This is a genomic window from Mesorhizobium sp. M0088 (genome assembly GCF_040322895.1).
In the GTDB taxonomy this organism is placed as follows: Bacteria; Pseudomonadota; Alphaproteobacteria; order Rhizobiales; family Rhizobiaceae; genus Mesorhizobium.
In genome coordinates, this window is record NZ_JAMYUI010000003.1 from 56,190 (window position 1) to 113,860 (window position 57,671).

The 57,671-nt window shown below is 59.8% G+C and carries 49 protein-coding genes (2 of these 49 cut by a window edge); 9 read left to right on the forward strand and 40 right to left on the reverse strand.

Annotation, left to right across the window (positions count from 1 at the left end; all coding sequences use genetic code 11):
* The 9 genes from glgX to NKJ67_RS04640 all read right to left on the reverse strand — a co-directional run.
* Positions 1-396 carry the start of a glycogen debranching protein GlgX gene (glgX, locus tag NKJ67_RS04600; protein ID WP_352580664.1) on the reverse strand. 1,608 nt of this gene lie to the left of the window's left edge, so 396 of the gene's 2,004 nt are visible here — the first part of the coding sequence; the start codon lies at positions 394-396; the stop codon falls past the left edge of the window.
* Between the two features lie 208 nt (positions 397-604).
* A complete protein-coding gene (locus tag NKJ67_RS04605; protein WP_127269987.1) occupies positions 605-2,233 on the reverse strand; it encodes an alpha-D-glucose phosphate-specific phosphoglucomutase in 1,629 nt (542 codons plus the stop codon).
* 3 nt (positions 2,234-2,236) lie between these two features.
* Positions 2,237-3,682, reverse strand: a complete 1,446-nt coding sequence (gene glgA, locus NKJ67_RS04610; protein WP_352580665.1) for a glycogen synthase GlgA — start codon at positions 3,680-3,682, stop codon at positions 2,237-2,239.
* 3 nt (positions 3,683-3,685) lie between these two features.
* Positions 3,686-4,951 (reverse strand): glucose-1-phosphate adenylyltransferase, encoded by a 1,266-nt coding sequence (gene glgC, locus NKJ67_RS04615; RefSeq protein WP_127810959.1) that lies wholly within the window; start codon positions 4,949-4,951, stop codon positions 3,686-3,688.
* A gap of 35 nt (positions 4,952-4,986) precedes the next feature.
* Positions 4,987-7,200, reverse strand: a complete 2,214-nt coding sequence (gene glgB, locus NKJ67_RS04620; RefSeq protein ID WP_352580666.1) for a 1,4-alpha-glucan branching protein GlgB — start codon at positions 7,198-7,200, stop codon at positions 4,987-4,989.
* A 107-nt stretch (positions 7,201-7,307) separates the two neighbouring features.
* A complete protein-coding gene (locus NKJ67_RS04625) occupies positions 7,308-9,776 on the reverse strand; it encodes a glycogen/starch/alpha-glucan phosphorylase (RefSeq protein ID WP_352580667.1) in 2,469 nt (822 codons plus the stop codon).
* 234 nt (positions 9,777-10,010) lie between these two features.
* Positions 10,011-10,793 (reverse strand): ATP-binding cassette domain-containing protein, encoded by a 783-nt coding sequence (locus tag NKJ67_RS04630; protein WP_164748811.1) that lies wholly within the window; start codon positions 10,791-10,793, stop codon positions 10,011-10,013.
* 2 nt (positions 10,794-10,795) lie between these two features.
* Positions 10,796-11,857: an ABC transporter permease gene (locus NKJ67_RS04635; protein WP_127269995.1), complete on the reverse strand. Its 1,062-nt coding sequence runs from the start codon at positions 11,855-11,857 to the stop codon at positions 10,796-10,798.
* A 159-nt stretch (positions 11,858-12,016) separates the two neighbouring features.
* Positions 12,017-12,994: a sugar ABC transporter substrate-binding protein gene (locus NKJ67_RS04640; protein WP_372337956.1), complete on the reverse strand. Its 978-nt coding sequence runs from the start codon at positions 12,992-12,994 to the stop codon at positions 12,017-12,019.
* A gap of 266 nt (positions 12,995-13,260) precedes the next feature.
* Here NKJ67_RS04640 and NKJ67_RS04645 point away from each other — a divergent pair, with 266 nt between their 5' ends.
* From NKJ67_RS04645 to NKJ67_RS04660, 4 genes are all read left to right on the forward strand, one after another.
* Positions 13,261-14,487, forward strand: a complete 1,227-nt coding sequence (locus NKJ67_RS04645) for an ROK family transcriptional regulator (protein WP_352580668.1) — start codon at positions 13,261-13,263, stop codon at positions 14,485-14,487.
* Positions 14,487-14,933 (forward strand): RbsD/FucU family protein, encoded by a 447-nt coding sequence (locus tag NKJ67_RS04650; RefSeq protein WP_023808513.1) that lies wholly within the window; start codon positions 14,487-14,489, stop codon positions 14,931-14,933. The genes NKJ67_RS04645 and NKJ67_RS04650 overlap by 1 nt, the downstream gene beginning before the upstream one ends.
* Complete coding sequence (locus NKJ67_RS04655; RefSeq protein ID WP_127380095.1) at positions 14,930-15,853, forward strand: carbohydrate kinase family protein; 924 nt, start codon at positions 14,930-14,932, stop codon at positions 15,851-15,853. The genes NKJ67_RS04650 and NKJ67_RS04655 overlap by 4 nt, the downstream gene beginning before the upstream one ends.
* A 248-nt stretch (positions 15,854-16,101) precedes the next feature.
* Positions 16,102-17,244: a DegT/DnrJ/EryC1/StrS family aminotransferase gene (locus NKJ67_RS04660; RefSeq protein WP_127380096.1), complete on the forward strand. Its 1,143-nt coding sequence runs from the start codon at positions 16,102-16,104 to the stop codon at positions 17,242-17,244.
* 15 nt (positions 17,245-17,259) lie between these two features.
* Here NKJ67_RS04660 and cysQ read toward each other — a convergent pair whose 3' ends face one another.
* Genes cysQ through cysD form a run of 3 tightly spaced genes read right to left on the reverse strand, consistent with a single transcriptional unit; the run spans position 17,260 to position 20,904 of the window.
* A complete protein-coding gene (gene cysQ, locus NKJ67_RS04665; protein WP_352580781.1) occupies positions 17,260-18,048 on the reverse strand; it encodes a 3'(2'),5'-bisphosphate nucleotidase CysQ in 789 nt (262 codons plus the stop codon).
* A 10-nt stretch (positions 18,049-18,058) separates the two neighbouring features.
* Entirely contained in the window at positions 18,059-19,996 is a 1,938-nt protein-coding gene (gene cysN, locus NKJ67_RS04670) for a sulfate adenylyltransferase subunit CysN (RefSeq protein ID WP_352580669.1), read from the reverse strand.
* A 2-nt stretch (positions 19,997-19,998) separates the two neighbouring features.
* The gene (gene cysD / locus NKJ67_RS04675; protein ID WP_027035869.1) at positions 19,999-20,904 is read right to left on the reverse strand and encodes a sulfate adenylyltransferase subunit CysD; all 906 of its coding nucleotides are present in this window, start codon (positions 20,902-20,904) and stop codon (positions 19,999-20,001) included.
* A 489-nt stretch (positions 20,905-21,393) separates the two neighbouring features.
* On the opposite strand from cysD, the gene NKJ67_RS04680 reads away from it, so the two are divergent.
* Positions 21,394-22,719, forward strand: a complete 1,326-nt coding sequence (locus NKJ67_RS04680) for an O-antigen ligase family protein (RefSeq protein ID WP_352580670.1) — start codon at positions 21,394-21,396, stop codon at positions 22,717-22,719.
* On the forward strand, positions 22,716-23,651 hold the full coding sequence (locus NKJ67_RS04685) for an NAD-dependent epimerase/dehydratase family protein (RefSeq protein WP_352580671.1): 936 nt from the start codon (positions 22,716-22,718) through the stop codon (positions 23,649-23,651). Before NKJ67_RS04680 ends, NKJ67_RS04685 begins: the two co-directional genes overlap by 4 nt.
* Positions 23,652-23,703: 52 nt before the next feature.
* On the opposite strand, the gene NKJ67_RS04690 is transcribed toward NKJ67_RS04685, so the two are convergent.
* The 3 genes from NKJ67_RS04690 to NKJ67_RS04700 all read right to left on the reverse strand — a co-directional run bounded on the left by NKJ67_RS04690 (position 23,704) and on the right by NKJ67_RS04700 (position 27,326).
* On the reverse strand, positions 23,704-24,246 hold the full coding sequence (locus NKJ67_RS04690; RefSeq protein WP_127271926.1) for a sugar transferase: 543 nt from the start codon (positions 24,244-24,246) through the stop codon (positions 23,704-23,706).
* Positions 24,247-24,368: 122 nt separating this feature from the next.
* Positions 24,369-25,304, reverse strand: a complete 936-nt coding sequence (locus NKJ67_RS04695) for a glycosyltransferase family 2 protein (protein ID WP_352580672.1) — start codon at positions 25,302-25,304, stop codon at positions 24,369-24,371.
* A 33-nt stretch (positions 25,305-25,337) separates the two neighbouring features.
* The gene (locus NKJ67_RS04700; RefSeq protein WP_352580673.1) at positions 25,338-27,326 is read right to left on the reverse strand and encodes an SDR family NAD(P)-dependent oxidoreductase; all 1,989 of its coding nucleotides are present in this window, start codon (positions 27,324-27,326) and stop codon (positions 25,338-25,340) included.
* A 315-nt stretch (positions 27,327-27,641) separates the two neighbouring features.
* Between NKJ67_RS04700 and NKJ67_RS04705 the strand changes: the two genes are divergently transcribed.
* Positions 27,642-28,529 carry an ABC transporter permease gene (locus tag NKJ67_RS04705; protein ID WP_245475678.1) on the forward strand — a complete coding sequence of 296 codons (888 nt, stop codon included), beginning with the start codon at positions 27,642-27,644 and terminating at the stop codon, positions 28,527-28,529.
* Between the two features lie 134 nt (positions 28,530-28,663).
* A complete protein-coding gene (locus NKJ67_RS04710) occupies positions 28,664-29,236 on the forward strand; it encodes an ABC transporter ATP-binding protein (protein WP_352580674.1) in 573 nt (190 codons plus the stop codon).
* A 31-nt stretch (positions 29,237-29,267) separates the two neighbouring features.
* On the opposite strand, the gene NKJ67_RS04715 is transcribed toward NKJ67_RS04710, so the two are convergent.
* The 14 genes from NKJ67_RS04715 to NKJ67_RS04780 form a co-directional block, all read right to left on the reverse strand.
* Positions 29,268-31,208, reverse strand: a complete 1,941-nt coding sequence (locus NKJ67_RS04715) for a rhamnan synthesis F family protein (RefSeq protein ID WP_352580675.1) — start codon at positions 31,206-31,208, stop codon at positions 29,268-29,270.
* A 34-nt stretch (positions 31,209-31,242) separates the two neighbouring features.
* Positions 31,243-32,340 (reverse strand): hypothetical protein, encoded by a 1,098-nt coding sequence (locus NKJ67_RS04720; RefSeq protein ID WP_352580676.1) that lies wholly within the window; start codon positions 32,338-32,340, stop codon positions 31,243-31,245.
* A gap of 385 nt (positions 32,341-32,725) precedes the next feature.
* Complete coding sequence (locus NKJ67_RS04725; RefSeq protein ID WP_063171698.1) at positions 32,726-33,781, reverse strand: NAD-dependent epimerase/dehydratase family protein; 1,056 nt, start codon at positions 33,779-33,781, stop codon at positions 32,726-32,728.
* A 150-nt stretch (positions 33,782-33,931) separates the two neighbouring features.
* Positions 33,932-34,948 (reverse strand): hypothetical protein, encoded by a 1,017-nt coding sequence (locus tag NKJ67_RS04730; RefSeq protein ID WP_063171697.1) that lies wholly within the window; start codon positions 34,946-34,948, stop codon positions 33,932-33,934.
* 131 nt (positions 34,949-35,079) lie between these two features.
* Positions 35,080-36,636: an alginate O-acetyltransferase AlgX-related protein gene (locus NKJ67_RS04735; RefSeq protein ID WP_352580677.1), complete on the reverse strand. Its 1,557-nt coding sequence runs from the start codon at positions 36,634-36,636 to the stop codon at positions 35,080-35,082.
* Positions 36,637-36,835: 199 nt separating this feature from the next.
* Positions 36,836-38,245: an MBOAT family O-acyltransferase gene (locus tag NKJ67_RS04740; RefSeq protein ID WP_352580678.1), complete on the reverse strand. Its 1,410-nt coding sequence runs from the start codon at positions 38,243-38,245 to the stop codon at positions 36,836-36,838.
* A 223-nt stretch (positions 38,246-38,468) separates the two neighbouring features.
* The gene (gene rfbD / locus NKJ67_RS04745; protein ID WP_352580679.1) at positions 38,469-39,344 is read right to left on the reverse strand and encodes a dTDP-4-dehydrorhamnose reductase; all 876 of its coding nucleotides are present in this window, start codon (positions 39,342-39,344) and stop codon (positions 38,469-38,471) included.
* Positions 39,341-40,411 carry a dTDP-glucose 4,6-dehydratase gene (rfbB, locus tag NKJ67_RS04750; RefSeq protein ID WP_352580680.1) on the reverse strand — a complete coding sequence of 357 codons (1,071 nt, stop codon included), beginning with the start codon at positions 40,409-40,411 and terminating at the stop codon, positions 39,341-39,343. Before rfbB ends, rfbD begins: the two co-directional genes overlap by 4 nt.
* Before the next feature lie 22 nt (positions 40,412-40,433).
* Positions 40,434-40,988, reverse strand: coding sequence for a dTDP-4-dehydrorhamnose 3,5-epimerase (rfbC, locus tag NKJ67_RS04755; protein WP_352580681.1), 555 nt, complete (start codon positions 40,986-40,988; stop codon positions 40,434-40,436).
* Positions 40,989-41,870, reverse strand: a complete 882-nt coding sequence (gene rfbA, locus NKJ67_RS04760) for a glucose-1-phosphate thymidylyltransferase RfbA (protein WP_127327141.1) — start codon at positions 41,868-41,870, stop codon at positions 40,989-40,991. It abuts the gene before it with no gap.
* A gap of 144 nt (positions 41,871-42,014) precedes the next feature.
* Positions 42,015-43,346, reverse strand: coding sequence for an O-antigen ligase family protein (locus tag NKJ67_RS04765; RefSeq protein WP_128288260.1), 1,332 nt, complete (start codon positions 43,344-43,346; stop codon positions 42,015-42,017).
* Complete coding sequence (locus NKJ67_RS04770) at positions 43,343-44,602, reverse strand: tetratricopeptide repeat protein (protein ID WP_352580682.1); 1,260 nt, start codon at positions 44,600-44,602, stop codon at positions 43,343-43,345. The genes NKJ67_RS04765 and NKJ67_RS04770 overlap by 4 nt, the downstream gene beginning before the upstream one ends.
* The gene (locus NKJ67_RS04775) at positions 44,490-46,868 is read right to left on the reverse strand and encodes a GumC family protein (protein WP_127268326.1); all 2,379 of its coding nucleotides are present in this window, start codon (positions 46,866-46,868) and stop codon (positions 44,490-44,492) included. The genes NKJ67_RS04770 and NKJ67_RS04775 overlap by 113 nt, the downstream gene beginning before the upstream one ends.
* Before the next feature lie 29 nt (positions 46,869-46,897).
* Positions 46,898-47,503 (reverse strand): polysaccharide biosynthesis/export family protein, encoded by a 606-nt coding sequence (locus tag NKJ67_RS04780; RefSeq protein WP_224696614.1) that lies wholly within the window; start codon positions 47,501-47,503, stop codon positions 46,898-46,900.
* Between NKJ67_RS04780 and NKJ67_RS04785 the strand changes: the two genes are divergently transcribed.
* Positions 47,496-47,654: a hypothetical protein gene (locus NKJ67_RS04785; RefSeq protein ID WP_164752261.1), complete on the forward strand. Its 159-nt coding sequence runs from the start codon at positions 47,496-47,498 to the stop codon at positions 47,652-47,654. The genes NKJ67_RS04780 and NKJ67_RS04785 overlap by 8 nt on opposite strands.
* Before the next feature lie 25 nt (positions 47,655-47,679).
* Here the strand turns inward: NKJ67_RS04785 and NKJ67_RS04790 are convergent, their stop codons facing one another.
* The 11 genes from NKJ67_RS04790 to NKJ67_RS04840 all read right to left on the reverse strand — a co-directional run.
* Positions 47,680-48,489 carry a tyrosine-protein phosphatase gene (locus NKJ67_RS04790; RefSeq protein ID WP_127381370.1) on the reverse strand — a complete coding sequence of 270 codons (810 nt, stop codon included), beginning with the start codon at positions 48,487-48,489 and terminating at the stop codon, positions 47,680-47,682.
* 120 nt (positions 48,490-48,609) lie between these two features.
* A complete protein-coding gene (locus NKJ67_RS04795; protein ID WP_128288255.1) occupies positions 48,610-48,930 on the reverse strand; it encodes a hypothetical protein in 321 nt (106 codons plus the stop codon).
* A 332-nt stretch (positions 48,931-49,262) separates the two neighbouring features.
* Positions 49,263-49,589, reverse strand: a complete 327-nt coding sequence (locus tag NKJ67_RS04800) for a hypothetical protein (protein ID WP_245481758.1) — start codon at positions 49,587-49,589, stop codon at positions 49,263-49,265.
* A 768-nt stretch (positions 49,590-50,357) separates the two neighbouring features.
* On the reverse strand, positions 50,358-50,792 hold the full coding sequence (locus tag NKJ67_RS04805) for a hypothetical protein (protein ID WP_352580683.1): 435 nt from the start codon (positions 50,790-50,792) through the stop codon (positions 50,358-50,360).
* Between the two features lie 57 nt (positions 50,793-50,849).
* Positions 50,850-51,992 (reverse strand): glycosyltransferase family 4 protein, encoded by a 1,143-nt coding sequence (locus NKJ67_RS04810; protein ID WP_352580684.1) that lies wholly within the window; start codon positions 51,990-51,992, stop codon positions 50,850-50,852.
* Complete coding sequence (locus NKJ67_RS04815; RefSeq protein WP_127269564.1) at positions 51,989-53,110, reverse strand: glycosyltransferase; 1,122 nt, start codon at positions 53,108-53,110, stop codon at positions 51,989-51,991. Before NKJ67_RS04815 ends, NKJ67_RS04810 begins: the two co-directional genes overlap by 4 nt.
* A 12-nt stretch (positions 53,111-53,122) precedes the next feature.
* Positions 53,123-53,932, reverse strand: a complete 810-nt coding sequence (locus NKJ67_RS04820; protein WP_127270449.1) for a class I SAM-dependent methyltransferase — start codon at positions 53,930-53,932, stop codon at positions 53,123-53,125.
* Between the two features lie 5 nt (positions 53,933-53,937).
* On the reverse strand, positions 53,938-54,714 hold the full coding sequence (locus NKJ67_RS04825; protein ID WP_352580685.1) for a class I SAM-dependent methyltransferase: 777 nt from the start codon (positions 54,712-54,714) through the stop codon (positions 53,938-53,940).
* Positions 54,707-55,975: a polysaccharide biosynthesis protein gene (locus NKJ67_RS04830; RefSeq protein WP_352580686.1), complete on the reverse strand. Its 1,269-nt coding sequence runs from the start codon at positions 55,973-55,975 to the stop codon at positions 54,707-54,709. Before NKJ67_RS04830 ends, NKJ67_RS04825 begins: the two co-directional genes overlap by 8 nt.
* Positions 55,972-56,802 carry a glycosyltransferase family 2 protein gene (locus NKJ67_RS04835; protein ID WP_352580687.1) on the reverse strand — a complete coding sequence of 277 codons (831 nt, stop codon included), beginning with the start codon at positions 56,800-56,802 and terminating at the stop codon, positions 55,972-55,974. The genes NKJ67_RS04830 and NKJ67_RS04835 overlap by 4 nt, the downstream gene beginning before the upstream one ends.
* Positions 56,803-56,899: 97 nt before the next feature.
* Positions 56,900-57,671, reverse strand: the 3' portion of a protein-coding gene (locus tag NKJ67_RS04840; RefSeq protein ID WP_352580688.1) for an NAD-dependent epimerase. Its footprint extends 254 nt past the window's final position; the window shows 772 of its 1,026 coding nt (coding positions 255-1,026); its start codon lies off the right edge, out of view — the gene reads right to left on this strand; its stop codon occupies positions 56,900-56,902.

Below are 57,671 nucleotides of genomic sequence, written 5' to 3' on the forward strand. Positions count from 1 at the left end.
AGCCTGCACCGGCTTCGGCAGCGCAGCGGCAATCGCCTTCGGCATCAGCGGTGCGGTATCGGCGCCCTCGCCCCGGCGCTGGGCCAGCCGCCAGTCATAGACATAGGACCTGTCGATCTCGACGGCATATGGATCGGTCAGGAGCTTGGCGGGATCGAACCACAGTCCGCGTTCCGGCGCGTAGTCGCCATCGGCGCGAAAGCCGTAGCGGATGCCCTGGCCAAGGCCCGCAATGAACAGCGCATGGACGCCCTCACCTTCCGGCTGCAGTTCGAGCCGTTCGATTTCCCGGTTGCCCTGCTCGTCGAAGATCGAGACCCAAAGCCGACGGGCGGCCTGCGACCAGGCGGCAAAGCGGATGCCTTCGCGGGTGACGGTGGCGCCGAGCTGGGTCATGCAGTCTCCCCCTTCGCCCCTTGTGGGAGAAGGTGTCGCCGAAGGCGACGGATGAGGGATGTTCCCGCTTGGCAAGGACAGCGATCCTTCGCGCACCCCTCAACCGTCTCGGCGCTACGCGCCGATCCACCGCCCTGGGGCGAGCCACGGGTCTCGCCCCGTCCTTCGAACCCCACAAGGGGAGAAGGGAAAGCGCGAACCGCCACCCTCAAGTAATCACGCTTGGCTTGGGGCGGCCGGTATGGCTGTGAATCCCGGCAATATCATCGGCTGCGGCTATCAGATCGGCAAGGGCGGCCTGGGTGTCGAGGTCGTGCCTCGACTTGTCCGGCTCGTAACGTTCGATGTAGACGCGCAGCGTCGCGCCCGACGTGCCGGTGCCGGAGAGGCGGAAGACGACCCGCGAACCACCTTCGAACAGCACCCTGATGCCCTGATGCTCGCTGATCGAACCGTCGACCGGATCGCGATAGGCAAAATCGTCGGCGCTGGCGATTTTCATGCCGCGAGCGCTGGTACCCGGCAGCGCGCCGAGCTTGGCGCGCAGTTCGTCGACCAATGCGTTGGCGCGGTCGCTCTCAACCTCTTCATAATCGTGCCGCGAATAGTAGTTGCGACCGTAGGTCGCCCAGTGCTCAGTGACGATCTGCTTGCAGCTTTCGCCGCGCGCGGCAAGGATGTTGAGCCACAAAAGCACCGCCCATAGGCCGTCCTTTTCGCGGACATGGTTGGAGCCGGTGCCCGCACTCTCCTCGCCGCAGATCGTCGCCATGTCGGCATCCAGCAGATTGCCGAAGAACTTCCAGCCGGTCGGCGTCTCATAGAGGGCGATGCCGAGTTTTTCAGCGACGCGGTCGGCAGCGCCACTGGTCGGCATCGAGCGGGCGATACCCTTCAAACCGGCCTTGTAGCCGGGCGCCAGGCGGGCATTGGCGGCGAGCATGGCAACTGAATCCGACGGGGTGACGAAAATGCCCTTGCCGATGATCAGATTGCGGTCGCCGTCGCCATCCGAGGCAGCGCCGAAATCCGGCGCGTCCGGTCCCATCATCTCGTCATAGAGGTGCTTGGCATGGACGAGGTTCGGATCCGGGTGATGGCCGCCGAAATCCGGCAGCGGCTTGAAATTGCGGCAGGTGCCGTTGGGCGCGCCAAGCCGGTTCTCCAGGATCTCCTTGGCGTAGGGGCCGGTCACCGCGTGCATGGCGTCGAAGCGCATGCGGAAGCCGGATTTGAACAGTTTGCGCAGGGCATCGAAATCGAACAGGCTTTCCATCAGTTCGGCATAGTCGGCGACCGGGTCGATGATCTCGACCGTCATGCCGGCGGCCTTGACCGTGCCTGTTGTGTCGATGTCGATCGGATCGATATCGGCGATCTTGAAGCTTGAGATTGTCTTGGTTTTCTCGAACATCGCGTCGGTCAGCTTTTCCGGCGCCGGGCCGCCATTGCCGGCATTGTACTTGATGCCGAAATCCTCATGCGGGCCGCCGGGATTATGGCTGGCCGACAGGATGATGCCGCCAAAGGTCTTGTACTTGCGGATGACATGCGAGGCGGCCGGCGTCGACAGGATGCCGCCCTGCCCGACCATCACCTTGCCGAAGCCGTTGGCGGCGGCCATGGCGATGGCCTTCTGGATGACCTCGCGATTGTAGAACCGGCCGTCACCGCCAATCACCAGGGTCTTGCCCTTGAAACCGTCGAGCGCGTCGAAGATCGACTGGATGAAATTCTCGGCATAGTGCTCCTGCTGAAAGACAGGCACCTTCTTGCGCAGGCCCGACGTGCCGGGCCTCTGGTCGGAATAAGGCTTGGTGGGGACGGTCCGTATCATGCTTCAGGCAACCCTTTTCGAAAGTAGCGAGCGATAGAGTTCGACATATTTTTCGGCGCTCTTGTCCCACGACACATCGGCCTTCATGCCCTGGCGCTGCAGCGATTCCCAGACCGTCGGACTGGCATGGGCGTCGACGAGGCGGCGGATGGCGTGCAGCAAGGCACCGCCATTGTTGGGCGCGAACTGGAGGCCGGTGGCGACACCGGCAGAGACGGCGGCCTCATTGGCGTCGATGACCGTATCGGCGAGGCCCCCGGTGCGCGCGACCACCGGTACGCAGCCATAGCGCAGGCCGTAAAGCTGCGTCAGCCCGCACGGTTCGAAGCGCGAGGGGATGACGATGGCGTCACAGCCACCCTGCATGATGTGCGACAGCCCCTCATCGTAGCCGACGACCACACCGATACGGCCGCGATGCCGGGCGGCAGCGGCAAGCAGCGCGCCTTCGAGACCAGCATCGCCCGATCCCAGGATGGCCAGCCGCGCGCCAGTGGCAACGATGCCGTCGATCACCAGCGCCAGTATGTCCATCCCCTTCTGCCAGGTCAGCCGGCTGACCACGCAGACGATCGGGCTGTCGTCACGCTCAAGGCTGAAGCGGTCCTCCACGGCAGTCCTGTTGGGCGCGCGCGCCTTCAGTGTGCTCGCCGTGTAGGGGGACACCAGATGCTTGTCGGTTTCCGGATCCCAGATGCCGGTGTCGATGCCGTTGACTATGCCATAGAGATCGCTGGAGCGCATGTTGATGAGGCCGTCGAGACCCATGCCGAATTCCGCCGAGCGGATCTCCTGCGCGTAGGTCGGGCTGACCGTGGTGATCGCCCAGGCGGCCTGCAGGCCAGCCTTGAGGAAGCCGACACCACCATAATATTCGACGCCGTCGAGCGCCATCGCCGCCGCCGGCAAGCCGAGCTCGCCGAAAATGCCGGCGCCGAACTGACCCTGGAAGGCGAGATTGTGGACGGTCATCATCGAGGGAATGCCAACTGCCTTGCCGTAGCGCATGTAGGCCAGGGTCATCGCCGACTGCCAGTCATGGGCATGGACGATGTCGGGTTGGTAGCCAGAGATGGCCCCACCGGCGATGTCGCCGCCGACCTGGCTCAAGGCCGCGAAACGCCGCCAATTGTCTGGCCAGTCCACGCCGGTGGCATTGCCGTAGGGACCGCCGGGACGGTCGAACAGATGCGGCGCATCGAGCACGAACAGTTCGAGCCCGGCGAGTTGGACTGAATGGACGGAGGCCTTGCCGCCCTGCAGCAAGGGATATTGCAGAACCGCCCGCTTCTTCTTGAAGGCGGCCATGACGGTCGGAAAGCCCGGGATGAGCGTGCGCACGGTCACGCCCTTGGCCGCCAAGGCGATGGGCAGCGCGCCGGTCACGTCGGCAAGCCCTCCGGTCTTGATCAGCGGAAAGATCTCGGGCGTGACCGACAGAACCTGCATGCGTTAGAGCCCTAACTTGTCGATCATGTCCTGCGTGACCAGGCAGATGCCCTTTTCGGAAACGCGGAAGCGCTTGGCGTCGAGAATAGGATCTTCGCCGACCACCAGCCCTTCCGGTATCCTAACACCATGGTCGATGACCACGCGCTTCAACTTTGCGTTCCGGCCGACATGAACGTCGGGCAGCATGACGACTTCTTCCAGCGTCGAATAGGAATTGATGCGCGCGCCGGTGAAGATCAGGCTTTTTTTCAGCGAAGCCCCCGAGACGATGCAATCGCCCGAGACAAGCGAAGACACAGCCGAACCGCGGCGGCCATCCTCGTCATGCACGAACTTTGCCGGCGGCTTCAATTCGGCATAAGTCCAGATCGGCCAGTCGCGGTCGTAGAGATCGAGCTCGGGCGTGATATCGGTCAGGTCGATATTGGCTTCCCAATAGGCATCGACCGTTCCGACGTCGCGCCAGTAGGCCTCGTTCTCGGCGGTCGAGCGGACGCAGGATTTGGCGAAGCGATGCGCGATCGCCTTACCGTGCTGGACGATGTAGGGGATGATGTCCTTGCCGAAGTCGCGGCTCGAGCCCGGCTCGGCCGCATCGCGGCGCAATTGCTCCATCAGGAATTTGGTCTTGAAGACGTAGATGCCCATCGAGGCCAGGGCAAACTCCGGCTTGTCGGGAATGCCGGGCGGATCGGCAGGCTTTTCGACGAAGGCGATGATGTTGTCCTTGGCATCGACATGCATGACGCCGAAGCCGGTGGCTTCCATGCGCGGCACTTCGAGGCAGCCGACGGTGACGTCGGCATTGGCGTCGACGTGCTGGCGAAGCATCATCTCGTAGTCCATCTTGTAGATGTGGTCGCCGGCCAGGATGACCATGTATTCGGGCCCGTAGGCCTCGATGATGTCGATGTTCTGGTAGACGGCGTCGGCGGTGCCTTCGTACCACTGCGTTTCCGAAACGCGCTGGCTTGCCGGCAGGATGTCGAAACTCTCGTTTCGTTCAGGGCGCAGGAAGTTCCAGCCGCGCTGCAGATGACGGATCAGCGAATGCGCCTTGTACTGGGTGGCGACGCCAAGGCGGCGAATGCCGGAATTCAGCGCATTGGAGAGCGCGAAGTCGATGATGCGCGTCTTGCCGCCGAAATAGACGGCCGGCTTGGCACGCCGGTCGGTCAGTTCCTTGAGGCGGCTCCCACGGCCGCCGGCCAATACATAGGCCATGGCATCGCGCGCCAGCGGCTGGGTCCGTTTCAAGTCTGCCATTTCTACCCTCCCAAGTTACTCGATATCGACATGGCTCAGTCGGCAACGAGTTCAAGCATGATCGTCGACAGCGGCGGCAGAAGCATCGTCGCGGAGATGCTTCCTCCCTCCGCCCGCGCCTCGACCATGCCGCCATTGCCCTTGCCGGACCCGCCATATTCCGAAGCATCGGTGTTGATGATCTCACGCCATTTGCCTGATGTCGGCAACGGCACGCGATAGTTGTCACGCGGCACCGGCGTGAAATTGGAAATGACGGCCACCGGGCTGCCGCCCGGTGCGCTGCGCAGCCAGGCAAAAACCGAATTCTGGCTGTCATCGACGATCAGCCAGGAAAACCCTTCCGGCTCACAATCACGGCCATGCAGTGCCGGGCGCGAACGGTAGAGATAGTTGAGATCGCGCACCGTCTGCCAGACGCCGCGATGCGGCCGGAATTCAAGCAGGTTCCAGTCGAGCGCGCGCGCCTCGCTCCATTCGCGGCGCTGCGCGAACTCCTGCCCCATGAAAAGCAGCTTCTTGCCGGGATAGCCCCACATGAAAGCGTAGTAGGCGCGCAGCGTCGCAAACTTCTGCCAGTCGTCGCCGGCCATCTTGCCAAGCAGCGTGCCTTTGCCGTGCACGACCTCGTCGTGCGAGAGCGGCAGCACGAAATTCTCCGAGAAGGCGTAGGTCAGGCCGAAGGTGAGGTCGTTGTGATGGTGCTTTCGGAAGATCGGCTCCTTGGAGAAATACTCCAGCGTGTCGTGCATGAAGCCCATATTCCACTTGAAGCCGAAGCCCAGCCCGCCTTCATGCACCGGTGCCGAGACCTTCGGCCAAGAGGTCGATTCCTCGGCGATGGTCATCACGCCCGGATGGTGGCCGTAGACCTCCTTGTTCATCTTCTGCAGGAAGCTGACCGCCTCAAGGTTCTCGCGGCCGCCTTTCTCGTTGGGGATCCATTCGCCGGCCTTGCGTGAATAGTCGAGGTACAGCATCGAGGCGACCGCATCGACGCGAAGTCCGTCGACATGGTATTTCTCGGCCCAGAACAACGCATTGTTGACCAGGAACGACACCACCTCGCGGCGGCCGAAATTGTAGATCGCGGTGTTCCAGTCGGGATGAAACCCCTTGCGCGGATCGGCATGTTCATAGAGCGCGGTGCCATCGAAATTGGCCAGGCCGTGCTCATCGACCGGGAAATGCGCGGGCACCCAGTCGAGAATAACGCCGACGCCGGCACGGTGGGCGCCGTCGACGAAGCGGGCAAAGCCGTCCGGATCGCCAAAGCGGGCCGATGGCGCGTAGAGGCCGGTCGTCTGGTAGCCCCAGGACGGGTCATACGGGTGTTCGGAGATCGGCATGAATTCGATATGGGTGAAGCCGGTCTCGACCACATAGGGGATCAGCCGGTCGGCCAGTTCGTCCCATGACAGGAACGTACCGTCGTCGCGAAGCTGCCAGGAGCCGGCATGGACCTCGTAGATCGAAATGGCTTCGCGCCGGTGATCGGCATTGCGCCAGAAACTGCGATGCGCCTCGTCGCCCCACTCATGCGCCGGCGGCACGGCCACGACCGAAGCGGTGGCCGGACGCAGTTCGGACTTGAAGGCGAACGGATCGGCCTTCAGCGGCAGCCTGACGCCGTCGGGGCCGATGATCTCGTATTTGTAGGGCCGGCCGGCACCGATATCGGGAATGAACACCTCCCAGATGCCGGTGTCGCGGCGATCCCGCATCGAGTGCCGGCGGCCGTCCCATTCGTTGAAATCGCCGACCACAGAGACACGCCGCGCATTGGGAGCCCAGACGGCGAAATGCACGCCCGTGGCGCCTTCGTGCTCGATGACATGGGCGCCGAGCTTGTCGAACAGCCTGAGATGCGATCCCTCAGCGATGTAGTAGTCGTCCATCGGCCCGAGCACCGGACCGAACGAATAGGGATCGGTCAGCCACCAGTCGCCGCCGGCATTGCGCGCGTGATAGCGAAGCGGCTGCCGCTTCTTGATCGAGAGCTTGCCTTCGAAAAAGCCGCCATCGTCGCGCCTGGACAATTCACCCGCGATGATGCCGGTCAGCGTATAAGCGGTGACGAATTCGGCATTCGGAACAAAGCAGCGGGCCACAAAACCCTTCCCAGCCTCCTGAACACCGAGAACGGCAAACGGATCGCCATGCGTGCCGGCAACAATCGCCGCAACATCGCTGGCTGCCGCCAGTCCGTCCGGCCCGCTTGTCGCAGCGGTCGCGCGCGGCTTCTTCATCAGGCAGTGTCCCTCCCCAGGCACCGAGTGTTTGTTTCTAGTGGTGTGATCCGACTTTCAAGTTCACACCACCGGGACCACATTGTTTGCGGCCTCATGCAATCACATCAGGCAGGCACGTTCCAGATTTCTTTCGCATATTGGCGGATCGTGCGATCGGAGGAGAACCAGCCGACACGCGCCACATTGCGGATTGCCCTGGCGTACCAGTCGGGACTGTTGCGCCAGACCGCATCGACCTCGCGCTGGGCGGTGGCATAGGCATCGAAATCGGCGGCGACCATGAACCAGTCGCTGTTGTAGAGGCCGTTGACGAGGTCGCGGTAACGCTCCGGATCGTCCGGCGAAAAGACGCCCGACGAGACGGCAGCGACCGCTTGCGCGAGCTCAGATGATCCTTCGATGACGGCGCGCGGATCGTAACCGTTGTTGCGCCGCTCGGCGACCTCGGCGGTGGTCAGGCCGAAAATGAAGATGTTGTCGTCGCCGACGCATTCCTTGATCTCGACATTGGCACCGTCGAGCGTGCCGATGGTCAGCGCGCCGTTGAGCGCGAACTTCATGTTGCCGGTGCCCGACGCTTCCATGCCGGCAGTCGAGATCTGCTCGGAAAGGTCGGCCGCCGGCATCATGATCTCGGCCAGACTGACATTGTAGTTCGGCACGAACACCACCTTCAGCAGACCGCGCACGGCCGGATCGCGGTTGATGACTTTTGCGACATCGTTGGCGAGTTTGATGATCAGCTTGGCATTGTGGTAGCTGGGCGCCGCCTTGCCGCCGAAGAATTTCACGCGCGGCATCCAGTCGCGCTCGGGGTGCGAGCGGATCTGGTCATAGAGAGCGATCGCCTCGAGGATGTTCAGAAGCTGGCGCTTGTATTCGTGGATGCGTTTGATCTGGATGTCGAAAAGCGCCGAAGGATCGACCTTGATGCCGAGCCGGTCGGCGACGAGGTTGGCCAATCGCGCCTTATTGGCGCGCTTGACGGCGGCGAACTTGTCGCGAAAGGCGGCGTCGCCGGCGAAACCGTCGAGATCCTTGATGGCGTCGATGTCATCGAGAAAACGGTCGCCGATCGCCTCACGGGCGAGCGACGTCAGTCCGGGATTGCATTGGATCAACCAGCGCCGCGGCGTGATGCCGTTGGTCTTGTTGTTGATACGATCGGGATATAGCTTGTGCAGGTCGGCGAACACCGTCTCCTTCATCAGGTCGGTGTGAAGAGCCGAAACGCCGTTGATGGAATGCGAGCCGACAAAGGCCAGATTGCCCATGCGCACCCGACGGTCGCCATTTTCCTGGATCAGCGAGATGCGGCCAATCTGCTCGTCCGAGAACTGGTTGGAAGCACGCGCCTCCAGAAGCACTTCAGCGTTGATGGCATAGACGATCTGCATGTGGCGCGGCAAAAGCCGCTCGAACAGCGGCACCGGCCAGCTTTCCAGCGCCTCGGGCAGCAGTGTGTGGTTGGTGTAGCCGAAGGTGCGCTGGGTGATATCCCAGGCCTGATCGAAGTCCATGCCGTGGACGTCCATCAACAGGCGCATCAACTCCGCCACAGCGATGGCCGGATGAGTATCATTAAGATGGATCGCCGCCTTGTCGGGCAGCGATTTCAGGTCGCCATATTGGCTCAGATGGCGCTGCACGATGTCCTGCAGCGAGGCGGTAGAGAAGAAATACTCCTGCCGAAGCCGCAGTTCCTGCCCGGCCTTGTGGGAATCGGCGGGATAGAGCACGCGCGACAAGGCATCGGCCTTGTTGCTTTCGGCGAGCGCGCCGATGTGGTCGCCGGCATTGAATTTGTCGAGCAGGATCGGATCGACCGGCATGCCCGACCAGAGACGCAGCGTGTTGACGCGATTGGCCCGCCAGCCGACGACGGGCGTGTCATAGGCGACGGCCAGCACATGCTCGGTCGGTTTCCAGACATGGCGTTCGAGGCGCCCGTCCTTGGAGGTGATCGATTCCACCGAACCGCCGAAACCAACCTCGAAGGAGCGTTCGCGACGTTCGAATTCCCACGGGTTACCGTGATCAAGCCAGGTCTCTGGCAGTTCGACCTGCCAGCCGTCGTGAATCTCCTGCCGGAACATGCCATTGGCATAGCGGATGCCGTAGCCATGCGCCGGAATGTCGACGGTCGCCATGCTTTCCATGAAGCAGGCCGCGAGCCGGCCGAGGCCGCCATTGCCGAGCGCCGCATCGGGCTCGAGTGCTGCAATCAAGTCGAGGTCGACACCGAGAGAGGACAGCGCCTCGCGCATGTTGTCCATCAGGCCCAGATTGGAGAAGGCATCGCGCATCAGGCGGCCGATGAGGAATTCCAGCGACAGATAATAGACGCGCTTTTCCTTCTGGTCGTAAGCCTCTCTCGTCGCCTGCATCCAGTGATCGACGATCCGGTCGCGCACGACCTTGATCGAGGCGGTCAGCCAGTCGTACTGGGTCGCAACGGTGGTGTCCTTGCCGACCCTGTATTTGAGGGCAACCAAGACTTCACGTGCGAGTGTCTTTGGGTCAGGATTTTCGAGCAGTGGAGGAAGGGGTTCGGATGTCATCGCGCTCGTCATGATGCCTCTCGTGCGGTTGCCATGATCATACCGGCTTTCATCGCTCCTCCCAGCCCATGCTAGCTGATACCGCCATATATTCAATCGATTTAAACAGGTTCGATCCGGCTTGCCCCCTGCGGCAATTTGGCAATTCTGAAGTGTGACGCGCCAAGACGGCCCGCGCGCCGCGCTTCAAATCTCTGTTCCGTGCTTGCCGTTGTCGCCATGCGCCAGCCACTTGGGCGACATGTATCAAGCCGCCAGCGCCGCCTCCGGCGGGGCCTTGGCTCCTGTCATGAAGGCGACGGCGTCGGACATCGTATATTGCTTGGGGTCGATGACGGCGAGGCGACGGCCCAGCCGATGGATGTGAATGCGATCGGCCACTTCGAAGACATGCGGCATGTTGTGCGAGATCAGCACGATCGGGAGGCCGCGCTTCTTGACGTCGAGGATCAACTCGAGCACGCGGCGGCTTTCCTTGACGCCAAGGGCGGCCGTCGGCTCGTCCATGATCACCACACGACTGCCAAAGGCGGCCGCACGCGCCACGGCAACGCCCTGCCTTTGGCCGCCCGAGAGCGTCTCCACAGCCTGGCTGATGTTCTGGATGGTCATCAGGCCAAGTTCGGTAAGCTTGTCGCGGGCGCGCTTTTCCATCGCCGGGCGATCGAGCATGCGAAGCCAATCGCCCAGAAAACCCGGTTTACGGATTTCGCGGCCAAGGAACATGTTGTCGGCGATCGACAGCGCCGGCGACAGCGCCAGGTTTTGGTAGACGGTCTCGATACCGGCTTCGCGGGCCTCCATCGGCGATTTGAAGGAGACGGGTTTTCCTTCGAGCCGGATCTCGCCTTCATCGGGCGCGGCAGCGCCGGAAATCGCCTTGATGAGCGACGATTTGCCGGCGCCATTGTCACCGATGACAGCAAGGATTTCGCCGGGGTAGAGGTCGAAGTCGGCGTTGTCGAGGGCGGTGACGCGGCCGTAGCGCTTGACCAGGCCACGCGCGGTGAGAATGGGTTCCTGGGTCATGGTCATGCCGAAACCTTTCTGATCCATTGGTCGACCGCCACGGCGCCGATGATCAGCACACCGGTGAGCAGCACCTTCCATTGCGGATCGGCGCCCAGCATGTTGAGGCCCATGGAGACGACGCCGACGATCATCGCGCCGAACAGCGTGCCCAGGATCGAGCCGCGTCCGCCGAACAGGGAAATACCGCCGATCACCGTCGCGGTGATCGCCTGGAGATTGTAGTCGGTGACGGCAGCCGACGGCGAGATCGAGCCGTTGCGGCCGATGGAGACCCAGGCAGCGAAAGCGGCGATCAGCCCGGCAAGGGTGTAGACCGTCATCAGCACCTTCTTGGTCTGGATGCCCGACAGCTTCGCCGCCTCCTGATCATCGCCAACGGCGTAGACATGGCGGCCCCATGCCGTGTGATTGAGCACGTACCAGAGGATCATCACGAGCACGACCGTGGCAATGACGCCGAGCGTCAGCACCGCCGTGCCGACCTTGAAGCTGATGGCAAAGAGATGCAGCAGCGGCGCCTGGGTGTCGACATCGGTGTCGCGGATCGTCTCGTTGGCCGAATAGATGAAGTTCGTGGCCATGACGATGTTCCAGGTGCCAAGCGTCACGATGAAGGGCGGCAGCTTCATGTAAGCGACAAGCACCCCGTTGAGCAGCCCGCATGCCGCGCCGGCGGCAAGCCCGATCGCCACGGCGAGCGCGCTCGGCATACCGTAGGAGACCGCGCAATTGCCCATGATCACCGCTGAAATCACCATGATCACGCCGATCGACAGGTCGATGCCGGCGGTCAGGATGACCAGCGTCTGCGCAGCGCCCAGAATGCCGATGATGGCGATCTGCTGCAGGATAAGCGTCAGCGTGTAGGACGAAAAGAACCGCCCACCGATGGTGATGCCGAAAACGATGATCGCCAGAACCAGGACGATCAGCGGCACTGCGGCCGGCGTCGAATGCAAGAAATGCTGGATGCGCTTGACGGCCGATTTGTGCTCGTCAAAAGCAGCAACGCTGGTGTCGCTGCTCGAGAGAACCTTCTCGAATTCCTGAGCTTGAGCCATGTTTACTCCCCGTAGGCTTCAGCCAAACGCCGACGCCAGTCCACGCCTTTCCGGTCTGCTGCCGGGATTGTTCGCGGTCACGCGAGCCATCGTCCACCCGAAGCGGCCGGGGATCAAGCCCCGACCGCTCAGGTTCCCTGGATGCCGGTCAGACCGACATCAGCCCCAGCACTTGGCGAGGCCTTCCTTGGTGTCGATGGACTTGACGCCGGTGGCCGGCTTGTCGGTCACCAGGTTGACGCCGGTGTCGAAGAAGTTCTTGCCTTCGGTCGGCTTCGGCTTGGTTCCGTCCTTGGCAAAAGCGGCGATCGCCTCGATGCCGAGTGCTGCCATCTGCAGCGGGTATTGCTGCGAAGTGGCGCCGATGACACCTTCGGCCACCGACTTCACGCCGGGGCAGCCGCCATCGACGGAAACGATCAGCACCTGGCTTTCGAGGCCGACAGCCTTGAGCGCCTGGTAGGCGCCGACAGCGGCAGGCTCGTTGATGGTGTGGATGACGTTGATGGTGTTGTCCTTCTGCAGGAGGTTCTCCATCGCCTTGCGGCCGCCCTCTTCGTTGCCGTTGGTGACGTCGTGGCCGACGATGCGGGGATCGTCCTCATCGCCGATCTTGTTGGGATCCTTCACATCGATGCCGTAGCCCATCATGAAGCCCTGATCACGCAGCACGTCGACAGTCGGCTGCGAAGGCGTCAGGTCGAGGAAGCCGATCTTGGCGTCCTTGGCCTTGTCGCCGAGCGTGGCGGCTGCCCAGGCACCGATCAGCTTGCCGGCTTCGAGATTGTCCGTCGCAAAGGTCGCGTCGGCGGCGTCGATCGGATCGAGCGGCGTGTCGAGCGCGATCACCAGCAGGCCGGCGTCACGCGCCTTCTTCACGGTCGGCACGATGCCCTTGGTGTCGGATGCAGTGATCAGGATACCCTTGGCGCCGTCGGCGATGCAGCTCTCGATGGCCGCAACCTGGCTCTCGCTGTCGCCGTCGATCTTGCCGGCATAGGTCTTGAGGTCGACGCCGAGTTCCTTGGCCTTCGCGGTCGCGCCTTCCTTCATCTTGACGAAGAAGGGATTGGTGTCGGTCTTGGTGATCAGGCAGGCACCGACACCAGCCGCGGATGCGGACGACGCAAACGCCATCAGCCCCAGAGCCGCGGCGGCAAACACGGTCGATTTCAACAGTTTTGTATTGGTCACGATTTCCTCCCAGTGGAACCATCCGGATGCCGGCCAACCGGCACCTGCAGCGCGTCCAACGAAATTCTCCCAGCGTGGACGCTGCCTCAACAGACACCAGCACGAAGCCTCTGTCAATAATTAAATCACTCTTATTTATTATTGACAGCCTTGCTTCGTTCACCCATTCTGGCCCAAAAGCATTGAGGGGAAACGACGGGAGGAACAGGGTGGAAACGGCCATTGCGAGGCACGGTTCGCCCGAGGTGAATGACAGTCTCATTCACCGCGGCACCAACCAGAGCGGCATGCGCGACCACAATGAGCGGTTGGTGCTGTCGCTGGTGCGCCAGCACGGCAGCCTGGCAAAATCCGACATCGCCCGCATGACCGGCCTTTCGGCGCAGACGGTTTCGGTCATCATGCGCGAGTTGGAGGAAGAAAGCCTCCTGCTGCGCCAGGCGCCGTTGCGCGGCAAGATCGGCCAGCCTTCCATTCCGATGGCGCTCAATCCCGAAGGCGCTTTCTTCATTGGGCTGAAGATCGGCCGCCGCAGCGCCGAACTGGTGTTGATAGATTTCCTTGGCCATGTCCGTTCGATGCTGCAGCATTCCTATCGCTACCCGGCGCCGCGCGAGACGGTGGACTTCGTCAGCAACGGCATGCGGCAGATGCGCGGTGCGCTGACGCCCGCGCAAGACAAGCGCATCGCCGGGCTCGGCATCGCCATGCCGTTCGAATTGTGGAACTGGGCCGATACCGCCGGCGCGCCGCGCGACGTGATGGACGAATGGCGCCACCGCGACATCCGGGCCGACATCCAGACGCAATGCGATTTTCCGGTCTATTTGCAGAACGATGCCACGTCGGCCTGCGGCGCCGAGCTCGTCTTCGGCCAGGCGGGCGCTGCGCGCGACTTCGTCTATTTTTATATCGGCGCCTTTGCCGGTGGCGGCATTGTGCTGAACGGCCGGCTTTTTGGCGGCCCGACCGGCAATGCCGGAGCGCTCGGCTCCATGCCGGTGCCCGGGCCGGACGGCAAGCCGACCCAACTGATCGATGTCGCTTCCATCGCCATGCTCGAAAAGGCGCTCAATGCGCGCGGCGTCGAAGCCTCGCATCTGTGGACCTCGCCGGAAGATTGGGGCGAGATCGGACCCGAGCTTGACGACTGGATCGCCAGCGCCTCAAGGGCGCTCGCCTACGCCATCGTCGCCGCATCCTCGATCATCGATTTCGAAGCGGCGGTGATCGACGGCTGGATGCCGAAAGCGGTGCGCCGCCGGCTGGTCGACGCCATCATCGCGGCAATCGCCACGATCGATGGCGAAGGCTTGAAGCTGCCCGCCATTCGCGAGGGAACCGTCGGCATCCATGCCCGGGCACTCGGCGGCGCCAGCCTGCCACTTTCCGAACGCTTCCTGATCGGCTCGACGACGATTTCCAGGAGCGCCTGATGCTGATCGGAATTCCGGCGCTGCTCGGTCCGGAGCTTCTGGCGATCCTGCGCGGCATGGGCCATGGCGACGAAATCGCCCTTGTCGACGGAAACTATCCGGCGGAACAGCAGGCAACCCGGCTGGTGCGCGCCGATGGTCACCCTCTTATCCCCGTACTCGACGCGATATTGAGTGTCCTGCCTGTCGATGACGCCGTGCCGGAGGCGCTGTTTCGCGCCTCGGTCAAGGGCGATCCCTCGCTTGCCGATCCCGTCCATCATGAGATCGAGGCGATCTGCGCCAAACGGGCGCCAGGCCGCAAGGTGGTTGCGCTGGCCGGCGCCGACTTCTATGCACGGGTCAAATCGGCGCATGCCATCGTCGCGACCAGCGAGCCGCGGCTCTACGCCAACATCATCATACGCAAGGGCGTGATCCATCCGCCGGAGACCAGGAAGCCATGATCCTCTGCTGCGGCGAAGCCCTGATCGACATGCTGCCGCGCACGACGACAGCGGGTGAGCCGGCCTTTGCGCCTTATGTCGGCGGCGCGGTGTTCAACACGGCGATCGCGCTTGGCCGGCTCGGCGCGCCGGCAGGCTTCTTTTCGGGCCTGTCGTCGGATCTGTTCGGCGGCCAGTTCCGGGATGCGCTGGGGGCAAGCAAGGTCAGCTCCACCTATGCGCACACCTCACCACGGCCAACGACGCTGGCCTTCGTCAAGCTCACCAACGGCCAGGCGACCTACACTTTTTATGACGAGAACACCGCCGGCCGCATGCTGACCGTCGACGACCTGCCGCAGCTTGGCAGCGAGATCGAAGCCATGCTGTTCGGCGCCATCAGCCTGATTTCGGAGCCCGCCGGCAGTGCCTATGAGGAGTTCATGCGGCGCGAGCATGAAAGTCGAGTGATGATGCTCGATCCCAACATCCGGCCGAACTTCATACCGGACAAGGCCAAGCACCTCAGGCGCATTCGCGCGATGATGGCGATGGCCGATATCGTGAAATTGTCGGACGAAGACCTGAACTGGTTCGGCGAAGCCGGCTCGCACGAGGATGTCATCCGCAACTGGCTGGATCGAGGCCCGAAGCTGATCGTCGTCACCCATGGCAGCGAAGGCGCCGTCGGCTATACCAGGGAACATGCCGTCACCGTCATGCCGGAAAAGGTCGAGGTGGTCGACACGGTCGGCGCCGGCGATACCTTCAACGCCGGCATCCTCGCCTCCTTGCATGAGCAGGGCCTGCTGACCAAGGCGGCGATTTCCGGCTTGTCGAAAGACGCCATCCACAACGCGCTGGCGCTCGGCGCGAAGGCGGCGGCAGTGACCGTGTCGCGGGCCGGCGCCAATCCACCCTGGCGACATGAAATCGCCTGAGCAACGCTCAACATAAGTTGAGCCCAATCGATCACTTTATGTTTCGCAGGGGCTCTTTACGGGGCTATAAGGGCGGGATGGCGCCCGACGAAGCCCGGATTTCCGGCATCTGACTGACATTCGCCGGGAAATACTGGTAACGGACTGCGACACTTGGGCAATTTGGGGCTCCGCCTGCCCGGCTTTCTCGGCAAGCGCAACTCTGGTACCAGCGGCCGATTATCTGGCTAACCCGTTTTGAGGCCGACATGCAGTTCATCGATCTTGGCGCGCAGCGCGAACGAATCCGCGACCGGCTGAAGGCCGCGATCGACCGTGTCGTCGACGAAGGCCGCTATATTCTTGGCCCGCAAGTCACCGAATTCGAGAATAAGCTTGCCGCCTATATCGGCACCAAGCATGTCGTGGCCTGCGCCAACGGCACCGACGCGCTGCTGTTGCCACTGTTTGCGGCCGGCATCGGCCCGGGTGACGCGGTGTTCGTGCCGAGCTTCACTTTCGCCGCCACCGCCGAAGTGGTGGCATTGGCCAAGGCCGAGCCGGTGTTCGTCGATGTCGACCCGCATAGCTACAACATCGACATTGCCAGCCTCGAAGCGGCCATCGCCATGATCAAGAAGGAAGGAAGGCTGAAGCCGAAGGCTATCATTCCTGTCGATCTGTTTGGCCTAGCCGCCGATTACGAGGCGATCATGGCAATCGCCAACCGCGAAGGGCTGATGGTGATCGAGGATGCCGCCCAGTCGATGGGCGGTTCGCTCGACGGCAAGATGTGCGGTGCTTTCGGCCATGTCGGATCGACCAGCTTCTATCCGGCCAAGCCGCTTGGCTGCTACGGCGACGGCGGCGCGATGTTCACCAATGACGATGCGCTGGCTGAGCAGCTTCGCTCCTTCGCCTTCCATGGCAAGGGCGAGACGCAGTACGACAATGTCCGCGTCGGCATCAATTCGCGACTCGACACGATCCAGGCGGCGATCCTGATCGAGAAGCTGGCTATCCTGGAAGACGAGATGGTCGCCCGGCAGGTGGTGGCAAAGCGCTATGCCGAAGGGCTTGGCGATATCGTCACTGCGGCGCGCAATCTGGACGGCAGCCGTTCGGCCTGGGCGCAATACGCGATCGAGACGCCCAAGCGCGACGGGCTGAGGGCGCATCTCGGCGAAAAGGGTATTCCGTCTGTCATTTACTACGTGAAGCCGCTGCATGCCCAGGTCGCTTATCGCGACTACCCACGCACGCCGACCGGCCTTGCCGTATCGGAAGACCTGCCGAAGCGGATCCTGTGCCTGCCCATGCACCCTTATCTCAGCGAAGCCGACCAGGACCGCATCATCGAGACGATCCGCAACTATATCGGCTCGAATTCGGCGCAGGCCGCGGCAGAGTAAGCTGCCGAGCCTTTCTCAGCCGGGGCCCGCCGCCCTGCCGCTGGCAATGAAATGCGGATTGGCAAAATCCTCGTCGTCGCTTTGCTTGCGCTTGCCATAGACCAGAGGTTGGCCGTCCAGCGTGCGCGTCATGCCGCCGGCGGCGCGCAGGATGGCGTCGCCCGCCGCTGTGTCCCATTCCATGGTGCGGCCGAAGCGCGGATAGACATCAGCCTCGGCACTGGCGAGAAGGCAGAACTTCAAGGACGAACCGACCGAAACGATTTCGGCGGCACCGAGGTCGCGAATATAGGCCTCGGTTTCCGGTGTGTTGTGAGACCGACTGGCGACGACGGCCAGCGGCGTCGCGGCCGTTCTCGCCGCGATCGGCCGGCGGCCGACGATCTGGTAATCGCCATCGATTTCGAGTGATTCCGCCCTGCCCGGCAGGCCGGAAAAGAAGCGGCCCGTGCAGGGCGCAAAGACGACGCCGACTTCCGGCACGCCATCGCGAACCAGCGCTATGTTGACCGTGAAATCGGTGCGGCGGTTGACGAACTCCTTGGTCCCATCGAGCGGATCGATCAGAAAAAAAGCCCCGTCCAGATCGGGCGGCACGATGCCGGCGGAAGCTTCTTCCTCGGCCACGCAGGGGATATCGGGAAATGCGGCACGCAGTCCGGCGAGAATGATCTTTTCGCTCTCGCGGTCCGCCTCGGTCACCGGCGAGGCGTCGGACTTACGGTCAACCGCACAGCCGGCGTGGAACACGCGCATCACCTCGCGCCCGGCCGACAAGGCCAGGCGCTCGAAGATTTCAAGCATCAGCCTGTCGTCAGATGCCGCCGCCGCTATCGTATTGGTCTTCGGCAATGTCGCGCTCGTTCAGCCAGTGTTCCAGGGCGTCGACCATCTCTTCGGCCGACTTGCCGAGTGTCCGCAGATGGACCTCCGGGGTTTCCGGCGCTTCATAAGGGGAATCGACGCCAGTGAAATTCTTGATCTCGCCATTCAGCGCGCGCGCATAGAGGCCCTTCGGATCACGCCTGGCGCATTCCTCGAAAGGCGTATCGACGAACACCTCGACGAATTCTCCGTCGGCCATCAATTCACGTGCCATGCGCCGCTCGGCGCTGAAGGGCGAAATGAACGAAACAATGACGATCAACCCGGCATCGGCCATCAAACGCGCCACTTCGGCGACGCGGCGGATGTTCTCGACGCGATCGGCGTCGGTGAAACCAAGATCGCGGTTGAGACCGTGACGGACGTTGTCGCCGTCCAGGATATAAGTGTGGCGGCCGGTGGCGAACAGCTTCTTTTCGAACAGGTTGGCGATGGTCGACTTGCCGGAACCCGACAGCCCGGTGAACCAGAACACGGCGGGCCGTTGGTTCTTCATGTCGGCGCGCACGCGCTTGCCGACATCGAGCGACTGCCAATGGATGTTTTCGGCGCGGCGCAACGAGTGCAGGATCATGCCGGCGCCGACCGTGGCGTTGGTGATGCGGTCGATCAGGATGAAGGCGCCGGTGGTGCGGTTTTCGGCGAAGGGATCGAAGGCGATCGGCGTCCGCGTCGAGATGTTGCAGATGCCGACTTCGTTCATTTCGAGCGACTTGGCCGCTTCATGGGCAAAGTCGTTGACGTTGATCCGATATTTCAGGTCGGTGACGGTGGCGCTGGTCTGGTCGGTCTCGGTGCGCAGGATGTAAGAGCGGCCTGGCAGCAACGCATGCTCGTCGAACCAGACGATGTTGGCGGCGAACTGATCGGCGACCTGCGGCCGTGCGGCAGGCGAAACCAGCATGTTGCCGCGCGAGATTTCGACTTCATCATCGAGGACGAGCGTGACGGCCTGGCCGGCGGCCGCCTGGGCGAGATCGCCGCCATACGAGACGATCCGCTTGACGCGCGAGGATTTGCCGGACTTGGCGACAACGACCTCGTCGCCGGGCGCAACCGAGCCGGAGGCGACCGTGCCGGCAAAGCCGCGAAAGTCGAGATTGGGACGATTGACATACTGGACCGGGAAACGGAACGGCAGTTCGACCATCGCTTCGTCGACCGACACGTTTTCGAGATGCTCGATCAGCGTCGGGCCGGAATACCATTCCATGCTTTCCGACCGGCGGCTGACATTGTCGCCATAACGGGCCGACATCGGGATCGGCACAATGGTCTGGAAGCCGAGATCGCGCGAGAATTGCCCGTAGTCTTCGACGATCCGGTCGAAAACCGCCTGATCGAAATCGACAAGATCGATCTTGTTGACGGCCAGCACGACGTGGCGGATGCCGAGCAGCGAGGCGATGATCGAATGCCGCCTTGTCTGGCGAAGCACACCCTGCCGGGCATCGATCAGCACGATCGCCAGGTCGGCGGTCGAGGCGCCGGTGGCCATGTTGCGGGTGTATTGCTCGTGGCCAGGTGTGTCGGCAACGATGAATTTGCGTTTCGGCGTGGCGAAGAAGCGGTAAGCGACGTCGATGGTGATACCTTGCTCGCGCTCGGCCTCCAGACCGTCGACCAGCAGCGCGAAATCGATGTCGTCGCCCGTCGTGCCATGCTTGCGCGAATCGCGTTCGAGCGCGGCGAGCTGGTCCTCGAAAATCTGCTTGGTGTCGGACAGCAGGCGCCCGATCAGCGTCGACTTGCCGTCATCGACCGAGCCGCAGGTCAGGAAGCGCAGCAGCGACTTCTTCTCCTGCGCAGCCAGATAGTCGCGAACGCCGTCGGTGGGAGCGAGGCTCTTTGCCATGATGTGGCGCATGGTCAAAAGTACCCCTCGCGCTTCTTCTTTTCCATCGAGCCGGCTTCATCGCGGTCGATCAGGCGACCCTGCCGTTCGGACGTGCGTGCCGTCAGCATTTCGCCGACGATGGCTTCCAGCGTGTCGGCATCCGATTCGATGGCGCCGGTCAGCGGATAGCAACCAAGCGTGCGGAACCGCACCAGCCTGTTCTCCACTGTCTCGCCGGGGCGCAGTTTCATGCGCTCGTCATCCCGCAGGATCAGCATGCCGTCGCGTTCCACCACCGGTCGTTCCTTGGCGAAATAGAGCGGCACGATCGGGATACTTTCCTGCAGGATGTACTGCCAGATATCGAGTTCGGTCCAGTTCGACAGCGGAAAGACGCGGATCGATTCACCCGATGCGATGCGGGTGTTGAATATCTTCCACATTTCGGGGCGCTGGTTCTTCGGATCCCACACATGCTGGGCGTTGCGGAAGGAAAAGATGCGCTCCTTGGCGCGCGATTTCTCCTCGTCGCGACGAGCGCCGCCAAAGGCCGCATCGAAACCGTATTTGTCGAGCGCCTGGCGCAGCGCCACGGTCTTCATGACATGGGTGTGGGTGTTCGAACCATGGTCGAACGGATTGATGTTGTCGCGCACGCCGTCTTCGTTGACATGAACCAGGAGATCGAAGCCGAGTTTCTGCGCCATCTGATCGCGAAAGGCGATCATCTCGCGGAACTTCCACGTCGTGTCGACGTGAAGAAAGGGGAACGGCGGCTTGGCGGGATAAAACGCCTTCATCGCCAGATGCATCAACACGGATGAATCCTTGCCAACCGAATAGAGCATGACCGGCTTGGCAAAAGCGGCCGCAACCTCACGGAATATATGTATGGACTCGGCTTCAAGCCGCTGAAGATGCGTAAGCGCTGTTGTCATGGGCCGTGGGCGTTCTTTCGTATCTTCCAACAGAAGACCTTGCCTCAAATCATCGAGCTCTTCGCGCCCGGTTCGAGCCTTGTTTCTGGACGTTCTTTCTCGTGCCGGCGTTCTAGCAGATCGCCATTGTCAAGAACAATGCTGGACTGACCCGGCCGCACATGGTTCGAGAATGAATTTTCCACAGATGCCGGCAAATCCGGAAATTCCTGCCTGCAAGCTCAACGGCCCAGAAAACGCGGGGAAAATATTGCTTGAATGGATCAGCTGCGGCTTTCAAGGGACTTCCTCTGGTCGGCCCGCGCCTGCCGCGGATTTTCGGTGGCAATCTGCCCTATACACTATCGAAAATGGGGGGCAGCCGCTATACCAGCCTCGGGAAGCGGGCAAGTGCATCATGAGGCATGAGGCAATTTCGAGGCGAGCGCATTCAACTTCGCCAAACAAGATCCGCCGCATGAAACTTGCCGAAGACAGCGAGTCCGAAAATTGACCCGGCTTTCATCCCTGAGACAGCAATTCACGCCTTCGCGGATCAACAACTACTTCTCCATCCTTTGCTTCTTTTTTCCACCGGTTCTGGGGTCGGTGGTCAGCTTTGTGTTCAATGGCGGAGGCCTTTCGTCAGCCCTGCTGATTGCTTCAGGGAAAAGGCGCTTCAACGCCGACCGGCCCGTGATCTGGATGACGGTCGCGATCTATGCCTACTGCGCCTCCAATCTCCTGGCTTCCATCGTCAACAATTCGTTCGCCCGGGATGCGCCACATCTTATCCCGCTCGTCACCTTCCTGTTTTTTCCCGTGTCCTATTCGACCTGGAGCATCACGCAGAAAACCACGCTTACCCGCATCATCGTGCTTTCCAGCATGGCCGCCTGTTTTGCCGCGCTGCTCATGGCCGTCATCCAGCAATATTGGATTGGCGTCAGGGCCGAGGGGGGAGCCGGAAATCCGATCGTCTTCGCAACCGTGGTGTGCCTTGCCGTGGTGATGTGTGTGGCTGGCGCCTTGTCCGGTGTTGAGCAAGCCCGGACACCCCTCTTCTACGCGGCACTGGCAGGGACGATCGCCGTCATCTATTCCGGCTCGCGTATCGTCTGGCTGGCACTGCTGATCGCCGGCATCGCCGTCATGCTGATCAACCGGCACAGGCTCAGAGGCAGGAATGCCGTTCGCCTGCTGCTGCTGCTGGCAGCGGTCGGCGTCGTGATCGCCGCTTCCAGCTTCCAGGCGATATCCGGGCGGGTCGACTTTTTGCGCTCCGATTGGGGTGCGCTTGGGGCTGGCGGCAATTACGACACCTCGTTGGGAATACGTGTTGCGCTTTGGGAGATCGGCCTCAAAGCATTCCATGACATGCCACTGTTCGGGCACGGTGTGGGTGCAACCCAGCATCTGATCAAGCAGGGCTTTCATGAGCAGTTCGCGATGGACACAGGCTTCAACCATTTTCACAACGGCTTCCTGACCGCCTTGGTGCAAGCGGGAATTCTGGGTGCCGTGACGCTGGCGGCGATCTTTATCGTTGCCGCTGGAAATGCCGCCCGCGTCTTGCGAAACAGCAACGATCCGAGCGAGCGGTTCGGCGCGACCATGATTGTTGTCGTGGTGATCACCTATCTGACGGCCGGAATGACAGGCATCCTGATCGGCCATGACATTCTGGACTCGGTGCTGATGGTCTTCATGGTGAGCGGAACATATCTCGCCTCCGGACGCCATGTTCCTTTGTTGGAAGAGCAGGCACTTGCACCAGTGATGGAAGAGCGAGCACTTCCATCAGTCACCAAAGAGCTGTTTCGGGTAAGGCCATGAAGGTTCTGGTCACGGGCGCGACAGGTTTCATCGGGCGCCTTGTCGTGCGCCACCTTCGCGAAGCCGGTGCCGAGCTTCGCCTCGCCTCCCGCCATCCCGAGAGGCTTGGTTCGGAGAACGAGACTGTGCCGATGCCCGGCTTCGATGCGCCGGCCGCGGCCTTCCTGGAACTGACCCGGCATATGACTGACGTCGTCCATTGCGCCGGCCTCAACAATGATCGGGGAAATGCAACCGAAGCCGATTACCAGGCGGCCAATGTGGAACTGAGCGCAAGGCTGGCGCATGCCGCGGCCGCCCAGATAAGCGGACGTTTCATTCATCTCTCCTCGATCCGAGCGGTGATCGGCGCGCATGTCAGCGCAACGATCGACGAGGACACGCTTCCTGCCCCACAATGCGCCTATGGACGCTCGAAGCGCGAAGGCGAGATCTGGGTTTTGGACGCCTACGCGTTACACGGCCGCTCCGACGCCGCCGTGTTGCGCCTGCCTCCGGTTTATGGAAGCGGCATGAGGGGGAATCTGGCAACGCTGATGCGCCTTGCCGATACGCCGCTGCCGCTGCCGACGGGTGCCTTGACCGGAATCCGCTCGCTGATGTCTTCCGAGGCCGCGGTGCGAGCAGTGTCGCACCTGCTCAGCCATTCCGGACCGCTTCGCCCGATCTATGTCGGCGCCGATGTGCCTCCGGTCGCCGTCGAGGCCATCATCGCCGCCTTTCGCAGAGGTTTGGGGCGGCGTGAGCGCCTGATGGCTGTGCCGGCCGGTCTGATACGGCCGGTCGTGGCCGCGCTCGGCAGGCGGGCGTTCTGGGACAGCCTGACCGCGACACAGATATGCGACCCCGCCCTGCTGGTATCGCAGGGGTGGACGCCTGAAGCCCGCACGGTCGAGCGGCTGGCCGAGCTGGCGCGGCTCGGTAGATCCTGACTTTCTTGCTTGACCATGATCTTTTCCAAAAACCGGCTTCCACTTTTTGGGATCATGGTCTGCGGTAGAGCGTTCCAAACAGTATCCGAAGGTCGAGCCAGAACGACGCAGTGCGGAGGTAGGCAGCATCCGTTTCGGCCAAAAGCTCCGGGTTCGACATGTCGATGCCCCTGATCTGGGCCAGGCCGGTTATGCCCGGCAGCGCCGCCAAAACCCCCAGCCGCCTGCGACACTCGATCAACTCCGTTTGGGTCGGCAGGCAGGGGCGCGGCCCGACCAGGCTCATTTCGCCCTTCAGGACGTTCCAGAATTGCGGCAGCTCGTCGAGCTTGAACTTCCGTAAGACCTTCCCGACCGATGTCACGGAATCCGCCGGCGCCTCATGCGAGGGTAGCGACGGCGTCCCGACATACATGGTGCGCAACTTGTGGCAGCGGAAAAGCCGACCGTCGCGGCCGACCCGCACCTGCGAAAAAATAGCCGGGCCCGGCGACGATGCCCGAACGGCAAGGACGGTGAGCGCCAAGACAGGAGATGTCGCCACCAGCAGCAGAGCCGCACCGGCAATATCGAAGATTTGCTTGGCTGCCTTCATGAACGGCCGATAGTGCTCCCTGCCGAAGTCCCGAGGCAACGCCGCAGGCCAATGCCGTCAATCCGGTCGACGTAGCATGAGCCGATCTCTTGACCAAGCGCGCCACGCAGCCGTCGCAATGTTCAGATGCGCCCCAGGATGAAGGCGAGATAGAGCCCAATGTTTCCGGAAACGGTCTGCCGATAGACGCCGCTTTGGCGCAAGCCTGCCAAGCGGCGGGAAAGGCCACCGTTGCGCCCGCGGATGAAAAGGTCGAGGCACGCCGTCGCGTCCTCGGTCAGGAGATCGCGATTGACGGCGAGACCGTCGAGGTTGAGGTCCGTCCAGCCGGCGAATTCCCCCTTGAACAGGCGGCCAAGCCGGGAGAACCTTGCTTTCCAGGACACGTTGGCGCCGACCAGGTTTGCCGCGTGCTGCCGGTAGCGCACCAACGGTCGCGGATCGTAGCGGACGATGCCGCCGGCGGCGGTCACGATGAGATAGGCCCACCAGTCGTGGCTGACGAACCCGGTCCTCGTGGAGGCCCTGGCCAGCAGGTCGCGTGCCGCAGCGTTGAGCAGGATTGTGTTGCCGCCGGCGATGCTTTGCACAAGCGCATTGCGAAAGGATGGCGGCCGGGCAAACAGCGGCGAATGGCCGACAAGGCTTCCTGTTTCCGTCATGGTCGCGGTTCGCGAACAAAACATCAGCGGGGTTTTCGCATCCTGGGTCCGCATCCAGTCGATAGCGCTCTCCAGCCTGTCGGGCTCCCAGATATCGTCCTGGTCGCAGAAGGCATAGCAGTCCGCCTCGATGCGCCGATCGACGATCATGGAGCGGAAATTGGCGGCAAAGCCTTGCCGCGGCCCCTCTACGAGCGTCATCCGCCCCTTGGGCCGCCAGCGGGATTTCCATGTCTCGACGATGGCGGTCGTGCCATCGATGGAGCCATCGTCTGAAATCCACAGGTCGACCAGAGGGTGCGACTGCGCAAACAGGGATTGCAGCTGCTCCTCGATGAAGGTAGCGCCGTCTTTCGTGCCCATCAGGACCGCGATGCGCAGATCATCTTTGCTCACGAGCAAGATCGCTTTCTGAATTCTGAACCGGGCCTAGCTCGCCTGCCCCGCCGTTTTCGGGATCGCGCCCTGATGAGGGCTTTCCCGGGCCTTCTTGGCGCGGTCAAGGCTCGCCAATGCGGCGAGCGCGGCAGCCTTGTCCTGGTTTTTCGCCGACTGCTGCAGTGCCGTGAGCGCGACCTGGACATCCGACCATTCCACGACGTCGGTGCTGAGGCCGAAAATCTTCGAGATGCCGAGTTCGACGAGTTCCTCGTCTTCGCCATGCAGCGTTTCGTGGAGTTTTTCGCCCGGCCTTATGCCGGTGAACCGGATCGCGATGTCCTTGTATGGGCTCTTTCCGGACAAGCGGATCATCGTTTCGGCCACTTCAAGGATCGGCACCGGCTTGCCCATGTCGAGCATATAGACGGCATAATCGTCTCCGCTCTGCCGCGACGCGGCATCGGCCGCCGACATGATGACGAGATCGACGGCTTCGGCCACGGTCATGAAATAGCGCGTCATGCGCCGGTCGGTAATGGTGACGGGCCCTCCGGCCTCGATCTGCGCCTGGAATATGGTCGCCACAGAACCATTGCTGCCGAAGACATTGCCGAACCGCACTGCAATGAACTTGGTGGCCGGGCGACGCCCGCTTGTCTCGCCTGCCGGCGTGCCATGCAAGGCGCTGATGATCTGTTCGGCGGCCCGCTTCGTCATGCCAAGCACTGACGAGGGATCCACCGCCTTGTCGCTCGATATCAGGACAAATTGCGCAACCCCGCACTTGGCGGCAACCTCGGCACAGACGAGCGTTCCGAAAATATTGGTCTGGATGGCCGAATCCCAGTTCTCCTCGAGCAGCGGAACATGCTTGAGCGCCGCGGCATGAAAAATGATGTCCGGCCGGAATTCCGTGACGACACGCATTATCTGGCGCCGGTCCGCGACATCGACGATGCGGACCTTGAGGCGGTCGTGGTCCTTCTCGTCAACATACTGGCTTAGCTGGAAAATGCCGAACTCGGAGTTGTCGGCGACCAGCACCGCCTCGGCTCCCAGTTCCAGCGACCGCTTGACCAGCGTCTGGCCGATAGAACCGGCACCGCCGGTCACCAGAACGCGTTTGCCCCCGACAAAGGCGCCGATGCGCTGGATGTCGGCCGCGACCGTCGGACGGCGCAGGATCGTTTCCATCTCGACGGTGTCGAGAACCAGCTTTCCGTGCTGTTCCAACTCCGAAAGGCCTGAGAACTGCACCACATTTATGTCGCCGTGCCGGGCAATGCGCACAAGTTCCGAATAGTCTTCGATTTCGTGCTCGGCGCCGCTGCCGAAAATCAGCAGGTCCAGGCTTTTGGTGCCGGTCGCATAGTCTTCCAGGACATCGATCAGGCGCGGCATGGTCGCCACCACGGGAACACCTTGGATCCGCGTACCCAACGGCGCGCCGCGCTCGGTCGCCATGATGCCTGCGATGGAATAGTCCGCCGGTTGCGCCGTGCGGGTGAAGCGAATGATCAGGTCGGCCTCGCCGAGCCGGCCGACGAACAGAGCGCGCTTGGCCTGCCTGGCGTCGGTCTTGCGGCTCAGAATCCCCCAGCTCGCGCCGTCACGCAGGAAGCGGTAGAACAGCCGGGGTGCCGATATGATGGTGAAGGAGACGAGGAAGAAGACGATGAACTGACGCTCGTTGAGCCCCGCCACCGGCCGGTAAAAACGCAGCAGCAGCGACGCCATGTAAAGAGTGAACGTCAAAATCGCGCAGCTCTTCAGGATATTGAAAAAGTCCGGCGTCGAGGCGAAGCGCCAGACGGTGGTGTAGAGGCCACTGTAGCGGAACAGCAAATGGCTGATGACGACGATGCCCGCCCATGTCGCCAGACCCTCGTTGGAGAGCGCTTCGAACGAAAGATTCGACCGCGAAAGGATAAGGCTGAGCGCCACGGCGACCAGGACCATGACCACGTCCTGGACCATGATGAAGGCGCGCCGCATCTGTGGCCTGAGCCCGAACACAGCTTCTAGGTGGGAATTCATTGGACGGCACTAGACTCCAGGCTCAAGGGCATCGACACCAGCGAAGTGCGAACACGAAGTTACTTCGCGACCAATCCACCTTAAGTGCCATCCCCGGCCCCCGCCGTCCTCTATCGCATACTGCGGGGGCGAGGGCATAGCTAGAGGTTTTTTCGGGAAGAGGCTTCCAGCGGAGAACATGGATCATGCTGGGGCGATTGCCGTAAAGTCAACATTACCAAACGCTAATAGATAAGCCACACAGCATCAGCATGCGTTCAGTTTTGCCGCAGTTGACTCTGCTCCCCACCGCGTTACGACGCAATGCGTTGCCACATGCCCACCGAAATGGCTATTAGAGACGGGCTTGGTGGTTCGCTATGGCCAGCGAAGAATAATGCGCCAGAACAACGGATTGCGATACTCCCAGCTATGATTGCGGCACTAAACGGCGCTTTTGACGACATCTCAAAAGCCATGAGATTACACCGGGTCTGGATCGCGCTTGCCCACGAGGACATCGGCGACCAGCACAGACGAACGACGCTCGGCCCGCTTTGGATGCTGGTCAATTATTTCGCTTTCGTCGGCACTTTTGTCTTTGTTTTCGTGACCACAGACGCCAGCAACCCAAGCTATATAGCCTATGTAGCCATCGGCATGCTGGTCTGGTTCTACCTCACCGAAACCATCACTATGAGCGTGTCGCTCTTCCAGCGAGAAGCGAGCTTCATTCAAGGCACGACGCTGCCGTTGTTCGTCTATGTGATGCGATTGACGATGCAATGCATCATCAGGGCTGCTTATTCGTTGGCGGGTTGCGTTCTTGTTCTGCTGCTGGGCGGTTACGGAATCAGCACGAATTGGCTGCTATCGCTGTTGGGTCTGCTGCTCATCATCCTGGCAACGCCTGCATTCGTAACGGTTTTTGCGTTCTTGGGCGCTTTCTTTCCCGATAGTGAGTTCATCGTCGGGAATCTGATGCGGGTCGGCATGTTCTTCACGCCGGTCTTCTGGGTCTATAGCGGCCAGGAAGGCGTCCAAAAGTATGCCTATCATTGGAATCCCTTCACCTATTTCCTGGAGGGCGTGCGTGAGCCGATCACGGCCGGCATATTTCCGACGCACGCATTGGCCGTGGCTGGTTACATCAGTCTCGGCCTATGGGCTCTTGCGCTGCTGTTGCTGGGCCGTTATCGCAAACGCATCGTTTTCCTGATCTGAGTTCCATGACATCCATCCAACTGAACAATGTCAGCCTCGTTTATCGTCTGTTCGAAAAATTGACACTTTCGGCGCCTGGCAGGCGTCGCAGCGCTCTTGGCGGCAACATAGCCAAGTCGGGCAGCAAGCAGGTCGTGCAGGCGCTCGACGATGTTAGCTTCGAACTCAAGGCAGGCGACCGACTGGGCCTTGTCGGCCCGAATGGCGCCGGCAAGACGACGCTGCTCAAGGTTCTATATGGAATCTATCAGCCGTCGGGTGGCACGATATCGATCGCGGGCAAGGTCGATGCCCTGTTCAACATCAACATAGGGTTTCGCCCCGAGGCCACCGGGCGCAGGAACATCGTGCTGAGGGGATTGATCAGAGGTTGGACGGCGGCCGAGATCGAAGAGAAGATGGAAGAGATAATCGATTTCAGCGAACTGGGTGACTTCATAGACCTGCCGTTCAAGGCGTATAGCCAGGGCATGGCGGCACGCCTGGCATTTGCGGCGGCGACCGCGCTCGAGCCCGAAATTCTGCTCATGGATGAATGGATCGGCGCCGGCGACGCATCGTTCCAGGAAAAAGCCAAACAACGGATGAACGAACTGGCGGAAAAGGCCGGCATCATCGTATTGGCCAGCCACGACGAAGCGCTCATCGAGCGCGTTTGCACAAAGAAAATGACGCTTCGAGCCGGCCGGGTGGAATCGCTGACTTAAAGCGCCTCTCAAACGCCGGGAGCCCGAGGCCTCAGCGAAGAGCGATCAAATTTCTCACGAAATGGGCGAGTGGCCGGACCAGGTTGAGAAGCCTCGGCCGGCGCACAACATGATCCGCATATAGGCGTTCGAGTTTCCTGTGGATCCATCTACGAATCGGCGCCTCTGACCGCTTCTGCAACAGATATTCATACTGCATCGAGATGTTGTGGCTGGGAAGTTGCGCTGCGAGAAGCTGCAGTTTGTATTCAAGCTTCACATAATTGCGCGCAGCCGCGTAACGATTGCAGATCGTGAGCGTGCGGAAATGGCGGCTTTGGGCGCAATAGCCCATCAGTCTTTCCAGAAGGTGGGCTAGGCCGCCGTCGACATGGTGTGGTTCGGGGTTGAAGTCCGTCCATTTCCAGGGATGCTCGAACAGGGGCCGCAGCGCCTCGGTGCGAAACCAGAACATCGTGCCGTAAGCGGCCACTGGCGTGTCGCGATCGACGGGAACTTTGATCCCAATCTGAGCCGCCAGCTTCAGCATGGGAGCCTTGTTCGTGTACCAAGCATGACCGAGCGTGCCGAAACCGATATGCACCGTAGGCGGTATGACAAGGCCGATCTTGGGATTCTGATCTAGGACATCGTAAAGATTGCGCACGTAATCACTATTGAAAATCAAATTGTCGAGTAGGTGGTCGCGGAATGAGTTTCCGATCTGCCGGCCCACCTGGGGCGTCCGTTTCGAATGGAGGCGCAGCGCCACTTCGTAATTTCCGGCAAGGACGACATCTTGAAAGGTTATGAATAGCGCGGACATGTCGCGGCCGCGATTCGCGGCGACCACCCGGACCTCGATCATCCCTCTCGGCCAACCTTGATCCGCGATGAAGGCTTCGATATGCCCCTTGTTCTCTTCGGACGCAGTTGAAATATAAAGGTCTGCCTTGCCCGGGAGTTGCTTTAGGCTAGGCCAGATGTCTTTCAGCACATCAATATAGAAAGCGTGAATGAACACCGCCACCGTGCCGAAGTTCCATTCGTCTTTAGGTTCCCCGACGTAGCGGTCATCGAGAACGGCGTGCTCCTCGAGGTTGGTGTGAAGCGTACGCAATTCCGCCTCTGTCAAAAGCACGTTCCACAGCAGATTGCACAGTTCCGGGTCGCGCAGTGCAAGTGCATCGAGCGCCCGGCGGGCATAGATCGCTTGTAAGTCGTGGATTAGCGGATCGAGCAGGAACACATCCTTCGGAACGACCGGACCGCCGAGTTCGACGAGTTTGTGGACCTCGAACATGCGGGGATCGAACGATTCTAGCTGTTCCGGGTCCAGTAAATACTCGACCTTGAAGCCGGAGCTTTCGACCAACTGGCCGAACGCGATCACTATCCCAAGGAAATCCGACCAGTAGTCCGAACTAGGCTCGGCACGGTCCCAAAATCGACGGAAACTCTCCTGTGCAAGCAGGCTGCGCTTGAAAAAAGTGAAGTCGAAATAGGGAATTCTTGCCGGAAGATCCCGCGCCGCGAGCCTCGGATCGATTTTCGGGGCGTGGAAATAGGGCGCCACAAGATCGGCGTCCGAAGCGAGCGCCCGCTCTAGATATGGCTCGAAGACCCCGATCGGCCCGGCCATATGCGATCCGGTGACCAAAACGCAGTCCGCCAGGTCCGGCGCGGTTTCATAGATGTGTTTCAGGCCCAGGCGAATCCCTTCCTTGAACGTCAGGCGAGCGTGCGGGCCCACGACCGCGTCAGCGAGATCGGCCAGAAGGACGCCGACTGTACTGTTGAAAGGAGCCAGCGCCACCACCAATAGATAGTCCGCAGAGCCCTTGATGCGGCGCAAGGCCTCCCCTGCAAGTGCCGCCGAAGTCTCGCTGACATCATCATGGAGGACATAAATCGCATAGCATCGCATAAGATCACCTTCGCCCATTCTTTTGGAAAGACGGGGGCGATGCAACATTTTGTCATCGTCCGTCAAGCCGGTTTCGGGCGGATCGCCGCGATCCGCAATGTCAGGAGGATTCCTTCAGCGGCGCCAACCAACCCCCGGGTGCTACGGCGGCACTTTGCAAATAGGGCTTGAGGCGATCGGCAAGGCGCCTCAACTGGTTGCTGACGGTGGCGTTGGCCCAAACGTCCCTTCGATCATAGTAATGCAGCGTAAGGGGATCTTTAGGGAAAATCCCATTTTCCGGAACCTGCGTCCTTAGATATTTTCCAAGTCGGTCGTAGCTTGCGATTTCCTGCTCCAGCATCTCATGGTGGTAAGTGTCCCTAGAAAGTAAAATATTCCTTTTTGGCAGATTTTCTATGTATATTCTTTCGATTGTTCCATAAATATCCGGCATTTCCTTGAGTTGTAACGCGTACATCGCTTCTCTGACTTGCCCTCCCAAGGCACCATGCTCTTCGCCAAGATGTTCTTTGAACCTCAACATCGAGTCAATTACTTCGATGGTATGGGATTCGTTGGCGCCACCGCCGCTTGCGGAAAGATCACTTATGCCGAAAGAATTTCTTGCCATAGCCAAAAATATATCTTCCTTTTGTCGTACGAGAACATCGTATAGATATATGTGACAATCAAACTCATCTGATTCAAATTTAAATTTAAGAAGGTCCCCAATAGGATTATACCTCCACGAATATTTCGGATCTATCAGGTGCTTTATCAGAAATTCGCTTAACTCTTCACCGAAACCAAGCTTAGCCTCCTCTTTCCATTGAGAATACAGAAGATCGCTTGGCTCTCTTACGAAATATACTACAACAACATCGTGATTGCAACCATTCGCTATACTTTGCATTTTCCTTATATATAATGAACTCCATCCAGACATGCCTTCAGCCGACAGAATCACGTTTTTGTTATTTCTCAAAATATCGATCCATTTCGAATAAAGATCTGGATCAGCCTCATCGCCAATATACTTCTCGGCCGCTAACGAAAACCCGTGATGGCCTGGGTATCGGCCGTGAACAGTCATGTCGCGCCCGAGTACCGGATAGCAAAATTCCGGACCACGAAAGACTTCCAGGTTCGCGACGAACATCTCTTGAATGTAAGTGGTGCCGGTCTTGGGCGGGCCGATGTGCAGGTATAAAGTCATTCAGTTTTCTGCCTCAGTGCCCGTTCTTTCGGCCGGAATTCGTTGCCGTAAATTCGTCCCCGAATCGGGCTAATCTTGGAATGCAGAGGTCAACAATCTTCCTGCTCCAGTCTGACTTTGGAAATTCATGTCCATTTAACATGCGCTGCCGCATCATGAACATGGCACCATCGCTGATTTGCGTATCGGTTTATCCAGCCTCGCACACACTCCACGTAGGAAGTGTTCCCCATCATAATATACTCATCTGTGGCTAGCTGATCAGAAAGTCGACCATATCCGTAACCACTTTCTCAGTGCGATGAGAAATGCGATCTCCGCGCCCATCGAAAATCGGCTGCCAGCTCAGCGAGATTTTCGCTTCGGCGCGGATCGGACGGAGATTTCACTCCCCGCCCCACTCCAAAAACTTCGACATGCCGGCCTCAAGGGTCACCTGCGGTCGCCAGTCGAGGTGTCGGATCGTGTCGGAAATATCGGCCACTGCGTAGCGCACGTCGCCGGCGCGAAATTGCCCGGTCACCCGAAGCTTGTCCTTCGGCTGTCCCATCATGACCAGCAGCATCCGCGCCATGTCAATGATTTGCGTGGGTTCGCCCGAGCCGATGTCGAGCACTTCGCTCGGACACTTCTCGGCAAGCCCGATCAACGCAAAGGCCCGCGCCACGTCATCTACGTAGACGAAGTCGCGGACGATGGCACCGTCCTCGTAGATGTTGAGGGTAGACTCTTCCTCAATCTGCTTGCGAAAGATCGAGATTACCCCCGTGTAGGGATTGGAAAGCGATTGTCCCGGTCCGTAGACGTTTTGCAGGCGCAGAATCCCGACCTCGACATCAGTGCCCCAGAACGCCTGCGCTAGTAGATATTCCTGCAAGAGCTTGGTCGAGGCGTAGATCGATGCGGGGCTCGCCGGACAAATGGCGGCGCGCGTAGCGACGGGGGTCAGCAGTTCGTCCGTCGCGCTGCGCGGCGTGAATATTCCCTTCGCCATGTCCTCAGCCGTGCGGGCCCTCGCTAGGACATGTTTGCCGCGTGCATCAACACACGCACCCTCGCCATAGACGGAGCGCGAACCCGCGACGAGCACCCTGCCTACGCCGACCTGCGCCCGGACCGCGTCGATGAGGTGGGACGTGCCTATGATGTTGACCATGTTGTAGCGGGTCGGCTCGTCGTAGGACTGGCCCGTTCCGGTTTCCGAAGCGAGGTGATAGACGCGCTCCGGTCGCGCCTCGCGGAACGCCGCGGCAAGTGCCGCTGCGTCTCGCACATCTCCCCTAATGACGTGGACGCCTTCCAGCATCGGCGACGGCGCCGCGTCTGCTCCATGCACCTGAGGGAGAAAATTATCGTAGACGGTGACCTCGTGGTCGACCTTGAGCAGTGCACACAGGCGCCTGCCAATGAACCCCGCTCCGCCTGTAATGAAAATCCGCATCCTCGCTCCGATCATGGTATGCTACAACTCTTGCATCGGGTCGGCGCAGCTTGTCCCACGGCGATGTCCGTGAATCAAGGCACAACCCCAACTCTGGCGGACACATATTGATCGAAGAGCTGCAAGTTGGAATGCAGCTGTCTGCTTCAGTCAGGTGGGAGGCTGCGCGTATCCATACGGCGCGGATGGTTCACCCACGAACACGTCGAGTCCGAAGCACGAGGCATCGAATATTTGCATCAATTCTTCGGTAAGTTTTGGCGGAAGTGACCAATCGATCCCTGTTGCCGCGCTTTTGGGATCTTGATTGAGAACCCAATGCAGCTTGATTTTTTCGCGCATCTCCACGCTCCAAGCCGAAAACGTACCGTCTGAAACGTCTAAGTAATGGGCAAGCCACTCGAGTTGGGCACGATCGCGCTCATGCATCTTTAAGAACTCGGAAGGCACGGGCGCCAGCGCAAACGTCCCGCCAAGCATTGCCAGGTTCTGAGTCCGCAGCCACTCGAGAGCCTGATCGTCCGCCGTGGGGTTTTCGTGCGGTATCTCCTGCGGCGGCTCGACCGCACCCATTACGGAAAAAAACCGGTCCCGATACGATTGGTCAGAGATAAATCGTTCGAACAGAAAGACGTTCAAATCGAGCCCGGACTGTGCCATCGACGAAAAGAGGCGAGCGTAATTCCACTTGTGCAGCATGCCATAGTGGCGCGTTGAGATCAGATCGACGCAGAAATGCCTGAAGTCGTAAGGCATCCCATTCTTCACGCGCTCCTTGTAGGTGGATCTGAGCAGATCCCAGTGATTTCTCACGACAAAGACGAAACTCACATCGGGGCCGAAGAGGCTCGCGATATTGAGGCAGATTTCGAGGGGCGGCATGGCCGCTGGAAAATTCGTGAGGTCTTCTTCTGATACCGCAACGGTCGCTGCGCCGGCCGCCGTGGCCAAGTTTTCAATTTCGCGCCGCCATTCCGCGAGCAGATGAACTGGCGTGTTCCATCGGGTCAGGTTTGGCAACCAGCGCCGAAGTATCAGTTCGCCATGCTGGCCATGTACAAACCCCTGTTCCTTCCCGGCAAAAAATACTCCGGAAAGCTTGGGCAAAACCGCCTGAATGGATGTCGTGGCGGTCTTTGGAAATCCCACATGGAATACCCAACGCATGTAATCTCCTTTCTAGCATATCGAACGTCACGTGATCGAGACGTGACATTAGAGGAGGTTCGTTCAACGCCCACTGTGGCGTCTCAATCGCGCAGCATTGCCTGAAAAGCTCAATGAGCCGGGCACGTCCGCTACTGCCAACGAGTCTTAAGACGGTCAATTTCGAAGTCCTGACTGCTGAATGTCGGCGTAATGCGGAAGACGCTGCCCATATAGTCGGCCGGCAGCAGCAAATTGATCTCGCCTCGTCCTTGGTGGTCCAGCGGCACAGTTACAACGGAATATTTGGAAAATCCCGCACCGCGGCCAGGTATCGCCAAGCCAACAATCTCCGATCCAGGGGCCTTGATGGCGAGCGAGAAGCAGAAGGTTTTGGTTCCGGCCGGGGCGACGCCCGGCTCAATCAGAATGTAGGGATCCTCCGAGGTGACATGGAAACGGGTCGGTGAAACACGTTCTAGATTCTTGAGGCTCAAAGACGATTCAGGTGCGTCCGCTGCGGAATCGAAACCGCAGCGCACCTCTGCCGCGATACTATTGCGGCGAAGGATTTCCTGACCAAGAACGCTATCCCACGACAATGCCGAATTGACATGGCGCATGGCCATAAAACGCTCCACCGAATTCACGATGATCCGGTCCGCCTGCTTTAGGCTCGCGACGATTTCGTGGTATTGAGCATCGGGCCGGTTACGGAACGCAGCGGCAGCGTCCTCGAGATGGATGAACTTGACGTCCTGGAAATGCGGGCTGAGCCGTCTGGCGAGCGCCATGTAAAATGAGTCGTGAAGAATCACTGTCCGGCCGGGGATCTTCTGCAACTGGGCAGCCCATTTTGCTAGATCGTCATCGACGGCGTCAGGAATACTCTCTGGGTCGTTCTGCGCGACCATCCCCGTCAGTTCCATGTTTCTAGTCTGCGTGGTGGTGTTTATGGTCACAAGGCGGGCGGGATAGCCAAGCCATTCGCGTATGTCTTCGATTGCTGCGATGTGCATCGCGGGCACCCAGTGGGTGTCGTAGCGGGCATAGCGCTGGCCGACGCGCGCGCCAATTCGACGAATCGAATCCTCGTGGCTGTGAAACATGCCACGGCCATAGCGTTGGTACGCATCGGTCTCGATCTGGCGGATTTCGTCGTAGCACTTGGCATAGATCGCGGCTCGGCCAGTCACAGAGTCCCTCTCGACCGTTTCCTTGTTCGGCGACATCGTGATCATCAAATCCATGCCCGCCGCTGCGGCTAGAGCCATGTGAAGGCGGTAGGCTTCGAGACTGGCGGTGATATCGTCCTTCTTTGAGCAGTCCCGGCTGACGATGCCTGGTTTGTAGAAGAGATATCCGTTCCCGCCGGAGACAACGGTGTCGGTGTCGAGAAAGCCAAAGAAGCGCCAATCAATCCAATTGCGGGCGCTCACGGCCCATTTTCGAGGGTAGAATCGTTCGATCAGGGCGTCCGAAAGTTGTTTGCGCCCGACATTATCATTTGAGAGTAAGTGACCAAGCGTCGGAAAAGACGTGAAGTCGCGCCGTTCATAGAGATCAGGAAGGCCGAAGATTGAAAGTGTCACCAACGGGCCCGTCAAGAACAATGCGAACAGCGCGATCTGAATCTTCTTGAGGACGGATTCCCCGCGAAACAATGCGGTCAGTGGAACTCCCCGCAAGTCCTGAACGTCCTGTTTCATTCCCCATCGCCTCCACGAAGGTTCTGCTGCCTCAGCACAGGCGCTGGGTGATGCGAGCGGTACGAAGAAAAGAGCTTCAGATCAAACTGTTCAAGCTGCAACGGCGACTCTGCCAAGGCATGGAGATTGCGTCGTCTCCCATCCGTTTCGCTCGCGCCTCTCAAATTGGCCTCCATGTTCTTTACGATCGTGAGCAGTCTTAGAAACGGAAATACAGAAATGGACTGAACGAACTCGACAGCACGAATACTCCGGCAAGGATGAGCCCGACCGCGGTATAGGGCACACGACTGAGAACGCGAAAGCGTGTGGGATCCTGCGCGAGCCAGGCCCCAATCGCAGGTCCGCGCGGCGCCACGAAGATGAGAAGCCCGATTGCGAAAAACAGAACTGTTCGCGGATTGAGCGCGGCGGCCACGGGTTCCGGCAGCGGCGCGCCGAGTTCGCCCAACGCGAAGAGGTTCGTCATGAAAGTCCACGCTTGGGCGAGCGAATCGGCCCTAAAAATGATCCAGCCGATGATGATTACCGGAAGCAGATAGAAGATCCGAAGCACGTGGCTCTTTTTCTCCGCGGCCGCGTTTCCGAATACCAGCTTTTCGCAGATGAGAAAGGCGCCGTGATAGAGGCCCCAGATCACGAAGGTCCAGGCGGCGCCGTGCCACAGGCCGGTGACCAGGAACACTACGGCGAGGTTGCGATAGGTGCGGATTGTGCCTTTGCGGCTGCCGCCTAGCGGTATGTACACATAGTCGCGAAACCACGTGGAAAGTGAGATATGCCAACGCCGCCAGAATTCGGTCACTGTCGAAGCCGAATAGGGCCGCATGAAATTTTCGTTGAAACGGATGCCAAAAATTCGGCCTAGCCCGATGGCCATGTCCGAATATGCCGAGAAGTCGAAATAGATCTGGATTGCGTAAGCGAGCGCGCCCAGCCAAGCTACCGTGATGGTTACATCGGCGCCGTGAACTGCGAAGCATCCATCAGATATAGCGCCCGCGGCATCGGCAATAATCACTTTCTTGAGCAGGCCGTGGACGAATCGAGCGACGCCCGCCGAGATATTTTCCATCGATATTTGCGGATTGTGGAAATCCTCGCCGACATCGCGGAATCGCACGATGGGGCCGGCAATCAACTGCGGGAAAAAGGACTTGTACGCTCCGAAGATTATGAGGTTGCGCTCCGCGGGAACATCTCCACGTTTTATGTCGATCAGGTACGATATCGCCTGAAAGACGAAGAAGGAGATTCCGATAGGCAGCACGACGCTCTTGAAAGAATCGGACACATGAGTGCCGATTGCCTCATCCACATTCAAGCCAATGAAGTAGGAATACTTATAGTATAAAAGAAGCAGAACGTTTACCCCAATGCCGATCATCAAAACCGCGTTGGTCCTGTTTCTCTCGATTACTCTGCCGTAGGCCCAGTTGAAAACGATTGAGAAGATAAGTACGGCAACGATAGCGCCGGATCCCCACGCATAGAAGACCAAGCTGGTCAAGAGCACCATGGGTGCCGTGAATCGTTTTCCTCCGACCATGACAAGGGCCATGGCGATGGGCAGAAAGGCGAAAAGAAAAACCGGTTCGGAGAATACCATTCATCTGTCCCGCGTTGCTGCGCGTTTGTTCGACACATGGGTGTTGTACAGGCCGCGGAGTGAACTGGCATGTTCTCTACGCGGCGCTGCGTGCGCCTTGGTCCGAGCGCACAGTGACGCTTCGCCGGCCACCCGTGGGTGGACCACCTGCGGACCGCCCTTTGCATCGTGCATGTTTTTCGACGATGGATCCTTGTTCATACTTCAAGGCCCATTCCGTCTCTCAGACCAGGACACGCCGCATCACCGCTTCCGTAGATCGCCGCCAGTCCGGTGCCCTCCACCCGAACACGTCGGCGAATTTCGCGCTAGACAGCCGGGAATTGGCGGGGCGGCGCGCCTTGGTTGGGTAGTCCATCGTAGCAATGTCCCGTACCCGCGCCCAGGGACCACCCAACACGCGGCTTGTGTCGAGGATATGGCGGGCAAAGCCGCTCCAGTTGGCCTCGCCGGTTCCGGCCAGATGATAGATGCCGGATGTGGCGGCGCCCTCGTGCAGCTGTGCCGCCGCATGCAGGATCGCGTCGGCGATATCAAGCGCCGATGTTGGATTTCCCCATTGATCGGCCACCACCGCGATCTCGTCACGGTCGGCGGCCAGCCGCAGCATGGTTTTCACGAAATTCTTGCCGAACGGGCTGTAGACCCATGCCGTGCGCAGGATCAGATGGCGCGGATTGGCTGCTGCAACCGCCTGCTCGCCGGCAAGCTTGGAGGCGCCATAGACGCTGGCTGATGCGGTCGCGTCGGTCTCGACATAGGCCGCGTCCTTGGTGCCGTCGAAGACATAGTCGGTCGAAAGATGAATGACGGGAACGCCAAGCAGCGCCGCCGCTTCCGCCACCTTGCTGGCGCCGATGGCGTTCACCGCGAATGCCAGATCGGGCTCATCCTCGGCCTGATCCACCGCCGTGTAGGCGGCAGCCGACACGACGATATCAGGCTTCGCGGCCGCGATGGCTTCGATCACCGTGTCGGGTCTTGCAAGGTCGAGTTGCGGACGGCCAATGGCTATGACCTCAACGCCGTCGGCCGCCTGGCCGGCCTCCGCAAGGCTTGCCGCGACCTGTCCGTCGCGTCCGGTGACAACCAGCCTCACGCCGCCCCCTTGCGTGCTTCGCCCAGCCGTTCACCGGCATAGCGCTGCTCGCGGATCGGTCCCCACCACCAATTGTTGTCAAGAAACCAGTCGACGGTCTTGGCGAGGCCGCTGTCGAAATTCTCATTGGGCGCCCAGCCCAGGTCCCGGCCTATCTTCGAGGCGTCGATGGCATAGCGGCGATCGTGACCGGGGCGGTCGGTGACGAAGGAAATCAGGTCGCGATAGCTCTTGCCCCCTGCCCGCGGCCTCCTGCTGTCGAGCAGATCGCAGATCGTCTCGACGACGCCAAGGTTCGTCCGCTCGGAATTGCCGCCGACATTGTAGCTTTCGCCCGGCAGTCCCCTGGTCGCGACAAGTTCCAGCGCGCGTGCGTGATCCTCGACGAACAGCCAGTCGCGCACATTGGCGCCGGCGCCATAGACCGGCAGCGGTTTTTCATCGAGCGCATTGAGGATGACCAGCGGGATCAGCTTTTCGGGAAAGTGATAGGGTCCGTAATTGTTAGAGCAGTTGGAAAGCACGACCGGCAGGCCATAGGTTTCGTGCCAGGCCCGCACCAGATGGTCCGAGGCCGCTTTCGAGGCGGAATAGGGCGAGGATGGCGCGTAGGGCGTTTCCTCGACGAACATGCCGCCATCGAAGGGAAGATCGCCGAACACCTCATCGGTCGAGACATGATGGAAGCGGAAATGGCTCTTCCTGTCTTCGGGCAGGCCGCGCCAGTATTCCAGCGCGGCATTGAGCATCTTGTAGGTGCCGACGATGTTGGTTTCGATAAAGGTGCCCGGCCCATCGATCGAGCGGTCGACATGGCTCTCGGCGGCGAGGTTCATGACGATGTCGATATCGTCGCGCCGGAGGATGTCGAGCACAGCCTTTTCGTCGCAGATGTCGGCCTGCGCGAAGCGATAATTGTGTGCGTTCTCGATCGGCCGCAGCGAGGCCAGGTTTCCCGCATAGGTTAGCTTGTCGAGATTGGTCACCCGATAGGCCGGGTTGGCGCATAGATGCCGGCACACCGCCGAACCGATAAAGCCAGCACCGCCCGTCACCAGAAAATTCATGCCGCTGTCCTCACGTAACCCATCAGGCGAACACCTCGGCGGCGGCCAGCAGCGGCGCCTTGAGGTCCTTGTCCGAGAGCTGGAACCCGCCGGTCAATGACGGCCATTCGATGCCGATGGCGGGATCGTCGAAACGGACCGACCGATCATGCGCCTGCGAATAGGTGTCGGTCACCTTATACAGGACCTCGGTGTCGGGCACGAGCGTCACGAAACCGTGCGCGAAGCCTTTCGGCACCAGAATCTGGTTGCCCTTTTCGGCCGACACTTCGAGAGCGACCCATTTTCCGAAGGTTTTCGAACCGCGGCGAATGTCGACCGCGACATCGAGAATGCTGCCCCGGATGACGCGCAGCAGCTTGTCCTGGGCGCGCGGCGCAAGCTGGTAGTGAAGCCCTCGCAAAACGCCCGCGGCGGCGGAATAGGAATGATTGTCCTGCACGAAAGCCAGGTCTATGCCGGCCTGCGAAAAGCGCTCGGCATTGTAGGTTTCCACGAAGAAGCCGCGCGCGTCGCCATGTCGCTTCGGCACGATTTCCAGCACGCCATCGATGCCAAGGGGCCTGACCTCCAACACCTAGCCCTCCGACAGGTCGACGACACGCCGGCGCAGATAGGCGGCATATTCATTCTTGCCCAGGCGATCGGCGCGACGCAGAACCTGGTCCACTGTCAGCCAACCCTGTTCAAAGGCGATCTCTTCGGGACAAGCGACCTTGATGCCCTGGCGGTGCTCGATGGTGCGCACGAATGACGAGGCCTCATGCAGGCTGTCATGCGTGCCGGTGTCGAGCCAGGCATAGCCGCGCCCCAACCGATGCACATGCAACTGGCCGCGCTCGAGGTAGACGTTGTTGACCGCCGTGATCTCGAGCTCGCCGCGCGCCGAGGGACGGATGGCAGGGGCGATGTCGACGACGTCGTTGTCATAGAAGTAAAGACCGGTGACCGCCCAGTTGGATTTCGGCACCTGCGGCTTTTCCTCGATCGTCAGCGCCGTTCCCGTGGCCTTGTCGAAGGAAACCACGCCATAACGCTGGGGATCCTCGACATGATAGGCGAACACCGAAGCGCCCTTTTCGCGCGAGGCAGCGTCGCGGCAAAGCTGCGACAGCCCGTCGCCGAAATAGATGTTGTCGCCGAGGATCATCGACACGTTGTCCTTGCCGATGAAATTGCGGCCAATGATGAAGGCTTCCGCCAGCCCGTTTGGCTGCGGTTGCTCGGCATAGGACAGGTCGAGGCCGAACTCCGATCCATCGCCAAGCAGATCGCGAAAAACCGGCAGGTCACGCGGCGTCGAAATGATCAGAATTTCACGGATACCCGCGAGCATCAGAACGCTCAGCGGATAATAGATCATCGGCTTGTCGTATATCGGCAGAATTTGCTTAGAGACTGCTAATGTTAGTGGATAAAGACGCGTTCCACTGCCTCCAGCAAGGATAATTCCTTTCAAGAAGCTCTCCTTGACATGCCTGAACCCCCCGGCCCCAGCCGCCCGTGCTTAGGTTCCATGCAATGGCTTGTCAATCTCGGCGTTCGGCAAACGTCTGGGTCACGACCCGGCGCCAATCCATCGCCAATTCCAGGCGACGCATTGCTATCGTCTTGCCAGAGCCGGCCTGACGGGAACAAGCAGATTGTCATCATGGGCCTCGGTCGACTCGCCTCTCTGGCTTAACCGCCCAGCGAATCCCTTGTGAAAGATGATGCCATTCATATAGGCGAAAGTCATCGCAAGCGCCGCCGTTCGCATGGGATAATCGACCAGGGAATGAACGAGCAGAAACGATACTGAGAGAAACGCCATTTTCTGCAGCGGATCTCGCCGTGCCGCCAGGGAAAACGCAAAAAGCAATATCGAGTAGGCCGCGACCAGAAAGACAACAGGCGCGCCACCTTCAAGTGCCAATTCCAGATAATCATTGTGGGCGTGATTGACGTAGGGCTTGAAGATCATCTCTCCCTTTTCGTAAATCTGGTAGACTTTCGGAAAACTCCCAAAGCCGACGCCCGTCGCCCAGTTCTCTTCAATTCCCGCGATCGTGGTGCGAGCAAATTCGGCCCGTCCAAAGGCCGGGTCAACCACTTCCGCATCGATCTTCGTCCACGCTCCGATCGTGTAGAGCGAAAGCCCGATGAAGACAGCGGGTATTCCATACCCGCCCAGCCTCGAGCGCGCGGACAGAAAGACGACTGATATTATGGTGATCGCCAGCCCTATCAGAATACCGGCGCGCGAACCGGCGGCCAGAAGCAGCAGCAGCAGCGTTATCAAACCGAGCGACCCGGACAGAAGGTGCCCGCGAAACAGGCCGTAGTAGACGACGAAGGGGATGGAGACGAAGAGCAAAGCTGAAAAATGGTTCTGGTTGGCAAACAGTCCCGCATTGATCGTGAACGGCAGCAAACCCTGTATGGCAACCGTATCGGAGAGCGAATACTGGATCGCCGCAGCCAATCCGTTACAGATGACACCCATCAAAAAGAAGGGCAGGAGGCCGTAGACCTGATCTGGGCGCAAGCGGGTGACGCTCAGAAAGAATGCAGCCATCGCCACGAAGTACAACAGACACTCGATCGTGCGTCCCACGCCGACACTGACGAAACGCAGCCCGGTTTCACCGCTCAGCCATGGATTTGCAAGTAGAACCTCAGGCCGCAATCCGCTCAACAGGGCGGCGGGCAGCGGCATGATCTGAAAACAGAACACGGCAAGACCCAGAGCAAGCAACCACAGGGCCGAGCGAGGGATGCCGTGCTCAGACGGCCTTGAAAAGATGGCCGCGGCCGCGACAATCGCCGCCACCTCGATCAGCGCTTCGGTGTAGAGACCGCTCGCGGTGCCGCCGCCAATCAGCACTGACAGGAAAAGAACCGACCCAAGCAGATATTTTTCCCATTCCGTGGACCGGGCTGACCGCGCTCTCAAGATGAAACTCTTTCGATGCTCAATTTGTGCATGACCAACGTGCCAACGTATCGAAATCGCCAGCTCTCAGCGATGGCAGCTGTTTCCAGCCGCAACACTTGCATGGGACACGCGCCTGGTCCGATCGCGAAATCCAGACTCAACTGCCGCCGATTGAATGTGCCCTCCGGAATGTTGAACCGAGCTATTTCTCCCGCCGGATCCGCGCATCTGATGGACCAGAACAACTGCTTGGGCAGCTTCAGGTTTCTCGCGGAGGCGATCAGGGAAATCCTGTAGGAGCCGGGAGGCAGTTCGACATATTGCTGGAGCGCGGCGTTCTTCACCGGCGTATTCAGAAACCGGACAGTCGCTCCGCTATCGCTTTCGCCGACGTCGCGCGCCCCGGCAAAGGTAATTTCCAGACCGGAGCGGTCGCGAACCTGCCAGTCGAATGGCTTGTCGCTGAGGATCTGTTCAAAGCCGCCGTTGAAGATGTATCCGGCCAGTGTCCGCTCCTGATCGGTCATACTGAACAGGAACAGCCGATAGGCCGCCTCGTATTCCTTCTGCCGGATGTACCCGTTGATTACGGCAGACAATTCCTTCGACGTCGGTTGTGAGCTCGATCCGGCAAGGTCCAGCAACAGTTGATTTGCGACGCGCAGGCCCCGCGGACCCTTACCAAGGGCGGAGAAAAGATTGGACCTCCACGGTGCCTCGATCCTTAAGGCTGCCAGGACAGCCTGATATCCGTCCGGGTTTGCAAGAATAGCCGGCAAGCCCGCCGCAATGACTGGAAATGTGTCCGGCCACCGGCGCAGCAACGTGTCGATCTCGGCGACGGCCTTTGACAGGTCGCCCATCTCGATCGAGCGATCGATCGATCTCTGAAGCGAATGGATTTCAGTCTTGGACAGCTTTCGAGCCTGGTCGAAGAGTTCAAAAGCCTCGTCTTTCTCGCCTTGTCGATACTCAATCTCGCCTATCAGGCTGTAGAGCCGGGCGTCCGCGACGTTGAAACGAAGCGCGCCCCTCGCCTTTGCTGCCAAGACGTCGAGATCAACACCGTCGCCTGTTTCGCTCAGCCGACCGGCAATTTCGCCTATCAAGGCATCTATGTTCAACGGATCGAGCGCAAGCGAGACGGCCGGCGTTTCCGACTCAAGAAGCCGACTTAGCCCTATCGACGAAACCGCCAACACCAGAACGGAGGCGACGAACCAAACGCCTGAACGCCGGAGATTTCGCGTGAGCGGGCTCGCCTGCTCCGTCATCGACTTTGCCCTCAATTTTCGGGGTACTCGCGCCATAGTCGTAGTACTGATAGTTCATGTATTTATAGGCGTAATTGTAATCGAACTTGTTGACCGTGAATTTCGACATCGCCGCTCCGATCACGTTCGCACCGGCTGAGCGCAGACGCTTGAGTGCCGTTTTGGCTGACTTGCGTGTGACCTGATTGGTCGAAACGACCATCAATGTGCCTTCGGCAAGCCGGCTGAGGATTGGTGCATCCGAAAGACCGACGACCGGCGGGGCGTCGATGATGACCAGATCGAAGCGTTTGCCGAGATTGGTCAAGATCAACGCCATCTTCGGCGACGAGAGCAGGTCGGCCGGATTCGGCGGAATCGTTCCGGACGTCAGCACGGTGACATTAGGGTATTTCGTCGGTCTGAAAATGCCCGGCAGATCGTCCTTGCGAACGGTATTAGTCAGCAGGTTGCTCAACCCGATCGCATTGTCGAGGCCGAACAGCCGGTGCAGGTTGGGTTTGCGGAGATCGCCGTCGACAAGCAGAACCCTTGCGCCGAGTGCCGCGAAATCCTGGCCAAGCTTGAACGACGTTGTCGACTTGCCTTCCGACGGTTCCGAACTGGTCACCAGCAGCGATCGCGGCGCGCCCTCCGCACCGGAGAACTGCAGCGATGTTCGCAGCGAACGATAGGCCTCGGAGAGCCCGGATTTTTGATCGGCGATGCTGGCTATGAGTTCGCGGTCACCGACAAGCGGCAGGATGCCGAGCATCGCCAGCCCCAGCTCTTTCTCGATCTGCTCCGGGTTGGTGAAAGTATTGTTCAGCAACTCGATGATGTAGATGATCGATGCAGCCAGGGCCATGAAAAGCGCGAGAGCGACTGCAAGGTTGATGCTCAGACGTGGAGAATAGGGGGCTGTGGGCAGCGAAGCGAAATCGACTATCGCAGCGCTTTGCGTCTTGAGCTCCGAGCTGACGCCGACTTCATTCAGCTTGGCGATAAGGCTGTCATACTGCGACCGGTTGGAGTCGACCTCGCGCTTCAGGATCGTGTATTTGATATTCTTGTCGTTGAAGACGACCTGCTGCCTCTCCATCTCCGCGAGCTTGGACTTGAGGTCGGCTTCCTTGTTCTGTGCTTCCTGATATTTCAGCCGCAACGAATCGGTTATCGCCAGCACGCCGTTGTTGTAGATTCGCTGGAGTTCCTTGATCTGCGATTGCAATTGCTGCATTTCCGGAAAACCGGGCTTCAGGATGCCCAATTTCTGCTGATACTGGCTGGTCAGATCCGCCAGCTTTTCGCTAAGCTTCTGCAGACCTTCGCTTTCCAGAACCGGACCGAGGCTCGACCCGCGGCCTTTTTCTATCTGATCGACCACCCGCCCCGCATCAAGACGCTCCTGGATTGCAGTGGCCAGGGCGGTGTTCAGGGCTTCGATGTTGGAGCCGATCAGCGATTTGTCATCGCCGGTAACCGTGATGCCGGCATCTTTTGCATAGGTGACCAGTTCCTCTTCGGAGGTCTGCAGCTTTTGCTTCACCTGCAAAACCTGTTCCTGGATGAACTGCCGTGCCAGATCAGAGGTCTCGCTGGTCTGATCGAGACGTTGATCGATAAAGCTCTGCGCGACCTGATTGGCAACGTCGCTTGCATATTTCGGCTTTTGATCGACGAAGGTGATCGATAGCAGGCTCGTATTGGTGACCAGATTGACCGTCAGATCTTCCTGGATGCGCTTGATCGCAATTGCCTCGCGCTCTTCAGGCGTTTTCTCCTCAATGGAGGGTGACTTGGACATCCCGAACGCACGGTAGACAATATTGCTCGGGGAAAAGCTCGGCGTCGGAAACAGAAAATCCGGTTTTTCGCTAAGCCCAAGCTGGAACACCACGCGCTGAGCCAATGCCCGGCTCTTCAGCTTCTCCCGAGCGGTCAGGAAGGCCCGGACGTCGCTGTTTTCGGAAACGACCTCAATGTCCTGAAACACTTTCGCCGAAGGCACCAGAACTTCGAGCTGCGTCGTCGCCAGGTATTTTGGTGTCTGCATCATCGTCACGATGACGCCGGCAACGAGCCCGGCCGCCGCCATCATGACGATCAGCCAGCGATACTGGACGATGTATAAAAGCAGCTTGAGCGGGTTGAACCCCTCATCCTGGCCCGCATAGTCGCGACCATAGGGACCGTAGTTTTGCGGCACGTCGTAATAGGAGTCCGCGGACAGGGCCTGGCCATGTCCGGGTCCGGCAAGTTGGGGCTGCCTGTTGCGATCGAGCATGCGCGAGGTGATCCTGGGGTTGTCCGTGTCTACGGAATGACCGCAATGCGGGCAGCGCTGGAGGCGAGGCCCAGCGCATCCTTCAAATTGTTCATCGCGATTTTCGACTTCGAAGCAAAAACGACGACCACGTCGCCGCCATAGATGCGCGGGTTGCGGTTCTTGCCGGCGCGGATTTCCTCGACATTGTAATTTGCGACCAGCTTGTTTTGGCCGACATTGCGATAGACGAAGACCTTGCCGGCATCACCGACCGGATTGAACCCTCCGGCAAGGGCGATCGCGTCGAGCAAGGAAGCGCTGCTGGACACCGGATAAATGCCGGCCTTGTTGACTTCACCATCGACCGTGATGCGCTGGCCAATCGACTCCTTGACGAAAATCGTCACGTCAGGCGACTGCAAGTACTTTTCACCGTAGGCAGTCTCGATTTCCTTCTCGAGCTGACGAACGGTCTTGCCGGCTGCAGTCATGGTCCCAATCAGCGGAAGCGAAATCTGTCCGCCCGCGTCGACCTGAACTGTTCTGTTCAAATTATCGACCTGAAACACACTGACCTCGAGCACATCGTTGGCAGACAGAGGCTGCTCGCTGCCGTTCTGGGTATTCTGCGGCGGCGGGAGATCCTTGACCACCTGCAGCGTACCACCGCCAGAGAGCGCCGATGAAGACGCCGTCGGCTGCAGCGCATCGACAGAACTGGTGGAGGACGTCGATGTCGACGAAGTGCTTGCGCAGGCAGATATTGCTAGCGATGCGAGCAAAGCGGGCACGGTGCCCGCATGACTTCTTGCGAGATCGAAAATGCCCATCAAAGAGCCCCGCTCTTAAACAACCGGCCCAATCCGCCAAACCGCCCCGCACTGCTGCCCCCCGATTTTCTCGGGCTTTGCTTTCCGATGGGCACGAGCGGCCGATTTTGCAATATCGCGTCCGGGCGTTTCACTGCCATGTTGTAAGCCTCATCTTCCCCACACCGGTTCGCGATGGCGACAACCGCCTGCGAAAGCCCTGGCCGCCGCCGGCTGGCGCCGTGGGTGTCGGAGGCGACAATATCCACCCTGCCCTCATCCAGCAGCTTCTCCGAGTAGTAGAGCGCCGTACGTCCAAAGGCCCCCGTCACAGAATCAGCCGTGAGCTGAATAAGGCAGCCTAGCGTATTCAACCTCTCGATGACGTCGTAATTCGCCTTGATCCAAGTCAACCGCTCTGGATGAGTGAGGATCGGCACGAAGCCGGCCCCTATGAGACGGGCGGCGAAGTCTTCGAGCCGCGGAGGCAAAATGTGATGTGGCGGTTCGAACAGGAAATAGCGGGATCCGTTCAGAGTCGGCACCGTACCAAGCCTCAATCGATCGGGGAGATCAGGCGCGAGATGAACATCAGCGCCAACATATAGGGTAAGCGGTATGGCAGCGCGATGAAGCTCCAGTTCTAACGCCTGAACAGCCCCGGCAATCTTTGGCGTGGCGTTCTCATAAACCCCAGGCATTACATGCGGCGTACATGCCATATGCGTTGTACCGTCGGCCACTGCCAGCCGTGCCATCTCCAGCGACATGGCCAAGTCAGGAGAACCGTCATCGAGACCGGGCAGGATATGTGAATGCAGGTCGATCATTGGCGTTTCTGGTTGAGAGGAGGCAAAGCTTCGCCTCGACAAAATAGAAACGCGTCACCCGCATGAAGGCGAATGACGCATTTGACAAATTTACGCAAAACAGCGGGGGTCGTATCCCGCCTATTGGCTGACCGCGTCGTCGTCATCCTGCAGGCCGATAATAAGGGCGGCGGCACCACCGACGGCGGCGCCGCCCAAGAGAACCGGCAGCATGCCAGGTTCTGAACTGGCGGGTACGATCGTCGCAGACGGTGTCTCAAGCGAAACGCACATGCCGCCTTCGATAGGGTCGACCTTGACGGTGGCATTGGCTGGAATATCGAGCGCGCAATTGGCTCCGATAGCCAGCGAAGCAGACGCCTGCGCCCCGGTCATGATGCGCGCGCCCGCATACACCGGCGCCTCGGCATCCACCCCTGCATAGCCGCCGGCCTGGGACATCTGGACATCACCCCGGACCTGCGTAAGACGACCTATCGCGTCTGCGGACGCCGGCACGGGCGCAAGACAGGAACAGGTTTGCTGAGCTACAGCCTCGGGCGCGGCGAACAGGGCGCCCCCTGCGACGAATGCAACAAAAGCAAAAGCAACCCCGAACCGATGGCAACTCATCATTTTACCCCACCAAAACTTGTAACTCGCCCTGTTGGTACAAATTACAGCCCGCCCCGCCCCAAGCAATAGAACAATATGGTTAACAAACCCAATAAACCAGCCGGGCCGCCGACCTTTCCAGACCCTTCTCTACAGCGGCCGACGCCGCCATATCTTCGTCAGCGGCTGACGCCGTTGTCGTCGTCCTGCGTCGCCGCGAGCACGCCAGACGTCAGAAGCGCCCCGGCGAAAATCGCCTCCGGCGGACCGAACCCGGCGCCGCCGCCGGAGGGCTGAATAGCAGCCGTCTTCTCAGAGCCGACAAGCTTGAGGCAAATGTTGTTGCCAAGGCGGGAAACGTCGAGGCTCGAATTGGCCGAAACCTCCAGATTGCAGCCGCCGACCAGAACGGAGGCCGCGCCGTTGGCGCCAACCACCACACGGCTGCCGAAATCGAGCGCGCTTCCAACCTTGGCAGCGCCATAGCCCGCCGTCTGCGACACCATCACATCACCGGTGGCGGAACGGATGGATCCGATCGGGTTTGCCGAACCTTGATAGGGTGTCGCGCAGCTGCACGAAGCATCCTGGGCAAACGATGAAGCTGAACCAAACCCGATTGACACGACAAATACGGCAAGCGCAGTTTTAACCACAAGGCTCATCAGTCTTCGATCCCTTCTTGCTGCACCACTTCAGACGCACCCAGTCAAAGGCATTGCATCAGCGCGTACCAGTTTTTCGACACAATTCCAACCTGTTTCGCGCGCGCGAGGCGATTTAAGCTGACGCGTGTCTGTCCAAGCACAGTACTTTAGCCAGATCGCATTAATAGTCTTCGACTACCTGTCACAGGTTTCTTACTATCGGAAAAAAATTTGAGGTCTCCTTTCCGCGGTGACTGGCTCGATAAGCTTTGACCAAGCTGAGCGCGCCAAACCTTTCGCCAACCAACCTAATATATTGAATTATCGATACATTTTTCGGTAGATATTCCTTGATGGCAGCCGCGCGATTTCGACCATTGGTCGTGCTGACAGCATGTAATTCGAGATCGGCTCGATACCAATCGCGGCCAACGGGGTAGACGGCCGGCTCGGCTACCCATTTCTCATCTCTCGGCCATAGAGATCTGGCTCCATGCCCCCACCTCGATCAAGAACCGGCATACCCAATAAAGGCCCCATAAATACCCAAATGCGGGCGCCGGCCAGCTTGAGAACCAGACCCACTCACTTCGCCGTAAGAGTCTCCGGTCTGTACTGGCGACCTGCTCAGCAAGGTTTGTACGTTGCGCCGGCCTGAACCGGCTGGCCGCAGAGAATTCCGCCCCGCGTAAGTATGGTGGCCAAATCTTCCCCCTCAGCCGTCAGGCACTGCACAACAAGGGTATCGCCAACCCTGGAAGCGATCTTGCCGTCGCAAGGTGTTCCGGAACCGACAGGTTTGCAGGCCAGGACGAGCCCCTGGTAGTCTCGGCGCGCCGCTTCCGTCACCAGGAGGCGCATGGCCTGAGGCCTGGAAAACGCCGCCCCGCACAGCAGGATCTTGCGACCGCCGACACGCAGATCATCGACCGATGGAATGGAGAGCTTGCCTTCAAACGGCTTGAGCTCGGCTACCGGCTTCGCGGGGGACGGGCCGCCCCTCTGCATCACGATGATGCCCAGAAAGCCAACACCAAACAAAACAGCCACGACGGCAAGCAACGCTATGTTCCTGACTGACAAAACCATCCTCCATCCGACCCGGTGGGCCCGGTCCGCTCATTTCGTCGCAAGGGCGCTCAGTCTTTCTATCTGCTGCATGTACTTCTCGATGACGATCGTTTCCGAAAACTGCCGCTCGACCTTGTTTCTGCTCTGGGCCCCCATCCTGTCCCTGGACGAGTCGTCCAGCCGCGCAAACTCGACCATCTTGCTCGCAAGGTCATCAGAGTCCCTCACCTTGCATAGGAAGCCATTGACCGCGTGGTCCACCACTTCCCTGCATCCTGGCACGTCGGTTGCGATCAGCGGCTTGCCCATCGCAGCCGCCTCGAGCAGCGAGCGCGGCGTTCCCTCCCTGTAGGAGGGCAACACGACACAATCGGCGCCACGCATGAAAGGCCGCACATCGTCGGTGGAGCCGAGATATTCGACCAATCCCTCGCCAACCCATTTTTCCACGTGTTCGCGGCTGACCGCAGTCCGGTTTTCGACATCAAGAAAGCCGAGTAGCTGGAAACGCACTCCGGGCACCTCACGGCAAACCCGACGGGCCGCCGTGATGAACTCGCCGACACCCTTGTCCCAGAGAAGCCGGGCCACGAGAAGAAAGATGATGGCGTCAGACCCGGTGCGCGCTTCGGGCGAAGGGGCAAAACGCGCGAGGTCGATGCCGGAGCCAGGCAAAAGCGCGGTTCGATCCTTGCGAACCAGGCGTTCGTCGACGAACAGCATCCGGTCATCGTCATTCTGGAAGAAAACCATTTTGGAACGGGCCAATGCCACCCGGTACAAAGCCTTGGCAATCCTGAGCAGCAGACCACCGCGAACGAACGCTGTCCCCAATCCCGAAATGTTGTTGATGACGGGAATGCCGTTCAGATTGGCCGCGATGGAGCCGAACACATTGGGCTTGATCGTGAAGCCGACAAACACCAGCGGTCTCTCGCGCCGCAAGAGACGCCAGTAGCGCCACAGAAGGACCAAATCCCGCGACGGTGACGTGCCGGAATTGTCCATGTCGAGTTCGACATAGCGGCAGCCCATGGCCGCAATCAGCGGAGAATACTCGTCTCTCGGCGCGACGACGACCACGTCATAGCCGCGGCTCCGCAGCGCCTCGATCAGTCCCTTGCGAAAATTGACGACATTCCAGGATGTGTTTATCGAGACGACTATCTTGTTGCGAGCAACGGCCGTCATCGCTGCCCACCCGGATATGACGACGGCGCTCTCAACAGCATATCCGCAAACCGATCCGGCGATCTTTCCGACAAGGTCTTTCCGTACAAGGCCGACCGATCACCGCCTTGAATGATCTTCAGCAGTGCTTCCGCAATTTCCGACGCGCCAAAGCCGGCTGAAATCTCCAGGCCCGACAGCATGTCCAGATCTCCCGCACAGGGGGTGGTGACGATGCCGGGAATCCGGCAAGCCATCATTTCCAGAAGGACGTTGGGAAATCCCTCCGTCGCCGACGTGAGCATGCCGGCACGCGCTGCGCGAAACAGCGGAAACGGGTTGTCTCTCTGGCCGAGCAGATTTAGTCGCGAGGCCAGATCAAGCTTGCCGGCGCGGGCTCTCAACTCCGCTTCCATGGGGCCAGAGCCAACCATGGTCAGCTCATAATCCTCGCCGGTCCTTCGTCTGACTTCGGCCAGCACATCAACCGCGATCGTCGGACGCTTCACATCAATCAGCCGGCCGCACCAGACTATCTGCGGACGGCGGGAAAGTATCTCGGCGTCGTGCCCGGACAATGCTTCCATGGACATTTTGACGATGAGATCTTCGTCGACCGGGTTGGGCAAAGTACACAGCTTGGCGATTGCTCGCCGGGGCAATACGTCACGCAGGCGTTCATTCATATAGCTCGTTTGCGCGACTATCATGTCCTGGCTGCCATAGGCAGCATAGAGCGCCTTGTAAGCGAGCGCGCGAGGACCCTTGAAGCGATCCAGAAGTACCGTGGACTCGCGGGCGACCAGCCTATGGCTGCGGAGAAGTCCAACGCTTCGGGCGGCAGCCAGAAACGAGTTTACCCGTGCGTGGCTCGAGAACACCAAATCGTACCGACGCCGGATCAGCCGCGGGGCGAGCAAAAACTCGCTCATGGCCTTGCCGCCGCCAAAGCCGTAGCTGCACCGAATTCCGTCCTGGTGTGATCCAGCGGCCTCGCCCGCCGCCTGGCTACCCAAGAAGCCGATTTCGACGTCCCAGTCGGGTCGCCTCGCGAGTGCGCGCGCAACAAGTTTCAGGACGGTTTCGGCACCGCCTCTTCTGTCGAGCGGAATGGCGATCAGCGCGAGCTTCCTTTTCATGGCCGCGGGAACTCACTGTTTTCGCCGAAAGACATAGGCGTAGGTTTCAGCGGCATCCTTGCGGAGGAACAGGGCGGAAACGCCTAACCAGATGCGCCAGGCAAGAAAGGCCGGCACGAAAAAATAGAAGTAGGAGCTTTTCCAGAACAGACGGCGCTCGATAAGTTCCAGGTCGTTCCGTTTTGCGATTGTTTCGACGTCACTGGGCAAGCACTTGTCGTAGAAGGCCGGAAACCCGTCATGACCCATGCCCTTTTCAGGATAGATCGCAAAAAGCAGCCGTCGCTTCATCCCCTCCGGCAGGACCCGATTCAATCTGGCAAAAACGGCGTTGCGCGAGGGCGAGAAAATGGCAACCATGCCTCCCGGTTTCACGCAACTGGCAATGCCGCGCAGGGCGCCCTCGCCATCACGGACGTGCTCGAGCGTTGCCTGGCAAATGACGACGTCGGCATCGCCCCTCCCCCTAAACGAGGTAAGGTCCGCTTCAATCTCCTCGTCGTATATTCCGCGTGGCGCTTTCGACAACTCTTCCGCGTCGAGGTCGAGCCCAACGACAAAAAGCCCCAGGCGCCGCTTCTCCGAAAGACTGACGAACGGCCTGGCACCCCCGCCAAGATCGTAAACCCGTGCGTTTGAGGTAAGTAAGGGAGGTGCTATCTCCGTCGCAAAGGTCCGGTTGCCGTCGATGCGAAGGCGCCGCGGCAGAGCACTGTCCAGGAACTCGGAAATGGCCACATTCGTGCGAACAAACTTTCGCCATATCGACACTGCTTCACCACCGGTTTCGTTTGGCGATCTGCGCCCACTCGGATTTGACATCCGCGCTATATCCTGTGGAAGACGTAGAGCCGCGTATGATGCGAAAATGGGCCGAGCAACCGGTCCACAGCAGCACGCAAGCCTCTCAGGATTCCATTCTTGCTGTCGTACCAGGCCTGCATCGGCTTGGAGAAAAATGTCTCGTCCTTCAGCCCCTTGAAGCCTCCCCTCGGCTGTGATTCCAGAAGCTTGAAGCCGTGCTGTTCGAAACTGGAAACAATCGAAGACGGCTCAAGAACGAACTGGTAAAATCCGGCCTGTTCACCTGGAAACCTGGGATAGAGACCCATTCTGATCTTCAGCCGTCGGAGAGGAGAAATGCTCGGCACTGTCACGAAGGCAACTCCTCCTGACCGGATGATGCGCTTCATCTCCAATGCGATCTCATCGTAACCGTCGAAGAAGTGCTCGATCACCCCCAGAGACCACACCCCATCGAAGAATTCGTCCGCGAAGCCCGTTGCTCGAACATCCCCCACGGTCACTTGCAAATGGGGCGCGGCACGATTCACCATCCCCACGGTCTTCTGCGCGAAGTCGATCCCGTAGGCGGAAAAGCCTGCCTGGTCGAGGCCATGGAACGTATTGGCCAAGCCACATCCAGCGTCCAGGATCTTGGCCGATCCGGTCAGGTATCGCTTGGTGGTTTCAACGACAAAGCGATCCGGCCTCAAGACAATCCCTTCGGCCCAGTGAGAATCCCAATAGTCGTCATCAGCCACCGTGCCGACATGGACGATGCGCCTGTTTTTCTCGTCGTAGAATGCTTTCTTCTCATTCATTTCTGGCATCCGGACCGACCATCAAAACGGTGCGCTGTTTCGCACCAGGCCCTTGATCTGCAATCACATTCCTCAATGCGAAAAAGGAACAGCCAGCGGCAACGACATATCCGAACAAAAATGCCATTTCACTGCCAAGAGGCACCCGCCACCAAAGGCCCAATGCCGCCAGACAACAGCAAGCCAACGCCCCTATCGCGTAGGAATAGGTCAACGTCATCGCTTTGCTCGACCGAAGCGCAAACGGATCGATGATCACTTTTTTCGTCCTGTTGACCAGAACAGCACAAGAAACGATCCCGAACACCACAGGATCAAAAGACTTCCCCAGCCATCCGGATGCATGGCCCGAGAAAAACAGGCCAACTATTCCGGCCGCGGCCACGGTCGCAAAAATGAGTGCGATGGCCGCTCCCTCGAACAGTCCGCGCCGAAACTGCCTGACGTTTCCATTTGCGGCACTGAGAAACGCCCTTGGCACAAATACGAAGCTGGCCGCATTCATGAAGAAGCCGACGGACCGTTGTGAAAGATCGACGCAAAACGAGAAGACACCGAGATGGGTCTCGGAGCCAAGCAACAAAACAATGTATCGAATGCCGACAAACACGCCGCTCTCGGCCAGATTGCTCAACACAAATCCCCAGCCTGTGACCAGAGACCCGGCAAGATAGGAAAAGCCAGGCCGTCTCAGATTCATAGGTCCCAGGAAGGCAAATGAAATCAGCGCTCCGACGAAATAGCTGAGCGAAAAGGCTGCAAGAGCCGAGCCTACTTTCGCATCGCCGACAAGCAGGATTATGGCTCCTGCCTGGTATGCGACGGCCTGGCCAATCGCCGACCAACCGTACGCCCACAAACGCAGTTGTGACCTCAAAATCTCTTGAAGTGCGGTGTGCAAGCCGAAAGAAACGATGATGGTCGCGGCAACGGCATTGCCAAATCCCAGCCACGTCAGTGCCAGTCCAGCCAGGACGACAAACAACGCCACAACTGCGAGCACGGTCAAAATGGACGATACGTACTCTCTACCCATTCCCGCGGCATGCATTTTTGCGGAAATCGGCATTATCGAATAGGTCGCGACTCCAAAAACAAGTGTCGAAATAAATGAAACTGTCGCAATCGTCGTGCTGAAAATACCGTACTGTCCAGTCTCCAGATGGCTGCCGATGTACAGCAACGTCGCTATGTTCAGAAGACCAGGAACAATTCGTATTACGATGGCTTCCACCAACTTCCACAAGCTGGCTTCTTTCATGAAGTCACCCGCACGAATGACCTCTTGAGCAAGAACGGGAAACTCAAGACACCAAAGCTCAAACAGGCAAGAACCGCCTTGCCCAGGAACCGAACCGACCGATATCGTCCTAGCCAGAACGCCTTGATGTAGTTCAAGTTCAGCAACAACATCGGGTATGCATTTTGTCGCTGAAGAAGCCGAATCCTTGCCGTCATCCCCTCCGGCAAATATCGTTTTCGTCCAATCTCGACATTGACACAGGTAACGTCGTATTCGATCGCCAATCTGGACCAGAGAAGAGATGTTGGAACGCGGCGGAACCGCCCCGCTGGGGGCACGGCAACCCGTTTAAGCAAAGGAGTTTTGATGACCTCCTTCTTGTCGCCGACCACCCGTTCGTCGGCCCGCATCTTTATCAGGTTTGTCCGTTCCGACGGAAACGGCTCTGCTGCGGTCTCTGGGTGGCCAAGAGCCATCGAGAACACAAAACCCGCAATCTTCTGATCGACACCTCTCTGCGAGAGGTGCTCACAGACCTCCGGCAAGCGATCGGTGAAGAGATCGTCGTCATCATCGAAGACCATGCAATAGTCGCCAGTGGCGGAAGCAATCGCCGAAAACATCGCACGGCCTCTGCCGTCATTCGGGCCGGTGGTGACCACCAAACTGGCATCGCGAGACGCGATTTCCGCAAGCGCTTCGTTCGTTCCGTCGGTCGAACCGTCGACATGGACGCATATCTGCAACGGACAGTCCGTACGCAACAGTTGCTGAACCAGCGCCGCAACGCGATCCCGCCGATTGAACGTGGGGATGCAGACGCTCAGTAGCGCCTGGGACTGCAATGGATTGCAGACTGCCTGTTTGCGAGCCGTATCGATTCCATCTGCTCCTGGTTACGTGATCATGGAACAGCGCGGATCAGCCGGGAAACGCCGAACCCTATCCCCGCCCGAAATACGCCTGGTACCACTCGACGAACCGCCCCACCCCTTCGGTCACTGTCGTCGTCGGGCGGTAGCCGACCGCCTGCTCCAGTGCCGAGGTGTCGGCGAAGGTATCGGGCACGTCGCCGGGCTGCAGCGGCAAGAGTTCGACGATGGCTTTGCGGCCCAGCGCGTTTTCCAGCGCCTCGACATAGGCAGTCAGCTTCACCGGGTTGTTGTTGCCGATGTTGAAGAGGCGCCAGGGGGCGCTGCTTGTGGCCGGATCGGGACGGCTGGAGTCCCAGGCGGCATTGCCCGTGGCCGGGCTGTCGCTGGCGCGGATCACGCCTTCGGCGATGTCATCGACATAGGTGAAGTCGCGCGTGTGCTTGCCGTTGTTGAACAGCTTGATCGGCTCACCGGCAAGGATGTTTTTGGTGAACAGGAACAGCGCCATGTCCGGGCGCCCCCAGGGACCATACACCGTGAAGAAGCGAAGACCGGTCGTCGGCAATCGGAACAGATGGCTGTAGCTGTGCGCCATCAGCTCGTTGGCGCGCTTGGTCGCGGCGTAGAACTGCAGCGGATGGTCGGCCGGACGATGCTCGGAAAACGGCATGTCGGTGTTGGCACCGTAGACACTGGATGTACTGGCATAGGTCAGGTGCGCGACGGCGCTGTTGCGGCAGGCCTCCAGCATGTTGGTGTAGGCGATGATGTTGCTTTCGACATAGGCATGCGGGTTTTCCAGGCTGTAGCGAACCCCGGCCTGGGCGGCGAGATGGATC

Bases quoted from the DNA above. Each gene is read 5' to 3' on its own strand.
- NKJ67_RS04790 (WP_127381370.1), bottom strand. From the start codon at position 48,489: ATGATCGACCTGCATTCACATATCCTGCCCGGTCTCGATGACGGTTCT.
- glgA (WP_352580665.1), bottom strand. From the start codon at position 3,682: ATGCAGGTTCTGTCGGTCACGCCCGAGATCTTTCCGCTGATCAAGACC.
- NKJ67_RS04825 (WP_352580685.1), bottom strand. From the start codon at position 54,714: ATGAATGAGAAGAAAGCATTCTACGACGAGAAAAACAGGCGCATCGTC.
- NKJ67_RS04630 (WP_164748811.1), bottom strand. From the start codon at position 10,793: ATGACCCAGGAACCCATTCTCACCGCGCGTGGCCTGGTCAAGCGCTAC.
- NKJ67_RS04655 (WP_127380095.1), top strand. From the start codon at position 14,930: ATGATCCTCTGCTGCGGCGAAGCCCTGATCGACATGCTGCCGCGCACG.
- NKJ67_RS04720 (WP_352580676.1), bottom strand. From the start codon at position 32,340: ATGACTTTATACCTGCACATCGGCCCGCCCAAGACCGGCACCACTTAC.
- NKJ67_RS04820 (WP_127270449.1), bottom strand. From the start codon at position 53,932: ATGTCAAATCCGAGTGGGCGCAGATCGCCAAACGAAACCGGTGGTGAA.
- NKJ67_RS04640 (WP_372337956.1), bottom strand. From the start codon at position 12,994: ATGGCGTTTGCGTCGTCCGCATCCGCGGCTGGTGTCGGTGCCTGCCTG.
- NKJ67_RS04725 (WP_063171698.1), bottom strand. From the start codon at position 33,781: ATGCGGATTTTCATTACAGGCGGAGCGGGGTTCATTGGCAGGCGCCTG.
- rfbB (WP_352580680.1), bottom strand. From the start codon at position 40,411: ATGAATTTTCTGGTGACGGGCGGTGCTGGCTTTATCGGTTCGGCGGTG.
- NKJ67_RS04810 (WP_352580684.1), bottom strand. From the start codon at position 51,992: ATGACGGCCGTTGCTCGCAACAAGATAGTCGTCTCGATAAACACATCC.
- NKJ67_RS04735 (WP_352580677.1), bottom strand. From the start codon at position 36,636: ATGAAACAGGACGTTCAGGACTTGCGGGGAGTTCCACTGACCGCATTG.
- cysN (WP_352580669.1), bottom strand. From the start codon at position 19,996: ATGCGCCACATCATGGCAAAGAGCCTCGCTCCCACCGACGGCGTTCGC.
- NKJ67_RS04800 (WP_245481758.1), bottom strand. From the start codon at position 49,589: ATGGTGTCGCAGACGGCGGGCTATGGCGCTGCCAAGGTTGGAAGCGCG.
- NKJ67_RS04815 (WP_127269564.1), bottom strand. From the start codon at position 53,110: ATGAAAAGGAAGCTCGCGCTGATCGCCATTCCGCTCGACAGAAGAGGC.
- glgB (WP_352580666.1), bottom strand. From the start codon at position 7,200: ATGAAGAAGCCGCGCGCGACCGCTGCGACAAGCGGGCCGGACGGACTG.
- cysD (WP_027035869.1), bottom strand. From the start codon at position 20,904: ATGACAACAGCGCTTACGCATCTTCAGCGGCTTGAAGCCGAGTCCATA.
- NKJ67_RS04660 (WP_127380096.1), top strand. From the start codon at position 16,102: ATGCAGTTCATCGATCTTGGCGCGCAGCGCGAACGAATCCGCGACCGG.
- NKJ67_RS04770 (WP_352580682.1), bottom strand. From the start codon at position 44,602: ATGACGGAGCAGGCGAGCCCGCTCACGCGAAATCTCCGGCGTTCAGGC.
- NKJ67_RS04830 (WP_352580686.1), bottom strand. From the start codon at position 55,975: ATGAAAGAAGCCAGCTTGTGGAAGTTGGTGGAAGCCATCGTAATACGA.
- cysQ (WP_352580781.1), bottom strand. From the start codon at position 18,048: ATGCTTGAAATCTTCGAGCGCCTGGCCTTGTCGGCCGGGCGCGAGGTG.
- NKJ67_RS04685 (WP_352580671.1), top strand. From the start codon at position 22,716: ATGAAGGTTCTGGTCACGGGCGCGACAGGTTTCATCGGGCGCCTTGTC.
- NKJ67_RS04625 (WP_352580667.1), bottom strand. From the start codon at position 9,776: ATGACGAGCGCGATGACATCCGAACCCCTTCCTCCACTGCTCGAAAAT.
- NKJ67_RS04740 (WP_352580678.1), bottom strand. From the start codon at position 38,245: ATGGTATTCTCCGAACCGGTTTTTCTTTTCGCCTTTCTGCCCATCGCC.
- NKJ67_RS04730 (WP_063171697.1), bottom strand. From the start codon at position 34,948: ATGCGTTGGGTATTCCATGTGGGATTTCCAAAGACCGCCACGACATCC.
- NKJ67_RS04650 (WP_023808513.1), top strand. From the start codon at position 14,487: ATGCTGATCGGAATTCCGGCGCTGCTCGGTCCGGAGCTTCTGGCGATC.
- NKJ67_RS04705 (WP_245475678.1), top strand. From the start codon at position 27,642: ATGCCCACCGAAATGGCTATTAGAGACGGGCTTGGTGGTTCGCTATGG.
- NKJ67_RS04690 (WP_127271926.1), bottom strand. From the start codon at position 24,246: ATGAAGGCAGCCAAGCAAATCTTCGATATTGCCGGTGCGGCTCTGCTG.
- NKJ67_RS04700 (WP_352580673.1), bottom strand. From the start codon at position 27,326: ATGAATTCCCACCTAGAAGCTGTGTTCGGGCTCAGGCCACAGATGCGG.
- NKJ67_RS04795 (WP_128288255.1), bottom strand. From the start codon at position 48,930: ATGTCCCAGGCCGGCGGCTATGCAGGGGTGGATGCCGAGGCGCCGGTG.
- NKJ67_RS04775 (WP_127268326.1), bottom strand. From the start codon at position 46,868: ATGCTCGATCGCAACAGGCAGCCCCAACTTGCCGGACCCGGACATGGC.
- glgC (WP_127810959.1), bottom strand. From the start codon at position 4,951: ATGGCAGACTTGAAACGGACCCAGCCGCTGGCGCGCGATGCCATGGCC.
- NKJ67_RS04635 (WP_127269995.1), bottom strand. From the start codon at position 11,857: ATGGCTCAAGCTCAGGAATTCGAGAAGGTTCTCTCGAGCAGCGACACC.
- NKJ67_RS04605 (WP_127269987.1), bottom strand. From the start codon at position 2,233: ATGATACGGACCGTCCCCACCAAGCCTTATTCCGACCAGAGGCCCGGC.